Origin of the sequence: Paenarthrobacter sp. NPDC056912 (genome assembly GCF_042786555.1) — a bacterium.
Taxonomy (GTDB): domain Bacteria; phylum Actinomycetota; class Actinomycetes; order Actinomycetales; family Micrococcaceae; genus Arthrobacter.
The window spans coordinates 1-56,462 of record NZ_JBHUCD010000013.1 but is presented as its reverse complement, the minus strand read 5'-3'; the positions used below and the strand labels follow the sequence as shown (position 1 = coordinate 56,462).

Annotated in this window: 51 protein-coding genes and 1 tRNA gene (1 of these 52 running past the window's edge); 25 read left to right on the top strand and 27 right to left on the bottom strand. The window is 63.6% G+C overall.

The features are described from left to right. The 5 genes from ACFRJ9_RS14960 to ACFRJ9_RS14940 all read right to left on the bottom strand — a co-directional run. Positions 1 to 191: the 5' portion of a Ppx/GppA phosphatase family protein gene (locus tag ACFRJ9_RS14960; protein WP_377669379.1), read on the bottom strand. It extends 913 nt beyond the left edge of the window; 191 of the gene's 1,104 nt are visible here — the first part of the coding sequence; its start codon is at positions 189 to 191; the stop codon falls past the left edge of the window. Between the two features lie 89 nt (positions 192 to 280). Further along, positions 281 to 715, bottom strand: coding sequence for an SseB family protein (locus ACFRJ9_RS14955; protein WP_377669378.1), 435 nt, complete (start codon positions 713 to 715; stop codon positions 281 to 283). 76 nt (positions 716 to 791) lie between these two features. Next, complete coding sequence (gene topA, locus ACFRJ9_RS14950; protein WP_377669376.1) at positions 792 to 3,515, bottom strand: type I DNA topoisomerase; 2,724 nt, start codon at positions 3,513 to 3,515, stop codon at positions 792 to 794. Positions 3,516 to 3,640: 125 nt separating this feature from the next. Continuing rightward, on the bottom strand, positions 3,641 to 4,351 hold the full coding sequence (locus tag ACFRJ9_RS14945) for an ArsR/SmtB family transcription factor (protein ID WP_377669374.1): 711 nt from the start codon (positions 4,349 to 4,351) through the stop codon (positions 3,641 to 3,643). Then, the gene (locus tag ACFRJ9_RS14940) at positions 4,348 to 5,997 is read right to left on the bottom strand and encodes a methyltransferase (RefSeq protein WP_377669372.1); all 1,650 of its coding nucleotides are present in this window, start codon (positions 5,995 to 5,997) and stop codon (positions 4,348 to 4,350) included. Before ACFRJ9_RS14940 ends, ACFRJ9_RS14945 begins: the two co-directional genes overlap by 4 nt. A gap of 92 nt (positions 5,998 to 6,089) precedes the next feature. Between ACFRJ9_RS14940 and ACFRJ9_RS14935 the strand changes: the two genes are divergently transcribed. Then, positions 6,090 to 6,533, top strand: coding sequence for a hypothetical protein (locus ACFRJ9_RS14935; RefSeq protein WP_377669370.1), 444 nt, complete (start codon positions 6,090 to 6,092; stop codon positions 6,531 to 6,533). 65 nt (positions 6,534 to 6,598) lie between these two features. Then, positions 6,599 to 7,132, top strand: a complete 534-nt coding sequence (locus ACFRJ9_RS14930) for a hypothetical protein (protein ID WP_377669369.1) — start codon at positions 6,599 to 6,601, stop codon at positions 7,130 to 7,132. Between the two features lie 9 nt (positions 7,133 to 7,141). On the opposite strand, the gene ACFRJ9_RS14925 is transcribed toward ACFRJ9_RS14930, so the two are convergent. After that, positions 7,142 to 8,038: a rhodanese-related sulfurtransferase gene (locus ACFRJ9_RS14925; RefSeq protein WP_377669367.1), complete on the bottom strand. Its 897-nt coding sequence runs from the start codon at positions 8,036 to 8,038 to the stop codon at positions 7,142 to 7,144. 159 nt (positions 8,039 to 8,197) lie between these two features. Between ACFRJ9_RS14925 and ACFRJ9_RS14920 the strand changes: the two genes are divergently transcribed. Continuing rightward, a complete protein-coding gene (locus ACFRJ9_RS14920) occupies positions 8,198 to 8,893 on the top strand; it encodes a GNAT family N-acetyltransferase (RefSeq protein ID WP_377669365.1) in 696 nt (231 codons plus the stop codon). Positions 8,894 to 8,976: 83 nt separating this feature from the next. Further along, the gene (locus ACFRJ9_RS14915) at positions 8,977 to 11,319 is read left to right on the top strand and encodes a DEAD/DEAH box helicase (RefSeq protein ID WP_377669362.1); all 2,343 of its coding nucleotides are present in this window, start codon (positions 8,977 to 8,979) and stop codon (positions 11,317 to 11,319) included. A gap of 59 nt (positions 11,320 to 11,378) precedes the next feature. Here the strand turns inward: ACFRJ9_RS14915 and ACFRJ9_RS14910 are convergent, their stop codons facing one another. The 7 genes from ACFRJ9_RS14910 to ssd all read right to left on the bottom strand — a co-directional run bounded on the left by ACFRJ9_RS14910 (position 11,379) and on the right by ssd (position 16,706). Beyond that, the gene (locus ACFRJ9_RS14910; protein WP_377669360.1) at positions 11,379 to 11,765 is read right to left on the bottom strand and encodes an Rv3654c family TadE-like protein; all 387 of its coding nucleotides are present in this window, start codon (positions 11,763 to 11,765) and stop codon (positions 11,379 to 11,381) included. Beyond that, complete coding sequence (locus ACFRJ9_RS14905; RefSeq protein ID WP_377669358.1) at positions 11,762 to 12,202, bottom strand: TadE family type IV pilus minor pilin; 441 nt, start codon at positions 12,200 to 12,202, stop codon at positions 11,762 to 11,764. The genes ACFRJ9_RS14910 and ACFRJ9_RS14905 overlap by 4 nt, the downstream gene beginning before the upstream one ends. After that, positions 12,199 to 12,510, bottom strand: coding sequence for a DUF4244 domain-containing protein (locus ACFRJ9_RS14900; RefSeq protein ID WP_377669587.1), 312 nt, complete (start codon positions 12,508 to 12,510; stop codon positions 12,199 to 12,201). The genes ACFRJ9_RS14905 and ACFRJ9_RS14900 overlap by 4 nt, the downstream gene beginning before the upstream one ends. Positions 12,511 to 12,824: 314 nt before the next feature. Beyond that, complete coding sequence (locus ACFRJ9_RS14895; RefSeq protein WP_377669355.1) at positions 12,825 to 13,457, bottom strand: type II secretion system F family protein; 633 nt, start codon at positions 13,455 to 13,457, stop codon at positions 12,825 to 12,827. Next, complete coding sequence (locus ACFRJ9_RS14890) at positions 13,457 to 14,254, bottom strand: type II secretion system F family protein (protein ID WP_377669352.1); 798 nt, start codon at positions 14,252 to 14,254, stop codon at positions 13,457 to 13,459. The genes ACFRJ9_RS14895 and ACFRJ9_RS14890 overlap by 1 nt, the downstream gene beginning before the upstream one ends. Then, complete coding sequence (locus ACFRJ9_RS14885; RefSeq protein WP_377669585.1) at positions 14,251 to 15,501, bottom strand: TadA family conjugal transfer-associated ATPase; 1,251 nt, start codon at positions 15,499 to 15,501, stop codon at positions 14,251 to 14,253. The genes ACFRJ9_RS14890 and ACFRJ9_RS14885 overlap by 4 nt, the downstream gene beginning before the upstream one ends. 86 nt (positions 15,502 to 15,587) lie before the next feature. Next, the gene (ssd, locus tag ACFRJ9_RS14880) at positions 15,588 to 16,706 is read right to left on the bottom strand and encodes a septum site-determining protein Ssd (RefSeq protein ID WP_377669349.1); all 1,119 of its coding nucleotides are present in this window, start codon (positions 16,704 to 16,706) and stop codon (positions 15,588 to 15,590) included. A 166-nt stretch (positions 16,707 to 16,872) separates the two neighbouring features. Here ssd and ACFRJ9_RS14875 point away from each other — a divergent pair, with 166 nt between their 5' ends. From ACFRJ9_RS14875 to ACFRJ9_RS14865, 3 genes are all read left to right on the top strand, one after another. Further along, the gene (locus tag ACFRJ9_RS14875) at positions 16,873 to 18,564 is read left to right on the top strand and encodes a bifunctional 3'-5' exonuclease/DNA polymerase (protein ID WP_377669582.1); all 1,692 of its coding nucleotides are present in this window, start codon (positions 16,873 to 16,875) and stop codon (positions 18,562 to 18,564) included. A gap of 44 nt (positions 18,565 to 18,608) precedes the next feature. Beyond that, complete coding sequence (locus tag ACFRJ9_RS14870) at positions 18,609 to 19,532, top strand: CHAD domain-containing protein (protein ID WP_377669346.1); 924 nt, start codon at positions 18,609 to 18,611, stop codon at positions 19,530 to 19,532. Between the two features lie 93 nt (positions 19,533 to 19,625). Beyond that, entirely contained in the window at positions 19,626 to 19,829 is a 204-nt protein-coding gene (locus tag ACFRJ9_RS14865; RefSeq protein ID WP_377669344.1) for a YegP family protein, read from the top strand. 33 nt (positions 19,830 to 19,862) lie between these two features. Here ACFRJ9_RS14865 and ACFRJ9_RS14860 read toward each other — a convergent pair whose 3' ends face one another. Genes ACFRJ9_RS14860 through ACFRJ9_RS14850 form a run of 3 tightly spaced genes read right to left on the bottom strand, consistent with a single transcriptional unit; the run spans position 19,863 to position 22,842 of the window. Next, on the bottom strand, positions 19,863 to 20,540 hold the full coding sequence (locus ACFRJ9_RS14860; RefSeq protein ID WP_377669342.1) for an NUDIX hydrolase: 678 nt from the start codon (positions 20,538 to 20,540) through the stop codon (positions 19,863 to 19,865). Further along, the gene (gene nth, locus ACFRJ9_RS14855; RefSeq protein WP_377669340.1) at positions 20,537 to 21,331 is read right to left on the bottom strand and encodes an endonuclease III; all 795 of its coding nucleotides are present in this window, start codon (positions 21,329 to 21,331) and stop codon (positions 20,537 to 20,539) included. Before nth ends, ACFRJ9_RS14860 begins: the two co-directional genes overlap by 4 nt. Positions 21,332 to 21,342: 11 nt before the next feature. Beyond that, positions 21,343 to 22,842, bottom strand: coding sequence for a hypothetical protein (locus tag ACFRJ9_RS14850; RefSeq protein ID WP_377669337.1), 1,500 nt, complete (start codon positions 22,840 to 22,842; stop codon positions 21,343 to 21,345). Between the two features lie 471 nt (positions 22,843 to 23,313). Between ACFRJ9_RS14850 and acs the strand changes: the two genes are divergently transcribed. The 4 genes from acs (at position 23,314) to ACFRJ9_RS14830 (ending at position 28,501) form a co-directional block, all read left to right on the top strand. Beyond that, complete coding sequence (gene acs / locus ACFRJ9_RS14845; protein WP_377669335.1) at positions 23,314 to 25,347, top strand: acetate--CoA ligase; 2,034 nt, start codon at positions 23,314 to 23,316, stop codon at positions 25,345 to 25,347. Positions 25,348 to 25,512: 165 nt separating this feature from the next. Further along, positions 25,513 to 26,301: a DeoR/GlpR family DNA-binding transcription regulator gene (locus ACFRJ9_RS14840; protein ID WP_377669333.1), complete on the top strand. Its 789-nt coding sequence runs from the start codon at positions 25,513 to 25,515 to the stop codon at positions 26,299 to 26,301. Positions 26,302 to 26,388: 87 nt separating this feature from the next. Then, the gene (locus ACFRJ9_RS14835) at positions 26,389 to 27,138 is read left to right on the top strand and encodes an ABC transporter ATP-binding protein (RefSeq protein ID WP_377669330.1); all 750 of its coding nucleotides are present in this window, start codon (positions 26,389 to 26,391) and stop codon (positions 27,136 to 27,138) included. Then, positions 27,131 to 28,501 carry an FtsX-like permease family protein gene (locus ACFRJ9_RS14830; protein ID WP_377669327.1) on the top strand — a complete coding sequence of 457 codons (1,371 nt, stop codon included), beginning with the start codon at positions 27,131 to 27,133 and terminating at the stop codon, positions 28,499 to 28,501. Before ACFRJ9_RS14835 ends, ACFRJ9_RS14830 begins: the two co-directional genes overlap by 8 nt. Positions 28,502 to 28,581: 80 nt before the next feature. Here the strand turns inward: ACFRJ9_RS14830 and ACFRJ9_RS14825 are convergent, their stop codons facing one another. Then, positions 28,582 to 29,601, bottom strand: coding sequence for a LacI family DNA-binding transcriptional regulator (locus ACFRJ9_RS14825; RefSeq protein ID WP_377669325.1), 1,020 nt, complete (start codon positions 29,599 to 29,601; stop codon positions 28,582 to 28,584). A gap of 14 nt (positions 29,602 to 29,615) precedes the next feature. Beyond that, positions 29,616 to 30,815, bottom strand: coding sequence for a Gfo/Idh/MocA family protein (locus ACFRJ9_RS14820; RefSeq protein WP_377669322.1), 1,200 nt, complete (start codon positions 30,813 to 30,815; stop codon positions 29,616 to 29,618). Positions 30,816 to 31,018: 203 nt separating this feature from the next. On the opposite strand from ACFRJ9_RS14820, the gene ACFRJ9_RS14815 reads away from it, so the two are divergent. The 4 genes from ACFRJ9_RS14815 to ACFRJ9_RS14800 all read left to right on the top strand — a co-directional run bounded on the left by ACFRJ9_RS14815 (position 31,019) and on the right by ACFRJ9_RS14800 (position 36,564). After that, complete coding sequence (locus tag ACFRJ9_RS14815) at positions 31,019 to 31,990, top strand: carbohydrate ABC transporter permease (RefSeq protein ID WP_377669319.1); 972 nt, start codon at positions 31,019 to 31,021, stop codon at positions 31,988 to 31,990. Between the two features lie 26 nt (positions 31,991 to 32,016). Next, positions 32,017 to 32,928: a carbohydrate ABC transporter permease gene (locus ACFRJ9_RS14810; RefSeq protein WP_377669316.1), complete on the top strand. Its 912-nt coding sequence runs from the start codon at positions 32,017 to 32,019 to the stop codon at positions 32,926 to 32,928. A 34-nt stretch (positions 32,929 to 32,962) separates the two neighbouring features. After that, positions 32,963 to 34,303 carry an ABC transporter substrate-binding protein gene (locus tag ACFRJ9_RS14805; RefSeq protein ID WP_377669313.1) on the top strand — a complete coding sequence of 447 codons (1,341 nt, stop codon included), beginning with the start codon at positions 32,963 to 32,965 and terminating at the stop codon, positions 34,301 to 34,303. 101 nt (positions 34,304 to 34,404) lie between these two features. After that, positions 34,405 to 36,564, top strand: coding sequence for an alpha-galactosidase (locus tag ACFRJ9_RS14800; RefSeq protein WP_377669310.1), 2,160 nt, complete (start codon positions 34,405 to 34,407; stop codon positions 36,562 to 36,564). Between the two features lie 123 nt (positions 36,565 to 36,687). Here ACFRJ9_RS14800 and aroQ read toward each other — a convergent pair whose 3' ends face one another. Both aroQ and ACFRJ9_RS14790 read right to left on the bottom strand, forming a co-directional pair. Then, entirely contained in the window at positions 36,688 to 37,152 is a 465-nt protein-coding gene (gene aroQ, locus ACFRJ9_RS14795; RefSeq protein ID WP_377669307.1) for a type II 3-dehydroquinate dehydratase, read from the bottom strand. A gap of 161 nt (positions 37,153 to 37,313) precedes the next feature. After that, a complete protein-coding gene (locus tag ACFRJ9_RS14790) occupies positions 37,314 to 38,498 on the bottom strand; it encodes a MarP family serine protease (protein ID WP_377669305.1) in 1,185 nt (394 codons plus the stop codon). Positions 38,499 to 38,733: 235 nt separating this feature from the next. Here ACFRJ9_RS14790 and ACFRJ9_RS14785 point away from each other — a divergent pair, with 235 nt between their 5' ends. Further along, positions 38,734 to 39,411, top strand: coding sequence for a Crp/Fnr family transcriptional regulator (locus ACFRJ9_RS14785; protein WP_011775987.1), 678 nt, complete (start codon positions 38,734 to 38,736; stop codon positions 39,409 to 39,411). A 78-nt stretch (positions 39,412 to 39,489) separates the two neighbouring features. Here the strand turns inward: ACFRJ9_RS14785 and ACFRJ9_RS14780 are convergent, their stop codons facing one another. Next, complete coding sequence (locus ACFRJ9_RS14780) at positions 39,490 to 40,644, bottom strand: epoxide hydrolase family protein (RefSeq protein ID WP_377669302.1); 1,155 nt, start codon at positions 40,642 to 40,644, stop codon at positions 39,490 to 39,492. Positions 40,645 to 40,707: 63 nt separating this feature from the next. Here ACFRJ9_RS14780 and ACFRJ9_RS14775 point away from each other — a divergent pair, with 63 nt between their 5' ends. Next, positions 40,708 to 41,748: a helix-turn-helix transcriptional regulator gene (locus tag ACFRJ9_RS14775; protein ID WP_377669299.1), complete on the top strand. Its 1,041-nt coding sequence runs from the start codon at positions 40,708 to 40,710 to the stop codon at positions 41,746 to 41,748. A gap of 65 nt (positions 41,749 to 41,813) precedes the next feature. Here the strand turns inward: ACFRJ9_RS14775 and ACFRJ9_RS14770 are convergent, their stop codons facing one another. From ACFRJ9_RS14770 to ACFRJ9_RS14760, 3 genes are read right to left on the bottom strand one after another with little or no spacing between them, the layout of a single operon-like run. Then, positions 41,814 to 42,725 carry an NUDIX hydrolase gene (locus ACFRJ9_RS14770; protein ID WP_377669297.1) on the bottom strand — a complete coding sequence of 304 codons (912 nt, stop codon included), beginning with the start codon at positions 42,723 to 42,725 and terminating at the stop codon, positions 41,814 to 41,816. Positions 42,726 to 42,742: 17 nt separating this feature from the next. Then, a complete protein-coding gene (locus ACFRJ9_RS14765; protein WP_377669295.1) occupies positions 42,743 to 43,279 on the bottom strand; it encodes a RidA family protein in 537 nt (178 codons plus the stop codon). A gap of 2 nt (positions 43,280 to 43,281) precedes the next feature. After that, positions 43,282 to 43,437 (bottom strand): DUF4177 domain-containing protein, encoded by a 156-nt coding sequence (locus tag ACFRJ9_RS14760; protein WP_011775990.1) that lies wholly within the window; start codon positions 43,435 to 43,437, stop codon positions 43,282 to 43,284. On the opposite strand from ACFRJ9_RS14760, the gene ACFRJ9_RS14755 reads away from it, so the two are divergent. The 5 genes from ACFRJ9_RS14755 (at position 43,436) to ACFRJ9_RS14735 (ending at position 50,623) form a co-directional block, all read left to right on the top strand. Further along, a complete protein-coding gene (locus tag ACFRJ9_RS14755) occupies positions 43,436 to 45,742 on the top strand; it encodes a transglycosylase domain-containing protein (RefSeq protein ID WP_377669292.1) in 2,307 nt (768 codons plus the stop codon). The genes ACFRJ9_RS14760 and ACFRJ9_RS14755 overlap by 2 nt on opposite strands. A gap of 2 nt (positions 45,743 to 45,744) precedes the next feature. Next, positions 45,745 to 46,692: a metallophosphoesterase gene (locus tag ACFRJ9_RS14750; protein ID WP_377669290.1), complete on the top strand. Its 948-nt coding sequence runs from the start codon at positions 45,745 to 45,747 to the stop codon at positions 46,690 to 46,692. Between the two features lie 150 nt (positions 46,693 to 46,842). Next, entirely contained in the window at positions 46,843 to 48,642 is a 1,800-nt protein-coding gene (locus ACFRJ9_RS14745) for an ABC transporter ATP-binding protein (RefSeq protein WP_377669288.1), read from the top strand. Continuing rightward, positions 48,639 to 50,471 (top strand): ABC transporter ATP-binding protein, encoded by a 1,833-nt coding sequence (locus ACFRJ9_RS14740; RefSeq protein WP_377669285.1) that lies wholly within the window; start codon positions 48,639 to 48,641, stop codon positions 50,469 to 50,471. Before ACFRJ9_RS14745 ends, ACFRJ9_RS14740 begins: the two co-directional genes overlap by 4 nt. Positions 50,472 to 50,546: 75 nt before the next feature. Next, positions 50,547 to 50,623, top strand: a tRNA-Pro gene (locus tag ACFRJ9_RS14735). 168 nt (positions 50,624 to 50,791) lie between these two features. Here the strand turns inward: ACFRJ9_RS14735 and ACFRJ9_RS14730 are convergent. Next, positions 50,792 to 51,031: a hypothetical protein gene (locus tag ACFRJ9_RS14730; RefSeq protein WP_377669282.1), complete on the bottom strand. Its 240-nt coding sequence runs from the start codon at positions 51,029 to 51,031 to the stop codon at positions 50,792 to 50,794. A 125-nt stretch (positions 51,032 to 51,156) separates the two neighbouring features. On the opposite strand from ACFRJ9_RS14730, the gene ACFRJ9_RS14725 reads away from it, so the two are divergent. Next, positions 51,157 to 52,422, top strand: coding sequence for a helix-turn-helix domain-containing protein (locus ACFRJ9_RS14725; protein ID WP_377669279.1), 1,266 nt, complete (start codon positions 51,157 to 51,159; stop codon positions 52,420 to 52,422). 77 nt (positions 52,423 to 52,499) lie between these two features. On the opposite strand, the gene ACFRJ9_RS14720 is transcribed toward ACFRJ9_RS14725, so the two are convergent. Both ACFRJ9_RS14720 and purD read right to left on the bottom strand, forming a co-directional pair. Beyond that, positions 52,500 to 53,438 (bottom strand): phosphoribosylaminoimidazolesuccinocarboxamide synthase, encoded by a 939-nt coding sequence (locus ACFRJ9_RS14720; RefSeq protein ID WP_377669276.1) that lies wholly within the window; start codon positions 53,436 to 53,438, stop codon positions 52,500 to 52,502. Positions 53,439 to 53,440: 2 nt separating this feature from the next. Beyond that, on the bottom strand, positions 53,441 to 54,751 hold the full coding sequence (purD, locus tag ACFRJ9_RS14715; protein WP_377669579.1) for a phosphoribosylamine--glycine ligase: 1,311 nt from the start codon (positions 54,749 to 54,751) through the stop codon (positions 53,441 to 53,443). 144 nt (positions 54,752 to 54,895) lie between these two features. Here purD and ACFRJ9_RS14710 point away from each other — a divergent pair, with 144 nt between their 5' ends. Together ACFRJ9_RS14710 and ACFRJ9_RS14705 are read left to right on the top strand one after the other, a co-directional pair. Next, positions 54,896 to 55,912, top strand: coding sequence for an asparaginase (locus tag ACFRJ9_RS14710; RefSeq protein WP_377669274.1), 1,017 nt, complete (start codon positions 54,896 to 54,898; stop codon positions 55,910 to 55,912). A gap of 30 nt (positions 55,913 to 55,942) precedes the next feature. Then, complete coding sequence (locus ACFRJ9_RS14705; RefSeq protein WP_377669272.1) at positions 55,943 to 56,338, top strand: sterol carrier family protein; 396 nt, start codon at positions 55,943 to 55,945, stop codon at positions 56,336 to 56,338. Positions 56,339 to 56,462: the final 124 nt, after the last annotated feature.

The following is a 56,462-nucleotide window of genomic DNA, read 5'->3' as shown; positions in this document are numbered from 1 at the left end:
CAGGCTTCCAGGACGAACTCGATGAGCTCGTTCTGGCCTGCGTCGCTGATGTTGCCGTCGCCATCCAGGTATTGAACCAGCGACAAGGGGCGCTTATGGGAGGCGAAAGCCACCGGACGCGCGCCGGGATGGGCGTCCACCAGCAGTAGGTGGACGGTGTTGGACCCGATGTCGAGAACGCCAAGACGCATTCTGCCATTATTCACCGATTCGAAGCCCGTGAAGCAACTTGGCTTCCACGTTTCGCGGAGTGAACACGCCCTCGCGGTCTGGACAACCGCTATTCGGCGGGCTCCCCGGCTTCGTCGGCGCGTTTGAAGTCGCGGCGGATATTCGCGATGCCTTCGGGGTCTATTTCAAAGCCGAACTCGCTGCCCGGGTTGATGACCATGCCCAGTTCATCGCCGATGTTGCCAAGGATTGCCGAACCCATGGTGCCCAGGACGTGCGGGGCGGCTTCGAGGAACCTCTCGTCCACCCTGGTCGGGTGGCTGAACACTGCCAGAACGGGCTGGCCGTCCGCGTTGGAGAGCACCAAGGGTTCAACTGCGGAGTCCGGGCCGTCCACGGCTTCCGAGCTCACCAGGTAGACCTCGTTGTTGAGGAACGCCAGGATAACGTCCACCGGGTTCGCGTCCGGCTGCTCGGCCAAAGCGAGCTTCGCTTCGAGGTCGTTCAAGGGTTCGTTGTCCGGAGAAACGGTCTGTTCAGTCATGGTTCTACTCGACCACGATGACGGCCGGGACGCAATTCGCGGATGTCCCGGCCCTCAATCATGGTTCGTGGCTGGCCTACTTTTTGGCTGTGGCCTTCTTGGCCGGAGCCTTGCGGGTTGTGGTCCGCTTGACCGGCCCTTTGGCCCGCTTTTCCGCCAGGAGTTCGACGGCGCGTTCCCGTGTCAGCTCCTCCAGGGAAGTTGAGCGCGGGACAGTGATGTTGGTGATGCCATCGGTGATGTACGGACCGAAGCGGCCTTCCTTCACCACAATGTTCTTCTCCGAGACGGGGTCCGGACCGAACTCAGCCAAAGGAGGCACAGCTGCGCGGGCCCCGCGCTGCTTGGGCTGGGAGTAGATCTCCAGCGCCTGCTCCAGGGTAATGGTGAAGATTTCCTCTTCGGACCCGATTGAACGGGAATCCGTGCCCTTCTTCAGGTACGGACCGAACCGGCCGTTCTGCACCGTAATGGGGTTGCCTTCCGCGTCCTCACCAAGGACCCTCGGCAAGCTCATGAGCTGCAACGCCTCATCCAAGGTCACCGTATCCACGGTCATGGACTGGAACAGGGAACCGGTACGCGGCTTGGCTTTGACCGGCTTCTTGGGGGGCTTGGGTTTGCCGTTCTTGTAATACTCCACCGGCTGGTTCGCCAGTTGTTCCTCGGTCATCTCCGGGATGATCTCGGTGACATAGGCGCCGTAGCGGCCGTTCTTGGCCACCACAGTGTGTCCGGTGTGGGGATCGGTTCCCAGGACGCGTTCCTCCGGGGCAGCAGTCTCCATGAGTTCGACGGCCTTGGCAGCTGTCAGCTCATCCGGTGCCAGTTCCTCCGGGACGTTCGCGCGGGCCGACTCGACCACCTCGCCGGTCTTCGCATCCACCGTGGGGATGCTGCTCTCCAGGTACGGACCAAACTTACCGACGCGAAGAGTGATGCCCTCGGCAATAGGCACGGAGTTGATCTCACGGGCATCGATCTCGCCCAGGTTGTTCACGATGCTCAACAGGCCCGGATCAGCGTCTTCACCGTAGTAGAAGTGCTTGAGCCAAGCCGCGCCGACAGCCTGTCCGTTGGCGATCTTGTCCAGGTCGCCTTCCATGTCAGCGGTGAACTCGTAGTCCACATAATCCGTGAAGTGCTGTTCGAGCAAGCGGATAACCGAGAACGCGATCCAGCTGGGGACCAGGGCTGAACCCTGCTTCCGGACATAGCCGCGGTCCTGGATGGTGGAGATGGTGGAGGCGTAGGTGGACGGGCGGCCGATGCCTCGCTTTTCCAGTTCCGCAGTAAGCGAGGCTTCCGTATAACGCGGCGGCGGCGATGTTTCGTGGCCAACTGCAAGGATGTCCGAGGCCGTCAGGGAATCGCCCTTGGCAACGTTCGGGAGGCGGCGTGCTTCATCGGATTCATCGTCTCCGCGGCTCTCGTCCTTGCCCTCTTCATAGGCGGCAAGGAAGCCGGGGAAGGTGATGACCGTACCGGAGGCCGAGAACTCGGCGTCGCGTCCGTCAGTTGCCACAGCGCCCAGGCGGATGGTGGCCGTTGAGCCCTTCGCGTCGGCCATCTGGGAGGCAACTGTTCGCTTCCAGATGAGTTCGTACAAACGGAATTCATCGCCGCTCAGCTGCTTGGCAACCTGCGCAGGGGTACGGAAGGAGTCTCCCGCGGGGCGGATGGCCTCGTGCGCTTCCTGCGCATTGGCAGCCTTGTTGGCGTAGACGCGCGGGCTCTGCGGGACGTACTCGGGACCGTAGAGCTCGGAGGCCTGGCGGCGGGCTGCCGTGACGGCCTCGTTGCTCAGGGCCGACGAGTCGGTACGCATATAAGTGATGTAGCCGTTTTCATACAGGCGCTGGGCCACCTGCATGGTGCTCTTGGAGGAGAACCGGAGCTTGCGGCCGGCCTCCTGCTGCAGTGTCGACGTAGTGAACGGAGCGGCCGGGCGGCGGGTGTACGGCTTTGTATCAACGGAGCGTACCTGGAAATCGGCATTTTCCAGGCCGGCTGCCAAGGACGTGGCCAGTTCCTCGTTGAGGTGCACCACGTTGGACGAGGTCAGCTGACCGTTGTCGTTGAAGTCACGGCCGGTAGCAACCTTGGAACCGTCCACGGAGGCAAGTTTGGCTTTGAACGAGCCCGAGTCCGCCCCGAACTGGCCCGTAAGGTCCCAGTAGGAGGCCGAGCGGAAGGCCATGCGTTCGCGTTCACGGTCCACCACCATGCGGGTCACGACGGACTGAACGCGACCTGCGGACAATCCGCGGGCCACCTTGCGCCACAGGACCGGAGAGATCTCGTAACCGTAGAGGCGGTCCAGGATACGACGGGTTTCCTGGGCATCCACCAGTGCGGTGTCGACGTCGCGCAGGTTGTCCATGGCGCGGTGGATGGCTTCCTTGGTGATTTCACCGAAGGTCATGCGGTACACGGGAACTTTGGGTTTCAGGACCTCAAGGAGGTGCCACGCGATGGCTTCGCCTTCGCGGTCCCCATCGGTTGCGAGGTAGAGCGCGTCGGCGTCTTTCAACTGAGCCTTGAGCTCGGCAACTTTTTTCTTCTTGTCCGGGGACACGACGTAGTACGGCTTGAAGTCGTTTTCGATGTCGACGGCGAACTTGCCCAGCGAGGTCTTCTTCAGTTCTGCAGGGAGGTCGGACGGCTGCGGGAGGTCCCGGATATGGCCGATCGAAGCCTCGACGATGAAGCCCTCGCCAAGGTACTTGGCGATGGTCTTGCTCTTGGCCGGAGACTCCACGATCACGAGTTTCTTGCCGGTTTTTGCCTTGCTGGGCACGGTGCTCCTACAGAAAAAATGTGTAATTGGGCTGGTGCCCATATTGGCCTAGTTCACCATAGTTTGCAGAATCCTGCGTTTTCGCATGGAAACCAGGACCGTCATTTGAGGGCCCTGGCAGGCCGTTACTGGCCCGGCGCCACGCGGTCATCCGGGATCATCGACCACAGTGTCGCCATGCGTTCGGCACCCTCCGGAATCCGGGTGGGATCCTGGAGTTCATACTCCCTAAGTACCTCGCGGATCCTGTCCGAAAGCTCCTTGCGCTGCGCGTTGGTCAGGTAGAGCAAGTTGCTTGCCAGGACCACCGATGCCGGTTCCTGCGTCTTTTCGCCACGTTGCCGACGTTCACCGCGGGCTTTGGCAAAAGCCGAAGCCCGGCGCCGGAAGGCATCGAGTTCAAGATCCACAACGGCAATCTCAGGGCTGGCAACGCTGCCACCCGAGATAGTGAAGTCCGTTCCGGCTGCTTTCCAGCGGCGTTCCCTCGCATCGCCTGCGTTTTCCGCGGGGGCAACGATCCCCCATTTCTGCAGTGCACGGAGGTGGTAGCTCATGGCACTGGGGGTGAGGCCGGTTCGAGCCGCGAGCTCAGTGGCCGTGTGGCTCACTTGGGTGGCGTAGAGCTCGGAGATGACCTCCAGGCGGGCTGCGTGGGCCAAAGCGCGAATAGCCTTGGGATCGGTAATCTCAACCGTCTTTTCGGCCCGCTTACGCCGCGGAACGTCGCCTGACGCCTGGGATGTCTGGTTGTTCGCAATCACTTCATCAGTGTAGTCAGGGTCACTCCCAGGAGCCCGGGCGCCGTTGTGGCGCGCCGCTGCCTCCCCGGTCATGCTGTGACCTTCTGCGGATCAGGCAGCAGGAAACCATCCAAGACCAGATTGGTGACGTCCCGGAACAAGCCATTGCGGAAGGCGTCTTCGTCAAAGTCGTCGCCACCGCCGAGAAGCGCTACCAGGGCAGAGGCAATCTGCCGGACCGACAACTGGCCGTCGCACGCCGAAACGAATCCCGCAAGCTCCGTGCTGAGCAAATTGGTCCGACGAAGGCCTGCACCCTGCCGTAGCAGGATGACGCCGGGATGTGCGGCTCCGGGGCGCTGGTGGCGTTCCTCGGTGACGTCTTCCGCGACCACGACGTGAGCATCCGGGACGGAGTTTGCTGCCACCCAGTCCGCTCGTTCCACGGCTGCACCCAAATGCGGGCCGATGGGCTGCTCGATCGGATAAGTGATTTCCTCGAAGCGGTTGATGATGGCTTCATGCGGAGATTCGGGGCGTCGCAACCAGATCATGCCAAAGCCGATGCCTTCGACGTTCCTCGATGCGAAGTCCTTGAGATAAGCGGCGTAGGACTCCTGGTACTGCCCGCCCTCCCGGTTCTGCGAGGCATCCTGCAGCCAGGTTTCCGCGTATTGCTCCGGACCAACTTGCTCGCGCTGGATGAACCAGACGTCCAGGCCTGAGTCCTGAAGCCACGCAGCAGGCCGCTCTTTCCATTCCGTTCCCGAGGCAACCTCCCAGTTCCCCAGCATGTGGGCTGTGCCCCCGGGTTCAAGAACGCTGGCAATGGACTGGACCAAGGAAGCCACGATTTCATCCCCGGGAAGCCCGCCGTCGCGATACGTGAACTGGTCGGATGAGGATTCGCCGCCAGTCCGTGGCGTTATGACAAACGGCGGGTTGGACACGACCAGGCCGAATTGTTCGCCTGCTACTGGTTCCAGGAGGGAACCCATCCGCAGGCTGACCCGGCTGTCCAGGTCCTTCGGGTCAACCTCCAGCTCGTCGGCGTTGAGCAGGAGGTTGAATCGGGTGAAGGCGAGCGCCCTTTTCGAGATGTCCGTGGCCGTTACATGCTCGCAGTGATGCAGAAGGTGGAAGGTTTGGATGCCGCACCCGGTCCCAAGGTCCAGGGCACGCTTGGTGTGTTGCCGGAAAGTGGTCTGCACAAGCGTGGTGGACGCACGTCCGATGCCGAGCACATGGTCGTGCCTCAAGACTCCGGGCTGCTGGTGGGCCGCGAGGTCGCTGGAGACCCAGAGGTCCGCTCCCCCGCTGCCGTCCGAGTTGGCGTCCCATCCATAGGGACGCAGGTCCACTTTGGCCCGGACAAGGCCCGATTCCACAGTGACCAATCCGAGCTCAACGAGGCCCCGGCTGCGGATGCCAGGGAGGGCAGCATCGACGTCGGATTCGGACTGCGGAACTGCAAGCAACCAGAGCCGGACCACTGCAGCCAGCGCACGGACGGCCGGACTCCCGGACATTGCACGCTGCTCGCTGGCCAGGAGCGCGGGGATGAGCTGGTCCCTGCTCAGTGCCTCGGACGCGGACTGCCCCAGCAGTTCGGCGACACCGTCCACTGTGTAGGAAACGGAACGAAGGTCCCCGGCGAGCGCCGAAAGGAGCCCGAGGTTATCGCTGCGGGGCGCGTCTGCCGTATTGCCGGCCGTAAAAAAGGAAGCTGTGTCAGTCACCTTGCAAGTCTAGGGGCGGGTTCACGGGCTGCGGGCCCTGCTCCGGGGTTATGTGGACAAAGGTGCCGGTTGGAACCCGGTAGCGTGGAAACATGCTCAACTTTTCCTCCACAAGGCAACGTGCAGGCCTTGTTGTCGTCACCGCCGGAACATTGCTGGCAATCTCCGCATGCCAGGCACCGGCCAACATCGCGGACGCCGATGTTCCGTCGTGGAAGGACAAAGTCCTCCCGGCAGCGAACGGTGTGGTGCTGGAAGACGCCGGCAAGATCCTCAATCGGGATCCCATCGTGAAGGACGCCGCCGAGGTCCCGGCCGGTACCTACACGCTCACCATGGCGTGCGACGGCGGCGGCAAGGCCTACTTCGCCGTCTCTTCGGGCGGAAACAAGATCGCCGACGCGGCAGCCGCGTGCAACGGCAACCTCGACGTCGTGAAGATCAAAGTGCCCGGCTCTGCGCCCCTCAGCATCTCCACAAGCAGCGTGGACGCCCCGCTGATCTTCGCCTACCACCTCGTCCCGGCCGCCACCTAGGCCAAAGGGGCCAGCCGCCGCTGGAAGCCCTTCAGCCAGCGGACGGGCGGGCGTAAAGTCTATTCATGGGCAGCAAGGCAGCTCGCTCGGGGATGCCACAGCGGCTGGCAAGGACCGCCGTCGTACTTTCCATCGCGCTGTGCGGCACGATGACTGCGTGCGAATATACCTACGACGAAGGTGGCCGGCCAGGTGCCGACCCCACCTCCACTGCGGGCAACAATGTGGTTCTGCCTCCCGATCCGGCATTGGAGCAGACGGTCACAGGGGAAGCCCTTGACGAGTGGGCGAAAGCTGCCTTGCCCGAATCACAGGGGCAGTCTTTCTACTCCAGCAGCGGCTACTTGAACCCCGGCGAATCGAAATCGGAACAAACTGTTCAGCTGCCCGGCGGAACCTATGCGGTGACGCTGGCTTGCCGGGGCACCCGCAGGGTCTCATTCGCCGTCAAACTGGGCGAGGCTGAACTGGTGGATCTCATGTTGGGTTGCGCCAATGCCCGGGTGAGCGTTGTGCAACTGGAGAAGGACGCAGTGCTTTCCATCACCGTCGGGTCCAGGTCCGAGGCCAATTTTGCCTATCGGGTGAGCCGGCTCTGAAACAGCTTGTCAGGCCGCTTCGCAGCCGCCGGGACACCGGAGGGTTTCCGGGCTGGAGGCGCACTCGGCGCAATACAGAGTGAGCGTGCGGCAACTAAGGTTCGAGCAGTTCTCGAACTTGTTGGTGGGTGCGGCACAACGGACACATTCGCCTATGGTCTTGGCGTCGTCACTGAACTCGACGTGCATGCGCTTGTCGAAGACATACAGCGAACCCTCCCAGAGGCCCTTGTCCTTGAAGGTTTCGCCGTAGCGGACAATCCCGCCATCCAGCTGGTAGACCTCTTTGAACCCCCTGTTGACCATGAGGCTGGAGAGGACTTCGCAGCGGATCCCGCCGGTGCAGTAGGTGACTACGGGTTTGTCTTTGAGGGAGTCGTATTTGCCGGAGTCGAGTTCTTTGATGAAGTCGTGCGTTGTGTCGACGTTCGGGACGATTGCATCCTTGAACTTGCCGATTTGGGCTTCGAAAGCATTACGTCCGTCAAAGAACACCACATCCTCGCCGTTGGACTTCCTGGCGTCTACAAGTGCGTGGAGTTCCTCCGGTTGCAGATGCGTGCCGCCACCAACCACGCCATGCTCATCGACCTTAAGTTCGCCCGGAGCACCGAAAGACACGATTTCGTCGCGGACCTTGACGCTGAGGCGCGGGAAGTCGGCGGCGCCGCCCTCCGACCATTTGAAGTCGATGCCGTGGAAGCCCTTGTATTCGCGGGTGGTCTTCACGTACTGCTTCATGTTGTTGAGCTCGCCGCCCACCGTTGCGTTGATGCCGTCCTTCGAGATGAGGATCCGGCCTGTGAGGCCCAGCTTTTCGCACAGGGCGCGCTGCCATAGACGCACGGCGTCGGGGTCGGCGATCGGGGTAAAGCCATAGAAGAGCACAATTCGGTTCAAAGCCACTATTCAAGGGTACTTGGTGCACTAAAATCCGGGCGGGCAGGGGGTTCTTCGGTCTTCTTCCAAGACCCCGACGGGGGCAGAAGTCACAATTCCATAAGCAACGATTCTTCCGCTGACATCACTCTGTTGCTTCATGCAGCGCTGGCATAGTCTCTCTACATGAGTCCAGACGCCTTGGTTGAAGACATTGCGCACCTTTTGGAGGTCTGGGTGGCCGGTTGGTCCGGTTGCCGGGGCTATGAGTCACGTCAAGAGGGACGCTTCCCGGCCGCACTGCGCGCCGACAAAACCGGTGACTGGGAGTATTTCGCCCATGATCCTTCAGACGACGAGTTTGCCTCCCTGGCAGCCAAGACCTCCGAGGCGCGAACCCGTATCCTGACGGTCCTCACCAACGATGTCCAACGATACAAATTCTTGGCTGAACAGCACGGGCTCAACGTCACTTCCGCCTCCCAAACCATGATGATCGTGGACATGGAGACCCAGGACGCCGAAGATCCTTGGCTCCCTGACGACGATCTGGAACTTGCGACGTCGGAATCGAACGGCGTCCACCACGCGGTGGTCCATTCAGGTGAAGACGTGGCTGCCAGCGGCCGGGTTTTCGTGGTCAACGGCACAGCTGTTTTCGACAAGATCGTGACCGAACCTGCGTTCCAGAGGCGTGGACTGGGCAGCTTCATCATGAAAGCCCTTGCCGCCCAGGCATACTCGCACGATGTTGAAAACGGGCTCCTCCTGGCATCCTTGGACGGCCAGAAACTGTACTCCCACCTTGGATGGGACGTGGTCTGCCACGTCCTCATGATGTCCGTGGGCCCCGGGGAAGATTCGGACCTCTCGGGGGCCTGACAACAGCGGCACAGTGGCCATCCACGACGGCGGCGCCCCGGGTGCCGCCGTTGGCGTGCCCGCCACAGTGACAGAATGATTCGGTGGCTGCACCGAATTCGCTGATCTCCTTGCTGGGCCGGACTCCGGACCCTGAGCAGCTGCGCCATGTGCACACCATCCCGGCCCGGAAAGCCGTCCACGAGCCATGGCCCGGATGGGCGCATCCCGACGTCGTGGCTGCCTACGGCTCCCTGGGAATCCAGGAACCGTACCGGCACCAGATCCAAGCCGCCGACCTCGCCCACTCCGGCCAGCACGTGGTCATCGCCACCGGCACGGCTTCCGGAAAATCGCTTGCATACCAGTTGCCGGCGCTGGATGCCATACACCGTTCGGAGCTGAGGGTTCTTTCCGATCCCGGGAAGATCCACGACGACGGGGCGGTGACGCTCTACCTGTCCCCCACCAAGGCATTGGCAGCTGACCAGCTCGCAGCCATCCGCTCGCTGAAACTGCCTACCGTGCGGGCAGAAACCTACGACGGCGACACGGACATGGCGTCGCGGCGCTGGATCCGTGACCACGCCAACTTCATTCTGGCCAACCCGGACATGCTGCACTTCGGCATCCTTCCCAACCACACGTGGTGGGCGAGGTTCTTCCGAAGACTCCGCTACGTGATCGTGGATGAAGCCCACAGCTACCGCGGGGTGTTCGGCTCCCACGTGGCCAACCTGATGCGGCGACTCCGGCGGATCTGCGCCTACTACGGCGCGGGAAACTCCTTCCCGGAACCGGTATTCATTGCCGCGTCCGCCACGGCGTCGGATCCCGGAGTGTCCTTCGGACGGCTCATCGGTGCTCCGGTCAGGGAAGTGTCGGAGGACTGTTCCCCCCACGGCTCCACCACCGTGGCGTTCTGGGAACCTGCGCTGACCGACGTCAAAGGCGAGAACGGTGCCTTGCAGCGGAGAACGGCCGTCGCGGAAACGGCGGACATCCTGGCCAACCTCGTATCTTCGCGGGTGAGGACCATCGCGTTCATCAAGTCGCGGCGCGGCGCCGAATCCATATCCTCCATGACGAAAAGATTGCTCGATGAGGTTGATCCCAGCCTCCCAGGACGTGTGGCGGCCTACCGGTCGGGCTACTTGCCCGAGGAGCGGCGTGCCCTGGAGCAAGCGCTCAGATCCGGCGAACTGCTGGGAGTTTCCAGTACCTCGGCCTTGGAACTGGGAATCGACATCTCGGGACTCGATGCCGTCCTGGTGGCGGGCTGGCCGGGAACCAGGGCTTCGCTGTTCCAACAGATCGGCCGTGCAGGGCGGGCAGGCCAGGATGCCATTGCGGCATTCGTGGCCAGTGACGATCCCCTGGATACGTATCTGGTGAACCACCCCGAGGCCATCTTTGACGTGTCCGTGGAGGCGACAGTCTTCGATCCGGGCAACCCCTACGTCCTTGGCCCGCACTTGTGCGCCGCAGCCGCGGAGTTGCCAATCGGCCCCGCGGAGCTTGAGCTCTTCGGCCCCACGGCCGAAGGACTCCTGGACCGCTTGGTTATCCAGGGATACCTCCGCAAACGGCCAGCCGGGTGGTTCTGGACCCATCCCGAGAGCGCTGCCGGGATGGTGAACCTCCGGGCTGACGGAGGTGGACCGGTCAGCATCGTGGACGCGGAGACCGGATCCCTGCTGGGCACCATGGACTCGCCGCAAACGCACTACCAAGCCCACACCGGCGCCATCTATGTCCACCAAGGCGAGAGCTACCTGGTGGAAGAACTCAACGAAGCGGATCACTGCGTGATGGTGCGGCGCGCGAACCCCGACTTCTACACCACTGCGCGGGACGTGACTCAAATCGAAGTCCTCGAAACATCGCGCTCGGTCCAGTGGGGCGACATCACAGTGCACTTCGGCGATGTCAAAGTCACTACCCAAGTGGTCTCCTTCCAACGCAAGGCCTTGATTTCGAACGAGATCCTCGGCGAGGAGCCGCTGGAACTCGGAGCCAGGGACCTGTTCACCAAGGCTGTCTGGTTTGTGGTGGACAACCGGTCCCTGCATGGAGCCGGTCTGGTGGAAGCACAGTTTCCCGGCGCACTCCACGCAGCTGAGCATGCCGCCATCGGTCTCCTTCCCTTGGTGGCATCCAGTGACCGGTGGGACATCGGCGGGGTTTCCACTGCCCTGCACGCTGATACCGGGGTGCCAACGATCTTCGTCTACGACGGTCACCCCGGTGGCGCAGGCTTCGCTGAGCGGGGCTTCGAGAAAGCCAAGATCTGGTTGACCGCCACACGGGAGGCCATCAACGCCTGCGAATGCGAAGCCGGCTGCCCGTCCTGCGTTCAGTCCCCCAAATGCGGCAACAAAAACAACCCACTGGACAAGGCAGCCGCCATCACACTCCTGGACGTCTTATTGAAGAACGCCAGTTAACTGCTTCCCATCGCTTTCCTAACGCATCAAACCGGATCGGAGCTGTTTGTCACCTCCGTTCACGGCGGAGGCCCCGCACGGGCGTGGCCCGTTGCGACGCCCCACTGGAACTGTTGGGACAACTCGGTGACGACCTCCACCACCTGTCCGTGCTCCACTGTGCAGGACACCAAAGTGGCCTTACTGCGTCCAGCCACTGCTGCCGCTACTGCGCACGGCTCCCCCGATGAGAGGCCCCTTGCGGCATCGGCCGCCGCGAGGGCAGCGAGGTCTGCCGCCGATGCTGCCCGCGAGGCCATCACCCCCGCCTGGGCCAGCAACAGCAAACCGACCACCAACGCCGTCACCACCATGCCCAGAGCCAAGGCCAGAATCGTTCCAGAACCACGCTCAGAGCCTCTGAGTGAACCTCTCGCAGCGCACCGAAACAACGAGGAACCTTTCACAGCAACCGCCACAGCCCAGCCGACGCCGTTCGCGGGAGGGGCACAGCAGCCGAGGCCTGAGGGACTTCGCCCCTGGCGGAGGCGGAAGCGGTCAGCGTCCACGGGATCAGTGGGCCCAGAGCCCCGCCAACCCGTGCCGATGCCGTCACGGTCAGCCACTCGCCGTCGTTCGTCACAGCTGAACTGGCTCCCGCCCCAGCAAGCCGCCGGACCACACCCTCCACTGAACCGGCCGAATCGCCCCGGGCAGAAGCGCGTGCCCCGGACCTCGCGGCCTCTTCCAACCGCAACTGGGTAATCCCGGCCGCGCCGCCGGCCAGGAGGAAGGCCAAGAGCAAAACGACAGCGGGCAAGGCCACTGCGAACTCGGCCGTGACTGCGCCGAGACAGCTTTCGGCGCGGACTCTCCGCGTGCCTGCGGACGACACTTGTGTCATGGCAAGGACAACGCCGTACGAATCAGGTTGAGCAAGAAACCACGGACTTCCTCGCTGCGGAGAATGACAACAAGGAGGCCGGCCAGACCAACAGCAGCAAGCGTGGCGATGGCATACTCAGCCGTGGCCATGCCTGCTTCAGAGCCCCACAGCCTGGCCCGGGTTCTGGCGCGACCTCGTCGCGGCCGCTTGCCCGGGATGGTCTGAAGTGCCCCGGCACGTGGGCTCCCCCCGAGTTGGTGGACAGTTCCCGGAACACTGTTCCGGCTGCCCTCCGAATGCCCGTGCTCTGAGTGGCCAGGCTCCATTTGTTCGTTCCCGCCCGGCGGGGAGACCGGGGTATCAGAAACGGCTAGAAGGGAAAGCCGATCACTTCGCCGGCCAAGTAGTGCGCTGGTTGTTGTATTCACAATGTTTCCTTTCATGGAGCGCCGGCGGAATCGCCGGCTGAGTCGACTCTTCCTTGGCTACCTGCGGCCCGAAAGGACCAGATTCCTCCAAGTGGATAACCCCTCGCCCAGGGCGATTGTGGAGGAATAGTAGGCCGGCCAGGAAGGCCGTCAACCACCAAGGAACGCCCTGCGCTATATGCTTGGGACGCACGTGGATTCGCTGCCACACCTCAGCCCGAGGGGAGCATCGCGATGAGAACCGGCACGATGCCGAGGCAAATGAATGCCGGCAATGAGCACAGTCCCAGTGGCACAACCAGTTTCACTCCCAAGGCAGCTGCGCGCTTTTCCGCGGCACGGAACTGTTCCCGCCGCTCCCTGGCGGCTTGAGCGTAAAGGATGGACGCCGAGGGCGCACCCGTCAGGGCCGCGAAAGCCAAGGCATCCTTCAAGCGCGCTGCCTCGGGGGCGTGGCGGGCAGGGGTTCGCCAGGCAGTCTCCCAGTCGGCGCCGATTGCCAGCGCGGCCACTACGGGTCTAAGGGATTGGCTGACAGGCGGCCAGGCGCACCTTGCGATCAGTTCCAATGCCCGGCCGATGCCGGCGCCGGCATCAAGCATCGAGGCCACTAGCTCAAGCATCATCGCGGGATCCCGAAGCCCGTCCGAAGGAATGTCACCGTCGATCGACGCGTTGGCCTCCATCGAACCGGTGGTCCCGGCCATTCCGGCAGTGACGCCCCACCCACCGGGGCTTCCTGGCCTGGCAAGCACTTGCCGCCAGGCAGTGATCGGCTTGGCGAAACCCATGACTGCCGCCAAAGCCATGGCCGCGGTCATTGCCAGCACGGACACCCCCGGCATCAGGTACCTCCAGCAGCGGCTGCAACGAGGCGCGATGACCAAACCCGGCCCGCCACAGTCAGCAGGAGGCCCGCTGCGAGGGTGGCGACTCCCAGAACGTTGTCCAACAAGATTCCCAACGGGTCCACGCCCAAAGCCATCCCCAGCCCAAGGCCGAACACCGGAAGCCAGGACAGCAGCCGAACAGTGGCTTTGGGGCCTGCGAGCGCAGTTTGCCGCGCGGCTTCGGCGTCCTCCTCCGCTTCAAGCTGGGCTGCGAATCGGGTCAGGAGCTCAGCGAGAGGGCAGCCGCTGGTTTCGGCTACCTCCAGGCAAGCTGCCAATTCCATCCAGACGCGGCGTTCAGTGCTTCCTCGCCGCGGATAGGTTTTCCCCGCTGTGGTCCGAATCGCTTCGGCCGGCGAGTTTCCCACGGCAGAGGCCGCGCGGCTTGCGGCCAATACCCGCAGCGATTCGGCGGAAAGCCGGGCACTGTCGGGCTTGGTGAATGAGGTGGCCCTCCCGTTCTCGTTCGGCTGCGGACCATGGACAAGCCACAGCTCTTCCCACAGTTTGGAGTGTCCGCGTCCACCGCGCAGGAGAGCGGCGAGTTGCTGGACGAGGACCACCAAGGGCAACGGCCGTGCGCTTTGTCGCCGCGGCAGCCGGGCGCGTTGCCAAAAGGAAACGGTCCCGGCTGCCCCACTGCCTTTGTCTGCGGACAGGCCCAAACTAGTCAATTTCCGGCGGCTGTCCCGGCGGGGAGCCCCCAGTTGCAGCCAGGCCGCAAGCGCCGAAGCGACCACAACGGCGATCATGATTCCCTGCCGGCACCGGTTTGAGGGATTGCGCCAGCCAGCTCTTGGACCGGGGCCCAGTCAGCGTTCAACGGGGTTTTCATGGAGAGTCGGGTTGCGAGCTCCGGCCACGCCGGCCCCTGCGTTACGCCGGACGGGCTCCACCGCAGCGCAGAGACTACGATCTGGCCATCACTGGTGTCTGTCAGGACGCCAATAGAGGCTACTTTGCGGCCGTCTGTAGTCCGCTCGACGTGAATGACTACATCCAAGGCACTGGAGACCTGCAGGCGGACCGTTTCAGCGTTCAATCCTGCGAGCGCCCCAAGGGCAATCAACCGGGCGGGGACGGCCTCTGCCGTGTTTGCGTGGATAGTGCCACCACCACCTGTGTGTCCCGTGTTCAGGGCAGTCAGGAGTTCGCGGACTTCCGCGCCGCGGCACTCCCCGACAATCAGCCTGTCCGGCCTCATTCGCAACGCCTGACGGACCAGGTCCCCCAGATCCAGCGCGCCTCCGCCCTCAAGGTTCCCGTGACGTGACTCGAGCGTGACCACATGCGGGTGGACCGGGTTGAGTTCGGCGGCGTCCTCGATCAGCACCAGGCGTTCGGCTGGGTGGCTTAGCCCGAGCATGGTGGACAGCAAGGTTGTCTTTCCCGAACCCGTGGCTCCGCTGATCAGGAAACTCAGCCGCTGTGCCATGATGGCCCGGAGAACCGTCTCAACCAGCTCAGCGAACATGCCGTTTTCCCTCAACTCGGCCAGTGTAAAGACCTCTTCGCGGCGGATACGGATGGACAACAGGGTTCCGGCCGTTGATATGGGAGCGAGGACTGCGTGAACCCGGTAGCCTCCCTTGAGCCGGACGTCCACGCATGGAGAACCATCGTCCAGTCGGCGTCCCCCGGCTGAGACCAGCCTCGCGGCGAGGGATCTGACCTGGTGTTCCGAGTCGAAGTGCACAGATGATCGCTCAAACCCGAACCCGCGGTCCAGCCACACGGAATCCGGGCCATTGACGAAGATGTCTGTGACCCGGATATCCTCAGCCAGTTGCTGCAGCGGTCCCAGCCCGTTCAGCTCCGCATTGATCGATTCCGCGGCTTCCAGCGCTCCGGCGGTGCCTAACAGCCTGCCGCTCGCCTGCACTGCTGCTGCGACGCTGGACGGTGTAACGGGCCCGCTTCCCGCGAGCACGGACTCTCGCACTGTCTCCAAGAGCAAGGAGTCTATTCTGCGGCTCTGCCTGCGACGTGTTCCCGGCATCGGCAATCCGGCGCGCGGCACCCCCGGCCCGATAGGCTCCACCGGTCCAGCCTGGGAGCCCTGCGCTTGCCGGCGTAGCTGTGGATTCACAGACTGGCTCCTTTCAGTGCCAGCACGGCCTCGGCGAAACGGGTCACCGGCTTGCGTTGGCCCAGTTCCAGCAATCTCCCCATTTCCGTACCAGCCGGAGCGCCCCGAACTTCCGGGAGCACTCCTAGCAGCGGGAGCCCCAGTGACTCGGCAATCAGCTGGGCGTCCACCGCTGCCGTGCTGCTCCCCCGGACCAACAGCGCAGTATCCGTTGGCGGCAACTCAGGCAGTACCCGTGCTGCCGCGACTGCGGATCTGAGGTGCGCCGTGGTCAGGAGCAAAATCCTGTCGCAGTCCCATGCCAGGGTCCGCACTCCCTCTCCGCTGCGGCCGATGTCCACCAGAATGAGCTCGAAGCCTCGCCGGGCTGCATCCATGACAGCGGCCACGGATCCAGCGTCCGGAGTCAGCACCGATTCCCGTCTCCCAGGCCATGACAAGTACGCGAATCCGCCGGCCACGGGCAAGGAATCCCGAAACTGGGCGGGATCGATGCTGCCGCGGGTCTCGGAGAAATCGGGCCACCGAAGGCCAGGAACCTCTTCGGTGCTGATGGCCAGTTCAAGTCCACCGCCCCAAGGATCACCATCAATGAGCAAGGTACTGACCCCATGTCCGGCGGCCGCTTGCGCAAGCCAGATCGCGGCAGTGGACGCTCCTGCCCCGCCGCAGGCACCGATGATTCCGATGACGGTACCGCCAGGATCCGGGGATCCTGACATGCTCAGATGCTCCGCCAGCCACGCAGCGGCTTCGGGAAGGACTGCTACCCGTTCGGCTCCCAACGCGGCAGCCAGCCGCCAAAGCCCGTCCCCTTCAGAGGCCCGGCCCAAGAGCACGGCGGGCGCCCGCCTTCGTGGTGGAAGTTCACGGATGTCGCTGCCCACCAACACAACGTCAGCTGTGTCCCAACCGTGGACGGCTCCCGCAACGTCCGTCGCGGTTCGAAGTCCTCCGCCCGCCGCAGCGACTATCCGTTTGGCCTCCTCCTGGAGGTAGGGGTCTCCGGTAACCAGGAAGATCTCAGCCGTACCGCGCGGCAACCAGGACCCACCTCCTGCCTCTTCCGATGGGTCGTTGCCTGATTGTCTGTGCCGAAGGCGTCGCTTGCTCATGAAGCCACTCTGGTGGCCGGCACCCGTGGTCGTTAGTGCCCACTCCCTCTATGTGGACAACCACGCCCGTCCTTACGGTGTGGAGGAACAGTTGATCACGCGCCACCGAGTCACGTATCGCCGCCCCTGGCAACAGCATCCCGCCCCGCAAGGCAGAATGGAGTCCATGTATTTGCTGCTCGCCGCCCACCCGGAAGGCGCAGCCATACAGCGGATCTCCCCCACCGGAAAAGGTACAGCGGACGCGCGCGTCCTCACGCGCGGTGAGCTGCCCGGCGTCGTGCGTGAACTTGAAACCCAACGGCCCCGCTGGGTGTGGCATCGCGCCCAGGACTGGTATCCGGAGCTGCTGGCCAACGGCATCGAGCTGGAGCGTTGCCACGACCTCGCGCTGTGCGGCGCCATCCTGGCCCACTCCGAATTCACGGCGCACACGGACTACGCCCAGCACGCGGAGAAGCTCACGCAGGACGATGATGCCGTTCCGCCGCGCGTCTTGCAGCCCCCGCCTGCGTCGTCGGACCAGGGAGCACTTTTCGATGACTTCACACCGGTCAACCCCAAGGCTGGACTGGCCGAACTCAAGGAAGAATTCGCTGCCCAACAGCACGCCATCGCGCAGGTAACCACGGACGAACAGCGGAGGCAACGGCTTCAATTGCTGCTCGCGGCTGAATCCGCCTGCGCAATCATCGCAGTAGAAATGCAACACGCCGGTGTCCCGTGGCGCGAAGAGCTGCACCAGCAAATCCTTGCTGACGTCCTGGGCACCCGCCCGCCGCTTGGACACAGGCCACCGGCATTGGAAGCCTTGTGCGCGGAGCTGCGGACCATCCTCAACTCCCCTGCCTTGAACCCCGACTCACCGCAGGACCTCATGCGGGCCCTGCACCGGAACGGGATCGAAGTGAAGAGCACGCGGCAATGGGAGCTCCAGGAGTCCAAGCACCCGGCCATCCAGCCGCTGCTTGCTTACAAGAAACTCTCCCGCCTGCACACAGCCAACGGATGGGCGTGGTTGGACGCATGGGTGCACGATGGCCGGTTCCACCCCGAGTATGTGGTGGGCGGCGTGGTGTCCGGACGCTGGGCTTCGAGGGGCGGCGGTGCCCTGCAGATCCCGCGCAACATCCGGGCGGCCGTCCACGCGGACCCCGGCCACAAACTTATCGTCGCGGACGCCTCGCAGCTGGAACCAAGGGTCCTCGTTGCACTGGCCCAAGACACGAAAATGGCCGAGGCCGCCCGAGACAAAGACCTCTATGCCGGCATCGCGGCCCAAGGCTTCGGAGGGGATCGTGCCAAAGCGAAAATTGCGCTGCTCGGGGCCATCTATGGAGCCACCACCGGAGAATCGGGCAGGCTCATGCCGCAGCTCACGCGAACCTATCCACGCGCCGTTGGATATGTGGAACAGGCCGCCCGTGCAGGCGAAGCCGGACGAACAGTCACCACCAGGTTGGGTCGAAGCAGCCCGCCGCCATCCCCGGGCTGGTTGCGCAGCCAGCAGTCCACCACCGCGGAAGAACAACGCCGCGCAGATAGCATGGCCAGGTCCCGCGGCCGGTTCACCCGCAACTTCGTTGTCCAGGGTTCGGCAGCAGAGTGGGCGGCGTGCTGGCTGGCAGAATTACGACGACGGCTGCGGGCCTTGCGCACCGACGGTTCGGCGTCCGGAGAACTCGTCTTCTTCCTGCACGACGAAGTGATGGTCCATGCCCCCGACCACGCCGTTGATGCCTGCATCGCTGCGATCGAAGAGGCTGCCTTCGCGGCGAAAGAGCTCATGTTCGGGCGGATTCCGGTGGAATTTCCGGTGAGCGTGGCCGTCGTCGAGTCCTACGACAAGGCGAAGTAGCCGGACGCCTTGTCCGCCCCCTGCGTCCAGAGGAAACTTGCACCGTGAGTGATGATCTCCGGGATTCGCTGGATTCGTATATCTCCTTTCAACTGGCCGAGTTGGAGGGTTGCTTGCCTCTGATCGCGCTGTCCGATCAGGAGGCCGTCCACGACGCCAGGCTTGCCCTCCGAAGGATCCGTTCGGTGTTCTCGTGCTACAAGCCGCTCCTCCCCCATGTCCCGAGGGAAGCCATCAAGGACCTCCGTTGGCTGGCCCGCTCCTTGGGCGAGGCCCGCGACGAGTACGTGCTGGCGCAGCGAATCACCCAATGGCTGGATTCATCGGGCGCCTGGCGTTCACCACGTCCGCTGTTCGACGCCGTCGAAACGCTCAGGAGCAGCAGCGGCCGTATCGCCGCGGGACTAGGCACGCGGCGACGGGCTGCCAAGTCCATCCAGTCCGTGCGCACAGCCCTGTTGGCGGGCGCGGGCGAAGCTGGCACACAGGAGGAAGTCCTGGAACTCCTCCAATGGCAATGGCTGATGGTGCAGCGCAGCCTGAAATCAGTGGCCAAGGTCCAGCACGAAGCTGAGCGAGACGAACTCCTGCACCGGCTGCGCAAGGATATCAAGCGCCTGAGATACTGCGTCGAGGCTGTTTCGGACATCCTGGGTCCGGCGGCGACGGCCATCATCCAGCCGGCGATCCGGATGCAGCGCATCCTCGGCGAGCAACACGACAGCGTGACCGCAAAAGCCTGGATTCAAGGGCTAAAAGGAACGCCCGGTATCAACCGCCTGGACGTGCAGGAACTCCTGCACATGGAACATCGAAGACTCAAGGGGACCGAAAGCGAGTTCCGCTCAGCAATGGAACATAATCCCCTCCCTGAGCCACGAAACATTAGCCGCGAGCCGCTGGACAATCCAGTCACATCTCGCCATATGAGCCGGAATGACACATCTATGACAGGTACCACGGAGTAACTTTGGTTCCCTCCGGGTTCTGGATACTTTCTCTGTGGGCGGGTTTTCCGGTCCACAACTGCGTGCAAGGAAGCATCCAAGGGGGAAGCAGCGATGGCTGGCAGGTTTGAAATTCTGAAGAACCACAACGACGACACTTACAGGTTCCGTCTCACTGCGGCGGACGGAACCGTCGTGGCGGAATCACCCACGTTCAAACACCTCAAATGCGCGGTGGACGGTATCAACGCCGTCCGTGAGAACGCCGCGACGGGCTTGATAGTTGATCGCTCGACGGCGGCCCCCAAGGCAGCGTAGAAAAGCGGTCCGCCGGGGCCCTGCCTAGATTCGCTAAAGGTGGATGTCGTGTAACTTGCCTTGGTCCCATGGGACGGTCCAGCCCAGTTCATCGAACAGTCCGCTGAGGACCATCCCCGTGAAACCCCAAACCAGCACGCCGTTAATCGTGAAGCCGGGGCTGTTGTACGTACGCCCGAAGCGCGAGATGGTGGCGGTGACGCGGTTGACAGGATCCAGAAGGTCCCGCACCGGCACACGGAACACCTGCGCCGATTCTGCGTAGTCCACCACGCGGACAGGCGACGGCGCATCCCACCACGCCACCACGGGAGTTACCCGGAAGTTGCTGCGGATCAGGCCCAACTCCGGAATCATCCCCAGGACGCGGACGCCGTTGGCATCCAAACCCGTTTCCTCCACGGCCTCGCGGAGGGCAGCGGCCACCACGGACTCGTCTTCGGGATCCACGCTGCCGCCGGGAAACGCTACCTGGCCCGGGTGGTCATCCAAGGTGTGGGCCCGCTCCAGCAGGAGAACGTCAAGGTCCGCCGGCGCAACAGGGCGCCCCGACTCGGCCGGAATATCATCCAGCACGCCGAACAGCATCAAAACGGCGGCGGCCCGGTTGGTTTCCGGCAGGACGGGTAGTTGCTCCCAGAGAGCTGAATGCCGCTGTTGGCCGGATTCAAAGCGCTCAACCAGTGCGGTCAAATCCTCGAGCGCGGTCACCCAGGCCTCCTCTGCGATTCCATCCGGATATCCGCGGCCCGATGGGTTTCAGCCAAGAGCCGCTCCAGCAAAGCCTCGTTGCCTGGAGCGAGTTCGTACTTCAAGAGCTTGGCTGCCTTCACCGGATCCGTCTCCCCGTCGCCGTAGCTGGGACACAAGCTGGCCACGGGGCAGGAACCGCACGCGGGCTTCCTGGCATGGCACACCCGGCGGCCATGGAACACCACGCGGTGCGAAAGCATGGTCCAGTCTTTCGGCTCAAAGAGTTCCGCGACATCGAACTCGATCTTCACGGGATCCTCCGACGCTGTCCAGCCGAACCGTCGGGCCAACCGTCCGAAGTGGGTGTCCACCGTGATGCCGGGAACACCGAATGCGTTGCCCAGGACCACATTGGCGGTCTTCCGCCCGACGCCCGGAAGAGTCACCAAGTCTTCAAGCCGCCCGGGCACCTGGCCGTCGTACTCGTCCACCAGCCGTGTGCTGAGGGCCAGGACATTCCGGGCTTTGGCCCTGAAGAAGCCTGTGGGCTGAAGAATCGTCTCCAGCTCCACAGGATCCGCTTCAGCCAAAGCCCTGGCATCCGGGTAGCGGGCAAACAGGATCTTGGTGACTTGGTTGACCAGCACATCAGTGGTCTGGGCAGAGAGGACCGTAGCCACTACCAGCTCGAACGGATTCCGGAAATCCAACTCAGCATGGGCATACGGATACTTGTCAGCAAGAACCCTGTTGATCTTGCGTGCCCGGCGCTTGAGTGCGAGCAGAGAACCAGCTTCAGCGATGGCCACGGCGTCCCTGCTTAGCCGCGTTCGATGTTGCTGAGCTCCCGGAGAACGCCGACTTTGCCGTCGGTGTCCTGGACCAGGAACTCGTGACCGCGGTCCTCGAGGGCGAGCACCCAGCCACCGGGTTCAACGGTGAAGGCGGGAGTGCCCGTCTGTTCGTCATACGCGGTCCTGGGCTGGGCTACGGCGAACCAGAAGGCCTCGTAGGCCGGCGAGTTTGATTCGTCGGGACGGCTTGCCGGATCCACGGTGGCTCCGATGGAATCGCTGATGGCGCGGGTGTCCCGGGAGACGATTGGCGTTGCCATGGTGGCAGCCCACGGACGTTCCGCAGCCGGCTGTGATGCGGCTGGCTGCTGCGCGGCGGCCGGCTGCTCGGACACCGGCTGCGACGCGGCCGGCTGCTCGGACACGGGCTGCTGGGTGGCGTGCTGCGTTGTGGCGTGCTGCGTTGTGGCGGGTTCGGCAGTCGGCGCTTTCGCCGGTTCGCCCGCAGCAGCAGCTTCCTTCACTTCGGCCTCCGGCTCCGGGGACGTAGCGGCGTCGGAAACTTGTGCCGTTGCCGGCGCCGCGCCTGCAGGAGTGGCGCCTGTGGTGGGCGCAGAGTCAGGTGAAGTTACGACGGCGGCTGTTCCGGAAGCCTGCGAAGGTGCCATTCCGGAATCGGCTGGCGGAGCGAAGCTGCTGGCACCCGTGGAGCCGGAAACACCCGAGGGCGCGCTGGTGCTTGCAGGAGCGCCGGCAGTGGGTGCGGATCCCGCGGCGGCACTCGCGGCGAAGACACCCGCTGCGGCAGCTCCGGCGGTGGTTGGAGTACCGGCATCCGAGGAACCGGCAGCCTGGTAATTCGATGCCTGGAAACCGGGAGCCGAAGCTGCAGCGGGGGTAGCAGCAGACGGTTTGGGCGCCTTCGGCGCTGCGGGCTTGCGGCTGGGCACAGCGGCCTCCCGGGCAACTACGTGCGCGGGCGTCTCAACACGACCCTTGAAGTCGGCGGAGAGCCATGGAAGATACGGGGCCAGAACGGTCGCGGCCAACAGGCCCGCGGAACCAACCAAGCCCAGCAGGACACTGCCGTTGAAGGAGTTGGCGATGGTCAGGAAGAACAGCGGGAAGGCGAAGGACGCGGTGACCGAGGCAAACTGGTCAATCGAAAGGGAACCGACACGGAGGATGGTTCCCGGCTGCAGCCTGCGGGCGACGAAAAGCGCCACCACAACCAACGGCAGGATGATGCCCAGCAACAGGAAGAACAGGTTGCCGAGGTTCCAGAGGTTGTAGCGGGCGCCGAACATCGGCAGCAGCGATGCAACGAACATCAGGAGCGTGGAGCCGAAGACAGTGAGGTCCCGGATGGTGAAAGGCCCCACAACGGCCTCGTATTTGGCGGGAGACCCGGGTGTCCCCGGCGCAGGGTTCCCCGCAGCGTTGCCACCGGCAGAGGTGGCCGTTCCAGCCGTGGTGTCCGGTCCCGTCGGCTGTGAGTCGTGCGGGTCTGGGCTCAGCTGGTTCATCTATTTCTCCTTCGTACGGCGGCGCCTTGGACAGTCCGGCCAGGTAATCTCCGCAGCATTCCGCGGTAATCGGACACACCTGACGATGCGTCCCAAGACCTCTTCAGCCTATGCCACCCCACTGACAGTGTTCTAGCTGAAAACGGCCATCCGGCTCCGCCCACAGCAAACTCCAAGGTGTCTTACAGAAAGCCCGGCGCAGCCGCGTACCTCCCGATCAGCGGCTTGGCCCGCCGTCGTCGTCATGTAAACGGTTCCTCACCGCGCAGTCCGCCATTCGGCGCTAAATCAGCGCCGCTCGCGGCCGCATTTGTGACGACACACACGTAGGACCTCCCAAAGCGATAGTGTTGATGGCGGACAGCACTCTGCGGACATTCCGCGGGGTCCAGCACGAGGCCGGAAGAGGCTCGGGCGTGGACCTCACGGCTGGATCCGCGCAGCAAAGATCGATGAATAATGAGGTTCACCATGTCCCAGGACACCACCGGATCCACGGCCACCGCTGCAGCTTCAACGGCTCACAACGGTCAGGCCCCGCACGTAGAGGCCCTTGAAAACCTCCTTCATGAGAACCGCAAGTTCGCGCCCTCAGCGGAGTTCGCCGCGAACGCAGTTGCGTCAGCTGACGTCTACGCAGAAGCCGAGGCAGACCGCCCCGCCTTCTGGGCCAAGCAGGCCAGGGAGCTCCTGACCTGGGACAAGGACTTCGCCGAGGCCCTTGATTGGTCCAATCCGCCGTTTGCCAAGTGGTTCGTCGGTGGCGAGGTCAACGCCGCCTACAACGCGCTGGACCGCCATGTCGAGAACGGCCTGGGCGATCGTGTTGCCATCTACTTCGAAGGTGAGCCCGGTGATACCCGCACGTACACCTATGCGGAGCTGACCGAAGAGGTCAAGAAGGCCGCGAACGCGTTCGAGTCGCTCGGTGTTGCCAAGGGCGACCGCGTGGCCGTGTACCTGCCCATGATCCCCGAGGCCGTCATCACGCTCCTGGCCTGCGCCCGGATCGGCGCGGTGCACTCGGTGGTGTTCGGTGGGTTCTCCGCTGACGCGCTTCGCTCCCGTATCGAGGACGCCGAAGCCAAGCTGGTTGTCACCGCCGACGGCACCTACCGCCGCGGCAAGCCCAGCGCCCTGAAGCCAGCGGTGGACGAAGCCCTCGCCAAAGAAGGCCACACCGTCCAGAACGTTGTGGTGGTCAAGCGCAACGGCGAGGACGTCAACTGGGTAGAAGGCCGCGACCTCTGGTGGTCCGACACCGTTGGTGCTGCAGGAACCGAGCACACCGCAGTAGGCCATGACTCCGAGCACCCGCTGTTCATCCTCTACACCTCCGGCACCACGGGCAAGCCCAAGGGCATCCTCCACACCACCGGCGGCTACCTCACCCAGACCGCGTACACCCACAAGGCCGTCTTCGACCTCCACCCGGAAACGGACGTGTACTGGTGCACCGCCGACGTCGGATGGGTCACCGGCCACTCCTACGTCACCTACGCCCCCCTCATCAACGGCGCCACCCAGGTCATGTACGAAGGCACCCCGGACTCCCCGCACCAGGGCCGCTGGTGGGAAATCGTGGAGAAGTACAAGGTTTCCATCCTGTACACCGCCCCCACCGCAATCCGCACGTTCATGAAGTGGGGCCGGGACATCCCGGGCAAGTACGATCTCTCCTCCATCCGCGTCCTCGGCTCGGTGGGCGAACCCATCAACCCTGAAGCGTGGATGTGGTACCGCGAGGTCATCGGCGGCAACGGCGGCAAGAAGGAGAATCCCGCACCGATCGTTGACACCTGGTGGCAGACCGAAACCGGGGCCCAGATGATCGCCCCCTTGCCCGGCGTCACCGCCACGAAGCCCGGCTCCGCGCAGGTTCCGCTGCCCGGCATCGCCGTGGACGTTGTGGACGAAGCCGGCGAGTCCGTGGCCAACGGCGAAGGCGGCTACCTTGTGGTCCGCGAACCTTGGCCGTCCATGCTGCGCGGAATCTGGGGCGACCCGGAGCGCTTCAAGGACACGTACTGGTCCCGCTTCGAGGCCATGTACTTCGCCGGCGACGGCGCCAAGAAGGACGAAGACGGCGACGTCTGGCTCCTGGGCCGCGTGGACGACGTCATGAACGTCTCCGGGCACCGCCTCTCCACAACGGAAATCGAGTCGGCTTTGGTCTCGCACCCGGCCGTCGCCGAAGCCGCAGTGGTGGGTGCCGCCGACGAGACCACGGGCCAAGCCATCGTCGCATTCGTCATCCTCCGCGGTGACGCCGTGAACAACGGCGACGAGACCGTCCTGGAATTGCGCAACCACGTGGGCAAGGAAATCGGCCCGATCGCCAAGCCCAAGCAGCTGCTGATCGTCCCGGAACTGCCCAAGACCCGCTCGGGGAAGATCGTCCGCCGCCTCCTGAAGGACATCGCGGAAGGCCGCGACACCGGCGACGCCACCACCCTGGCTGACCCCGGCATCATGCAGCAGATCGCCGAATCGCTTCGTAAGTAAGCAGTTCACGACGGCGCCGCCCACCTCGCGGGGTGGGCGGCGCCGTCGTGCGTTTAATCAGTTGGGTTACGCGGCCGCCCGTCGCTTCCGGGCTGTGGCCACACTGCGTCCTAGACTGGAGCCAGACTCAGCCGCACGTTTGACGAGGTTCCCAGAAAGGCCCTGATGCTTCAGGCAGCACGCCACTCCGCCATCATCGATGCCGTCCAGCGCGAACGCGTCGTGCGGGTCTCGGACCTCGCGCAATTGCTGGGCGTCTCCCCCATGACCGTGCGCCGCGACATCGAAGCGCTCGAGGAAACCGGACGCGTGGAGCGCATCCACGGCGGCGCCAAGCTGCCCGGCGATGCCAGTACCCACGAACCCGGCTTCGAGCTCAAGTCCACGCAGCTCACGGACGAAAAGCACGCGATCGCCGTCGAAGCAGCCTCGATGGTCCAGGAAGGCATGGCGATCGGGCTCAGCGCCGGCACCACCACGTGGGCACTGGCCAAGGAACTCGTCAACGGGCCACGCATCACCGTAGTGACAAACTCAGTGCGGATTGCCGATCTCTTCCACCACGGTGCTTCATCCGGCCCGGCCCGCTTCGGCTCCACTGTGATCCTGATCGGCGGCGAGCGCACGCCGTCGGACGCGTTGGTGGGTCCGATTGCCACGGCGTCCCTCAAGCAGCTCCACCTGGACGTCCTTTTCCTGGGCGTCCACGGCATGGACGCGCAGGCCGGCTTCACGACGCCGAATCTGCTGGAAGCCGAGACCGACCGCGCTTTCATGGCATCAGCGCGGAGCACCGTAGTCCTGGCCGATCACAGCAAATGGGGCGTGGTGGGCATAGCCTCGATCGCCCAGCTGGAAGAGGCCGACGAGCTCATCACGGATTCGCTCCTTGGCGACGACGCCCGCCGGGTGCTCGCGGAGAACGTGGCGAAGTTGCGGATCGCGGAGGCGTAACTTCTCATACCTTGGGTGGAGCCCGGCCCGCGGAGTTCCACCAGTGGACTGACGCGGCCGGATAGGGCGGTTCGGGATGCTGGAGGTATGAACGCCATCCTCCACGCTCAGCAACTCACCAAGCATTACCCAGGCAGCATTGCCCTGGACCACGTCGACTTCACTGCGAACGCCGGCGAATCCATTGCGATCATCGGGCCATCGGGTTCCGGTAAGACCACCCTTCTGCATTGCCTCGCCGGGATTTTGAGGCCCGACGCCGGTACCGTCACCTTGAACACACCCTCGGCGCCCTTGCGCCTGGACACCTTGGGAGACGCTGCGCTGTCCCGCCTGCGCCGCGAGGAGTTCGGCTTCGTCTTCCAACAAGGAATGCTGCTGCCCGAGCTCACGGCCGTGGAGAACGTGGCCTTGGCGCTCATGCTCAACGGCACCGACCGCGCTACGTCCGAGTCCCGCGCTGCCGAGTGGCTTGGGGCCCTGGGACTGGCAGGCATGGAGCAGCGTCGGCTCGGCGAGCTCTCCGGCGGTCAGGTCCAGCGCGTTGCCATCGCCCGAGCCCAGGTCACCGGCGCCCGGGTGGTCTTTGCCGACGAGCCCACGGGAGCCCTGGATTCCGCGACGTCCAACGAAGTCCTGGACGTGCTGCTGCGCTCCGTTGCGGCCAACGGGCGGACACTGCTGGTGGTCACGCACGATCCCAACGTGGCAGCCCGTTGCCAGCGGGTCGTGGAGCTGCGCGACGGCCGGATCGTGGCAGACAGCGGCGGCGCGGTTGCCTCTCCCGTTCAGCCAGATCCGGCAACCACCAGCTTCAAGGGTGCCTTCAATGTCTAGCCTCGGCATGGCCCTGCGCCTCACCCCGTACCTCGCCCGAAGCAGCGGCAGCAGCCTCCGCGAAACCGGACTTCGCGACGCCGGGCTGCCCATCCTGGCTTTCGGAACGGTCACCACGCTGCTGCTCACCGTTGCCGGCGGCTCACAGGTTTTCTGGTCCTGGTCAGACGACATCGCCGGCACTTACCAAGCCCTGGTCGTCGTCGCGATGGTACTGCTCATCATTCCGCTGCTGACGCTCGGTGCCTCGGCCGCACGACTGGCCGCCCGCCGTCGTGATGACCGTTTGGCGTCCTTGCGCCTGTTGGGCGCGAACAGCGCGACGGTGGTCTGGATGACCGTCATTGAGTCGACCGTACTGGCGGCAGTGGGCGCGGTGGCGGGCGCGGGCCTATACGCCTGTATGGCTCCGTTCCTGGGGCTGATCCAGTTCCGCGGCCAGGCGATCGGCAGCCACGCGTGGTTGTCCGTGCCCTCCATCCTTGGCTGCATCCTGGCGGTCTGCGTGCTTGCCGCGGCGAGCGCCGCGTTGGGACTTCGGAAGGTTGTGGTGACGCCGTTGGGCGTCCGGACCAGGCAAACGGCCGACGGCGCCCATTGGGTTCGCGGCCTCATCGCGGCTGTTGTGGTGGTCATCGGAGTGGTGGCGATGGGCATGCTGAGCAGCTTTGGCGCGTTCATTGTGATCATCGCGGTGATGGGTGGCTGCTTCGGCTTGGCGCTGCTGGCGCTGAACCTCATGGGTCCCTGGATCCTGCGGTTGCGGGCGTCGTCGCAGCTCAAACGGGCCAAGAGACCCGAGCAACTGCTGGCGGCAAGAACCGTGCTGGAGAGTCCCAAGGAATCGTGGCGGCAAGTTGGCGGCGTCGCGATGACCAGCTTTGTGGGAGTCTTCGTCGGGGTGGGCATGGCCGTGGCCGACACGATGGGCAGCAGCGCGGACGCAGAGGCAGCCTTGTTGGTCCGGGACATCAACACCGGCGTCATGATCACACTGCTTGGTTCGTTCCTGATGGTGGCGTGTTCAGCCGGTGTAAACCAGGCCGCGGCAGTGTTGGACAGGGCCTCCATGCTGGTGGCCCTGGACCGGGTGGGAATGCCACGGAAGCTCATGGTCGCTGCACGGGTCAAGGCGGTGATGTCGCCGCTGTTCCTCGTGGCCGGCATTTCAGCGGCTGCAGCTGCTGTGCTGGTCCTGCCGTTGACGGGTGCCGTCCTGCTGACGCAGCCCGTGGTGTTCCTGACCATTGGCGGAGTGTTCGCGGCCGGGTTCCTGCTGGTTCGTTTGGCTGTCGCAGCCGGCACCGCGCAGATCGGCCAAGTGCTGGCCCGGCCGGAGCGCTACGCGAGCATGGACTCGTAGCCCCATCCAACTCCCGCCGAGGTGGCATTTAATGACAGTGTTTCCGTCAAACATTGTCATCAAATGCCGTCTCGGCGGAGTTATTTACAGCCGCAGGACTGCCGGATGATCAGCTCGGTGGGCAGGATCTGGTGCTGCAGGTCCTCCCCACGGCCCTTGCCCACGAGTGCCTGCACTGCGGCTTCGGCCATGGCTTGGACCGGTTGTGCCACCGTGGTCAGCGCGGGCCAGCTGTATTCGGCGTCGAGCGATCCGTCGAAGGACACCAGCGCGATGTCATCAGGGACCCGAACACCGGCTTCGTGGAAGGCGCGGAGGATGCCGATGGCTTGCATGTCATTGCTGGCAAAGATCGCAGTGGGCCGGTTGGCCATGGCGAGGAAGCGCTTGCCAACCTCATAACCGCCCGGCCGGGTGAAGGGGCTGTGCAGCATGGGGCCGTCAGGCAGCCCGGCGTCGCGCAGGGTTGCCAGCCACCCCACCTCGCGGCCGTCCAGCTGGTTGCCGGTGTTGGTACCAATGGCCAGGCCGATGTTCGTGTGCCCGTGGCCAATCAGGTGCTCCACGGCTGCACGCCCACCGGCTTCCAGATCCACACCAACGCTGGCAAAACCCGACGGCGATCCCGCGTTGTTCAACAAGACTGACGGGATTTCCGAAGCTTCCAACTCCGTGACATCGGGGTCGAAGACACAACTGGCCAGGAACACGCCGTCCACCTGGCGTGCGGCCAAGGTCCGGATGTTCTTCCGCTCACGGGTCAGGCTTCCGTCCGAGTTGGTGAGCACCATCCCGTAGCCCAGCTCCGAGGCGGCCTCTTCCACCGCATGGGCCAGGTGGGTGAAGAAGGGGTTGGTGTTGTCCGGCACTACAACACCGATGGTCTCGCTGGAGCCCAGTTTCAGTGCCCGTGCCGCCGCATTGGGCCGATAGCCCAGAACGCGGATGGCATCACGGACTTTGGCTTCCGTCGCCGGCGCAACGTTCTTAGGGCCACCGTTCACCACATAACTCACGACGGCGGTACTCACCCCGGCGTACCGGGCCACGTCCTTGCGTGTGACCGGGCCGCGCGGAGTTTGTACAGCTGTTGTTGTCATGAGGTAAATGCTAGCTACTGCACCGGAGCATCACCGAAGTCGCGGATCGGCAAGCGTTCCCCGCCGCGGAGGGCTGACTCGTGGGCAACAATCCCAGGCAGGGTGAACCGTGCAGCCACCCAGGCGTTGACCGGAGGCAGCGAACGGTTGTTGACGGCGGTGACGAAGTCGTCCACCAGGAATTGGTGGCTGCCCTCGTGCCCGTTGGGTGCACCGAGGAATTCCCGTGGAAGGCGCGATTGATCGTGGACAGGAGCCAGGCCCGAGATGAAAGCATCGCGCAGCTCAGGCGCCACATCAGCTAGTGACGGGTCATCAGCGGACATGGTGGGCTTGGTTTCCACCTGCTCCGACACGTCGTGCACAGAGGATTTGTCCTGCCACACGGTGGTGGTTGCGAGCTGCTCGAAGCTGGCCTCGGTGCCGAAGAAGCGGAAACGTGACTCCCGGATATGGGACGGGTACCCGACGCGGCGCATCTCGTTAGTGCGCATCGCACCGCCGTCGTTCATTTCGAACAGTGCGGTGGCGTTCGAGAAGTCGTTGGCGAACATGCTGACGTCTTTATCGAAGACTCCGTCGCCGCGCTGGTCCTTGACGCCGATGCAGCTGACACTGACTGCGTGGCCGGGAACGGCCCCGAGCACTCCACCGATGGCGTGCGTGGGATAGAGCATGGGCGGGTAGCTGGCAGTCTCCTTCCAGCGCTCACCGCCGCTGTACTGGTAGGCCTCGTAGAAGCCAAGGTCCATGTCGTGAACGTAGTCGCCCTCGGTGTAGAAGATCCGGCCGAACTTCCCGGCGGCGTGCTGCTGGCGGGCGAAGACGGTGGCAGGGTTGTAGAAGCTGGTCTCGCCCATGGCGTAGACCAGCTTTGTTTCGCGAACGGCCTCGATGATCCGCTCGATTTCATCCTCGGAGATCGCCATCGGCACCGCCGAGTAAACATGCTTGCCCGCACGCAACGCCCGCTCGACGAGGGGGCCGTGAGTCCACCGCTGCGTGAAGATGGCGACAGCATCGACGTCGGACTCCAGCAGCTCCTCAAAGCTGCCGAGGGCGCCGTCCAAGCCCCAGCGTTCCTGAGCGGCGCTGGCGCGCTCGGGTAGCTCGTCCACCGCGTAGACCTCGCTCACGCCGGGGTGGAGCTTGAACAAGTGGGCAAAGTGGCCGCCGAACTGTCCGACACCCACAACGCCTATCGAAAACGTCATTGTTTACCTTCCTGAAGCCGCCCATGGACAGCTGGTTGTGATCGCCCTCACGGGATTCACTTGAGTGTTTCACTCAGATCTACACGAGTCAACAAAGAACACAGAATCGAACAAATTCTGCCAAAAATATTGCCACTTCCTGATCTACTCGTGTAGATTTATCTTCAGTTGTTACCCACATCACAGTCAGGAAAGGGTCGACGATGACCACGCTAACCAAGCAACCGGACAGCGCATCAGAGCGCTCACGGGGCCGATCAAACCGGCAAACACGCAAACAGGGGCCCGGGAACCGCAGCCTGACCAGCCGCCTCGGCGACCTCAAGATCGCCCTCTTCTTCATTTTCCCGGCCGTCATCGGCTTCGTGGCGTTCTTCCTGATCCCCACCATCCGGGGCATCTACCTCAGCTTCACCGAGTACAGCATCCTGGGCGAGCCCACGTGGATCGGAGTCAAGAACTACACCGCCATCTTCGCCGACGAACTGTTCTGGAATGCCATGGGCGTCACCCTCCAGTACGTCGGCCTCAACATCGGCTTCCAAACGGTCATCGCCCTTGGACTGGCCCTGCTGATGCACCGTGTGGCCAAGTCCACCTGGATCCGCGGAGCGCTGTTGCTGCCGTTCCTGGTGGCCAACGTCATCGTCGCCCTCCTGTGGTTCTGGATGCTCGACTACCAACTGGGCATCGTCAACGAAATCATGAGCTGGGTGGGCCTCCCCCGCGTTGCTTTCTTCGGCAGTGAACAGTGGGCCATCCCCACCATCGCGTTCGTAAACGTCTGGCGGCACATGGGCTACACCGCCCTGCTGATCTTCGCCGGCCTCCAAGCCATTCCGAACCACCTCTACGAGGTAGCAAACCTCGACGGCGCGTCCCCGGCACGTACATTCTGGAGCGTCACCATGCCGCTGCTCCGCCCCGTGCTGGTGCTGGTGCTGGTGGTTACCGTGATTGGCTCCTTCCAGGTCTTCGACACCGTGGCCGTCACTACCAACGGCGGACCCGTCAACGCTTCCCGTGTGATCCAGATGTACATCTACCAAAAGGCCTTCGGCGAGTCCGACTTCGGCTACGCCTCCGCACTGTCCGTGATCCTGTTCGTCATTCTCGCCCTGGTGGCCTTCGTGCAAATGAAGTTCCTCAAAGGCAACGAATCGGACCTGGACTAAGCCGGAATTGGACTAAGGAACCCGCCATGACTACCTCAACCCTGCCCAGAAATGACCGCAAGAAGCCCCTCAATTGGCGCCGGATCGGCGCGTGGGCGCTGGTCGCCGTCGCCGTCGCCGTGACAATTGCTCCGTTCCTGTGGATGCTGCGGACGGCCCTGTCCAGCAATAGCGCACTGGCCTCCAACGCCGGGAACCTCCTGCCCGCGGACTTCAGCTGGGGCGCCTTCAAGCGCGTGCTGGGACTGCAGACCACCGAAGAAGCCATTGCAGACGGCGGCTCCGGCGCAGCCATCAACTTCTGGCTCTACCTCCGCAACTCCATCATCTTCGCCACCATCACCACCGTGGCCCAGGTGTTCTTCAGCGCCATGGCCGCCTACGCTTTCTCCCGGTTGCGCTGGCCTGGCCGCAACAAGGTGTTCGCCATCTTCCTGACCACCATGATGGTCCCGCCGATCTTCACCGCCCTGCCCAACTTCCTCATGATCAAGAACCTGGGCCTGCTCAACACCATGGCCGGCATGACGCTGCCCTTCCTGTTCATGACCCCGTTCGCCATCTTCTTCCTGCGCCAGTTCTTCCTCAGCATGTCCCGCGAGGTTGAGGAAGCGGCAATGCTCGACGGCGCCAAGCACGTGCGCATCTTCTTCCAGATTGTGCTTCCCAACGCCGCCGCCCCCATCGCCACCCTGGCGCTGCTGACCTTTATCGGTCAATGGAATGAATACTTCTGGCCGCTGCTGGTGGGGCAGGACGAGAACGTCCGCGTGCTCACCGTTGGCCTCAGCGTCTTCAAATCGCAGTCCCCGCAAGGTGCCCTCGACTGGTCCGGGCTCATGGCCGGAACCCTCGTTGCTGCGCTGCCGATCTTCCTGCTGTTCATCGCCTTCGGCAAGAAGGTAGTCAACTCCATCGGATTCTCCGGAATCAAGTAAATCCCCCTTGAAAAGTCATTCTGAAAGGTTCGTTATGAAGAAAACCCTCGGCGTCGCCGCTGCTGCCGCCGCCATCGCTCTGACCCTGTCTGCCTGTGGCGGTTCCTCCCCCGCATCCTCTGAAGCGAAGGGAGAAATCAACTATTGGCTCTGGGACGCCAACCAGCTCCCGGCCTACCAGCAGTGCGCGGATGACTTCACCAAGGCCAACCCGGACATCAAGGTCAAGATCACCCAGCGCGGCTGGGACGACTACTGGACCACGCTGACCAACGGCTTCGTGGCCGGCACAGCCCCGGACGTCTTCACCAACCACCTGTCCAAGTACCCGGAGTACGCCGCCAAGAAGCAGCTTCTCTCCTTGGACGAGGCTGTGGAGAAGGACGGCATCAAGCTGGACGCCTACACCAAGGGTCTCCCCGAGCTGTGGGTGGGCCAGGACGGCAAGCGCTACGGCCTGCCGAAGGACTGGGACACCGTGGGCCTCTTCTACAACAAAGCCATGACCGATGCTGCCGGGATCTCTGCGGAGCAAATGGGCGACCTCGACTGGAACCCCAAGGACGGTGGCAGTTACGAGAAGACCATCGCGCACCTGACCGTGGACAAGAACGGCAAGCGGGGCGACGAAGCCGGCTTCGACAAGAACAACGTGGCCACCTACGGACTCGGCCTGACGGGCAGCGGCTCGGGCCAGGGCCAGACCGAGTGGAGCTTCCTCAGCGCCACCACCGGCTGGACGGCTACCGATAAGAACCCGTGGGGCAGCAAGTTCAACTACGACGACCCCCGTTTCCAGGAAACCATCGCCTGGTGGGCCGGCCTGGTGGACAAGGGCTACATGCCCAAGCTGGAGACCACCGTGGGTGCCAGCATGCCGGATAGCTTCGGCGCAGGCAAAGCCGCCATCAACTCCAACGGTGACTGGCTGATCGGCCAGTACAAGACCTACAAGGGCATTGAGACCGCCATTGCGCCCACCCCCAAGGGCACAGACGGCAAGCGTGCCTCCATGTTCAACGGCCTGGCCGACTCCATCTGGGCCGGCACCAAGAACCCCGGAGCCAGCGTCAAATGGGTGGAATACCTCGGTTCCACTGCTTGCCAGGATGTTGTGGCCAGCAAGGCCGTAGTTTTCCCGGCCATCAGCAGCTCGTCCGACATCGCTGCCAAGGCCTTCGCTGACAAGGGCACGGACGTTTCCGCCTTCACCACCCATGTGAAGGACGGCACGACGTTCCTGTTCCCCATCGCGGACAAGGCAGCCAAGGTGGACGGCATCATGAAGCCCGCCATGGACGCTGTGCTCTCCGGCAAGAAGCCTGCTTCCTCTTTGACCGAGGCCAACGACCAAGTCAACAACCTCTTCAAGTAGAACCCCCGTTGCGGGGCCTGCTCTGCGCGCCATTTCCCTCGCGAAGCGCGCAAAGCGGGCCCCGCAACAACCCCCCACCCAGCTGAAAGCGACTCACATCAATGCACCCGCTCCATCTCCGTTCCGCAGGTACCAGCCTGGTGATCAGCACCCACCGTGGCGAGGCTGAGATAACCCACTGGGGAGCCGACCTGGGCGAAACCCTTCCGGACCTCGCCATCCTCAACGAACCCATCGGCCCGTCTTCAATCGACGCAAACGTCCCCGCAGGACTTCTCCCGCAAGCTTCCTCATCGTGGCAGGGCCGGCGTGGTTTCCGCGGTCACCGCATCACCGACGGCGTACCCGGCTTTGACTTCTCAGTACGCCTCCGGGTGGTGAGTGCGACCACGGACGGCGCCACCGCCGTCGTGCTTCAGTCGGACCCCGACGCCGGTATCACGGTGAGCAGCGACCTCACCTTGCACCCGGGCGGGCTTCTCGAACTGCGGCACACGGCCACCAACCACGGCACGTCGCCGTTCCAGGTGGACGAGTTGGCCACCATGCTCCCGGTGGCGCCGGACGCCGTCGAACTCCTGGACCTGACCGGCCGCTGGTGCCGCGAACGGCACCCACAACGGCGCGCCATCCAGCAGGGAACGTGGGTCCGCACCGGACGCCACGGCCGCACCGGGCATGACTCGTCGCTCCTGCTCGCCGCTGGCACGGCCGGATTTGGCAACCGTCACGGCAAGGTCTGGGCCACGCATCTGGCCTGGAGCGGCAACCACGAACAATTCGCGGACAACGTAGCCGACGGGCGCACGATGGTGGGCGGCTCGGAGCTGCTGGGACCGGCCGAGGTGGTGCTGCAACCGGGTGACAGCTACACCACTCCTGCCCTGTTCGCTGCGTACTCTGACAGGGGCCTGGACGGCATCACAGAAGCCTTCTACAGCTGGTTCCGCTCACGGCCGCATCATGTGGGCAAACCGCGCCCAGTTGTCCTCAACACCTGGGAAGCGGTCTATTTCGACCACAACCTGGAGACGCTGATCGAACTGGCCGAGTCCGCTGCCGATCTGGGTGTTGAACGTTTCGTGCTCGACGACGGCTGGTTCCGCGGGCGCCGCGACGACCACGCCGGGCTGGGCGACTGGTACGTGGACGAGACCGTCTGGCCGGGCGGCCTGACACCGCTCATCGACGCCGTGACGTCCCGCGGCATGGAGTTCGGCCTATGGGTGGAGCCGGAAATGGTGAATCTGGATTCGGACATTGCCCGGGCGCATCCCGAGTGGATTGCGGGACCTTCTTCTTTGTCCCACAAAGACGGCGGCAGGCTTCCGCTTGAGTGGCGGCAGCAGCACGTCATCGACCTCGTAAACCCGGAGGCGTGGAAGTACGTTTTCGACCGCATCGACACCCTGCTGCGGGAGAACAACATCCGCTACCTCAAGTGGGACCAGAACCGGGACCTCCTGGAGCACGGTCACGCCGGGCGCGCCTCGGTCCACGAACAAACCCTTGCCGCCTACCGGCTGTTCGACGCCCTCCGCGCAGCCCACCCCGGCGTTGAGATCGAGAGCTGCTCCTCCGGGGGCGCCCGCGTTGACCTCGGAATCCTGGAACGGACAGACCGCGTGTGGGCGTCGGACTGCAACGATGCCCTGGAGCGCCAGACGATCCAGCGCTGGACCGGAATGGTGGTCCCGCCGGAGCTGGTGGGCGGGCACATCGGCCCCACCACTTCGCACACCACGGCCCGCACGCACGATCTGTCGTTCCGGGCCATCACGGCCTTGTTCGGTCACTTCGGCATGGAGTGGGACGTCCGCTCGGTCGCCGGGGCGGAGCGCGAGGAACTCAAGCGCTTCATCGAGTTGTACAAGGAGCACCGCGGGCTGATCCACAGCGGACGGATGGTGCGGGCCGATGTTCCGGACGAGTCGCTGATGGTGCATGGTGTTGTTGCGGACGCTTCAGCGCCCGGTGAGACGGCAGCACTTTTCGCTGTGGTTAAGACCCGGACAGGCTTCGCCGAACACGTGGGACGGGTGGCGATTCCTGGGCTCGATCCCGCGCGTTCGTACCGTGTGGAGGCGGTCTTCCCCTCTCCGGGCGACGCCGACTACGGGCACACGTTCATTGAGGCCAAGCCTGCGCCCTGGCTCGCTTCCGGAGCCGAAGCAACGGGACGCTTCCTGGGCGTAGTGGGGCTCCCCATGCCTGTCCTGAACCCGGAACACGCCATCCTGCTGCGGCTCACGGCACTCTGACCCTCTCCCACTTCCTGACCGTCCCCGGGGGAACCCTCTCTCACTTTCCGACCGTCCCCCGGGGAACCGTCTCTCACTTCCCGACCGTCCCCCGGGGAACCGTCTCTCACTTCCCGACGGGCGTCAGACCGTTTCAGCCAGGTAGTCGATGGCCAGTTTGTATCCGAGGACACCAGCCCCAACGATGATCGCGTTGCATACCCCGGAGAGGTAAGAGTGGTGCCGGAACTCTTCGCGCTGGTGAACGTTGGTGATGTGTACCTCGACGGCGGGCAGTTGGACAGCCGCGAGGGCGTCACGAAGTGCCACGGAAGTATGCGTGTAGGCACCGGCGTTGATCACGATCCCGACGGCGGTGCCGCGCGCAGCATGGATGGCGTCGAGCAGGTCGCCCTCGTGGTTCGACTGCACACAATCCACAGTGAAGCCATGGGCGGCGGCCGCGGTCATGGCGAGTTGTTCAACATCGGCCAATGTGGAGGTGCCGTACTTCTCCGGCTCGCGGGTGCCCAGCAGATTCAGGTTGGGGCCGTTGATCACAAGGATGGTGCCGCGACCGGCTTCGGTGGCGGGAGTGGCTTCAGTCATGACTCCCAATCTATAGCCGGGAGAGAGCGTCCGGGAATTGCGCCCACAAGGTGAGAGAGGGTGACCGAAAAATAGTCACCATGTGAGAGAGCGTCGTCCGAGCACCCGGGTGATGTGAGTGAGCGTCGTCCGAGCACCCGGGTGATGTGAGTGAGCGTCGGTTACTTACGGGTGCACTGTCCGGCGGAAACGGGGTCGGTAAGACCCGGGGCCTGGGCAGCGACCGGCTCCAGATCAGCCATGGTCAGTGCAAAGCCCAGTGCGGCGTCGGTAGTGGTCTTGGCAAAGATCAGCCCCGCGACCTGGCCCTGCATGGTCAACAGCGGTCCACCCGAGTTGCCGGGCTGGACGTCGCCGGCCAGCTTGTAGACCAGTTCAGGCGAGGGATTGTTGCCGTAGATGTCCGGAACCAGGATGGTTGAGATCCCCTGGACGGTAGCCGGCTTGGATTGAAACGGCCCGCCGTGGGGGTAACCGGCAAACGCGGCGGGGCTGCCATCAGGCAGGTCGGAACTCAGCGGCAAAGGGTTGGACGGAAGCCCATCCACGGCCAGAACTGCGATATCCCGCTGGGGGTCGAAGTAAACCACCCGACCCGGCAACGCACCGCCGTCGGGAATTTCCACAACAGGTTGCGACACGCCCGCCACAACGTGGGCGTTGGTCACGACGCGCCCGGGCGAAACCACGAATCCGGAACCGGTCTGGTTCTGGCCGCATTCGAACGCAGTGCCTGCGATCTTGAGCACCGACTCGGCGGCCTGGTTCAAGGCCGGAGTGTCAGTGGACGCGTTGGGAACCGGCACAGGCGTCGCTGGACCGATGCCTTCAATCAGCTTGGGAATGCCGTCCCCGATGACCGTGGAACGCAACTGCGCCATGGTGGTCTTGACGGGAGTCGGCGTCATGGAATCGATGTACCGGATGACCCGCGACTCGGCCAATTGCTGGGAGACGAAAGGCACACCCAGCGAACTGATGCTGAACGCCAGCATGGACATGACCAGCGCGGCAACCACCACGCTGACCACGCCACCGATCAGCCGGTCCACCGCGTGCAGCGGCTTGATCCGCACGGCGTGGCGGACTTTGCGCCCGATCATGGTGCCGAGGCCGTGCCCCAAAGCAATAAGCACGACGGCGGAGCCCACCGTGGCGGTGAGCCTCCATCCGCTGTCGGTCACCCAGCCGCTAACAAGCGGCACGGCGATGAAGGCTGCAATGGCGCCCACCACGAATCCGGCAATTCCACCGAGAGTGACCATAAAGCCATTACGGAGGCCGTAGATCAAGTAGGACAGCAGCATCAAGATCAATGCCAAATCCAATATCGTCAAGCCAAACACCAATGCTCCTCATAGCCGGGTAGCGCCAATTGTAGTTGTGGACCCTGACAGCCAACCGTTAGTCCGGTCACCCCACAGACCCCTTAGCCGCCGTCATAAGTGCCGTCTACAGGCCCTCGAACGCCCGGAACCCGCGCCATTTCAGCGTTTCACGTGCCAAGTACGTCACAGAAGCTTAAAAATTCTGAAACAATGGCTGGAGCGCCACGACCGAAACTTATATTCAGGAGATTTCATGGACATCGAGGTATTGCGCCGCGCACCCCTCTTCGCCACCCTTGACGACGACGCATTCCGCTTGCTGACGGACGAACTCACCGAGGTGGACCTCTCGCGTGGAGCTTCGGTGTTCCGCGAAGGCGACCAGGGTGACCAGCTCTACTTCATCGTTTCCGGCAAGGTGAAGCTCGGCCGTACCTCCCCCGATGGCCGCGAGTCACTGCTGGCAATCCTCGGCCCGGGCGAGCTGTTCGGCGAGATGGCGTTGTTCGACCCCAGCCCGCGTACCGCCACGGCCACCGCCGTCTCCGAGACCCGCTTGGCAGGCCTGAAGAACGAAAGCCTCAACGCCCTGCTCCGCACGCGTCCCGAGGTTTCAGCCCAGCTGCTGCAGGCCCTGGCCCGCCGCCTGCGCCGCACCAACGATTCCCTGTCCGACCTCGTGTTCTCGGACGTCCCGGGCCGCGTTGCCAAGGCACTCCTGGACCTGGCCGACCGCTTTGGCCGCCCGGCCACCGACGGCGTCCTGGTAGCTCATGAGCTCACCCAGGAAGAACTGGCCCAGCTGGTTGGCGCTTCACGCGAAACCGTCAACAAGGCACTGGCCGAGTTCGTCCAGCGCGGTTGGCTGCGTCTGGAAGCCCGTGCCGTGGTCATCCTCGACATGCAGCGCCTCCGCCAGCGCTCCCGCTAAGTCGCATCGAAAAGCCGCTCCGGTGATCACCGGGGCGGCTTTTTTGTGGGCTGGTTTCCGCACGTTGGTTTCCGGAAACTACAGCGCGGCGCGCACCGTTGCGAAGAATGCCCGGATGTCACCGGCTACGAGCGATGGCACCTCAAGTGCGGCAAAATGTCCGCCTTCCTCAAACCGGCTCCAGTGCACGATGTTCGAATTGTCGCGCTCGGCAAAGACCCGGATCGTCTGGAAATCGTCCTTGAAGACGGCCACTCCGGTTGGCGCAGCATTCACCTGCGGCTCAGCCTGGTTGCGCGTGTTTTCGAGATAGCTCCGGCTCATGCCTGCTGCCGCATTCGCGAACCAGTTCACGGTGACTTCGGTGAGGATCGTCTCCAGCGGCACCAGCGAGGTGCCGTTTCCGAAAGAGTTGAACAGCTCGCTGTAAGCCAGCAGTCCCACAGGCGAGTCGCTCAGTCCCACGGATACCGTCTGCGGCCGACTGGCGTTCATGGTGTTGTAGCCCCCGACTGACTGGAACCACTCCATATGGGCAAGCCCCGCATAGTCCTGCGGTTCGAGCTTCTCGAACTCGCCCGGGTCTCCCGACGGGAAGGAGAACAGCTGCAGGACGTGGAGGCCGAGGAATCCGTCCGGCTTCAAAAGTCCGAGCTCCCGGGCCACCATCGCTCCGTTATCCGAACCGTGGACTCCGTACTGGGTGTAGCCAAGGCCGCGCATCAGGGTGTCATAGGCGCGGGCCACGCGGGCTGTGTTCCAACCGGCCTCGTTAACAGGCTGGGAAAATCCGTAGCCTGGGGCATCAGGAATCACGACGTCGAAGGCGTCCTCGGCATGGCCGCCATGGGACACAGGATCGGTGAGTTCGTCGATCATGTCGAGGTAGTCGACGGACGAACCGGGGTAGGTGTGGGCCAGGAGCAGCGGCGTGGCTCCCGGATGCGGTGATCGCACGTGGATGAAGTGGAACGGCTGCCCGTCAATCTCGGTAACGAAGTGCGGTACGGCGTTGATGCGTGCCTCTTGCGCCCGCCAGTCAAAGCTGGTGGTCCACACGTCCACGGCTTCGCGAAGGTAGGAGTTCGGGGTACCGGTGTCCCAGTCGTCGACTGGCCCTGCTTGGGGCAACCGGGTCCGCGCCAGTCGCTCCATCAGCTCGTTGAGTTCGGCCTGTGGCACGTCGAGACGGAAGTTGCGGATTTCGATGCTTGTGTCTGTGATATTGACCATGCTTAAGACGTTACGGTTTATATAGGAACAGTTTCTTCCTAATAGAACCAGGAATCACACTCGATGTCTTCCACGGCTGAACGCCTCTTGGCACTCCTGTCCGTCCTGCAGGCCAAGCCTGATTGGACAGGGGCCGAACTCGCTGCACGGCTCAACGTTTCCACACGCACAGTGCGCAAGGATGTGGACCGGCTGCGTGAACTCGGCTATCCGGTGGACGCGACGCGTGGGGCTACCGGCGGCTATCGCCTCGGTGCCGGCGGCAAACTCCCTCCGCTCCTCCTCGACGATGAGGAGGCGGTCGCCGTCGCAATCGGCCTGCGGACAGCAACTGGCATCGCAGGCGTCGCCGAATCCAGCGCCCGTGCCCTGGCCAAGCTCGAGCAGGTGCTGCCGTCGCGGCTGCGACCAACTCTGGCGGCGCTCTCGAACGTGGATCGTGCTCCCGAGAACAACGGGACCGATGCACCCGACCCCGAGGTCGATCATTCGGTTCTCGCCGCAATTGCCGCAGCGATCCGCGACGTCGAGTGGTTCCGCTTCGATGATCGCGGAACCTCCAGGCTGGTGGAACCGTATCGCCTGCTGAGTTGGCAGCGACGGTGGTACCTGGTGGGGCGTGATCCGGCATCGGGTGAATGGGGTGTTTTCCGCGCGGATTGGATCGAGCCGAGAATGCGGACTTGGCGACGCTTCACCCCTGCCCCTCTGCCGCGCGGCGACTACACCGCCTTCGCGATGCGCTCCATCGCGGCCAGCGGCTGGAAGGTCCATGCGCGTCTCCGGATCGCAGCGCCAGCCGAGGCGGTACTCGCCCGAATCAACCACACGGTAGGGGTGGTTGAGTCGATTTCCGATACCGAGTCCGTGCTGGTCACCGGTGCCGACAGCCTGGAAACCATTGCCGCGTACATCGGCATGCTGGGCATGGAATTCACCGTCGAGTCACCAGCAGCTTTGGTGCCGCACCTACGGCATCTCGCGCACGTCTATCTCCGGGCCGCGAACGGCGATGCGGTGACGCCTCCCGAGGGAGGTGAGAGAGCGATCGCCAATAGCGTGAGGGAAGTGAGAGAAGGTCGGGAGAAACGTGAGGGGAAGTGAGAGAGCGTCGGCAAAGTACGGCGGAAGTCACGCCTGCAGGGGATGGACCAGACGCAATTCGCGGCTTAGCGCTCCCTTTGGGGTTCCCCTGCAACGGTTCGGGCGGCCTCGACCTCGAGCATCAGCGCTCCGCCTTCGTCCACCAATTTGGCTTGGTACACGTGGGCTTTGCGTTTGTAGCTCAGGTATGCGATGCACCCGTTGGCAGCCGCCATTTTCTCGAGCATGATTTCAGAACCCGGCACAAGAAGTTGCCCAAGGGTGAGCCCCACAGTGTTTTCCTGCCCGACTTCGTCGCCCAATGCCGTGGTTTCACGCAGGGCGATGGCTTCGGCGGCGCACACCCAACGGCCCCACACGCCCTTGCTTCCAAGGATCATGGGCTGCTGGTTCACTGGAACGGTGGCGGCGAAGTAACGGGTGTTGAAGCGGGTGTGCGCGAAGTCCGGGCTGAGCCAATTCACAAGCGGCTTCAGCAGGTCGGTTCGCAAGGACAGGCCGCGCTTGGCCAGTATTTCGGTGAACGATTTCTCCTGGGCGGCCACGGCTTCGCGGGCTTTCATCCACTCCACCGTGGAGTTGGCCTCAACCGTGGACGAAGCATCAGGCCCTGCGAGCAGGACGCCGGTTTCTTCGAAGAGTTCGCGGATGGCGCCCACCACGTGACGGCGGGCGAGTCCGACGTCGTCCGTCCCCATGTGCTCAGCCCAATGCTGGGGCGAGGGGCCCACCCAACCTACGGGGTTGTCGTCGGAGGGGTCCAGGGACCCGCCGGGGTACGCGACGACACCCAACGGCGAGGAGCCTGGCCTGTAGCCAAGCCAGGTCTCCAGACCGGTAGGTGAGTCGCGCAGTAGAACGACTGATGATGCGTAGCGGGCGGCCCTGGGGGTCCGCTCGCCGAGTTCAAGCCAGTTTCGTGCTGCACCTTCGAGTTCCGGAGGCAATACGAACAGGCGACGGGCAAGCTGCGGCAATTGGTTGAACCGGTTCCTTAGCTGAATTCAGCAATGAGCTCGACCTCAACAGGAGAGTCGAGCGGCAGGACGGAAACGCCGACGGCGGAGCGTGCGTGCTTGCCGGCGTCGCCCAGTACCTGGCCGAGGAGTTCGGACGCACCGTTGATGACGCCGGGCTGGCCGGTGAAGGTGGGGTCGGAGGACACGAAGCCGACTACCTTGACGATGCGGGTGACGCGGTCGAGATCGCCGATGACGCTCTTGACTGCAGCGAGGGCGTTGATTGCGCATACGGCGGCGTAGCGCTTTGCGTCCTCGGGACTAACGGTGGACTCGTCGGAAGTGCCCAACTCGCCGAGGGAGACCTTGCCGGTAGCTTCGAGTTTGCCGTTAATAAACGGCAGCTGGCCGGACGTGTAAACGTAGTTGCCGGAGACAACGGCGGGCACGTAGTCAGCAACGGGAGCGGCGACCTCCGGGAGGGTCAGTCCGAGCTCGGCCAGGCGCTGCTCAACGGCTGACGTTGGGGCACCGGATTCCGCGGGAGACGTGGTTTCTGCGGGGGTTGTCATAGTTACTGCTTCTCCCTTTTAAGGTATGCGACAAGGCCTTTGCCATCGGGGCCACCGACGACCTGGACAAGCTCCCAGCCGTCTTCGCCCCACTGGTCCAGGATCTGCTTCGTGGCGTGAATAATGAGCGGAATCGTGGCGTACTCCCATTTGGTCATGACAGAAAGCCTAGCCCTTGCCGGTAAAGTGGAAAACATGGTGACTCGCAAGAACCCCATATTCGACACTGCCACCACCCTCGGAAAGATTCTAGGCTTCCTTGGCGTGAGCGCGATTTGTGGCGTCCTGGTGGCGGGCCTTTTGGTCCCCGCAGCCGCCGTATCGGGCAGTGCCGCAAGTGGTTCCATTCAGTTCTTTGACACTCTGCCGGCGGAGCTCCAAGTGGATCCGCCCAGCCAGAACACAACGATCCTGGCGAAGGACGGTACGCCGATCGCCTCGATCTATGCGGAGAACCGGACCAAGGTGCCGCTGGACCAAATGAGCCCGTTCATCAAGGACGCTGTCATCGCAATCGAGGACAGCCGTTTTTATGAGCACGGCGGCATTGATACCACCGGCATCATGCGAGCACTGGTGAGCACCGCCCGCGGCAATAAGCAGGGCGCGTCCACCATCACCCAGCAGTACGTCAACAACGTCATCAATGAGTCCCTGGTGGCGTCCGGCAAGGGTGAGGACGTCCTGCTTAACGGCGTCAACAAGGGCGTGGGTGACAAGCTCCGCGAAATGAAGCTTGCCATCGCCTTGGAGAAGAAGTTCTCCAAGGAGCAGATCCTTGAGGGATACCTCAACATCGTCTTCTTCAACCGCGACGCCTACGGCATCGAGGCAGCATCGAAGTTCTTCTTCAGCACCTCGGCCAAGGACCTGACGCTCCCCCAGGCGGCCTTGCTGGCCGGCTTGGTGAACAGCCCATCCGCGTTCGACCCGATCTCGAACCCGGACAACTCGAAGGCCCGCCGCGATCTTGTGCTGGCTGCCATGGTCAACCAACACAAGATCACCCAGGCCCAGTACGACGAAGCCGTTGCCACTCCGGTGACCACCAAGGTCACCCCCGCACGCCAGGGTTGCGCGTATGCCACCATGGCGCCGTACTTCTGCGACTACGTGCTGCACTTGCTCTTCAACAACCCCGCTTACGGTGACACGCAGGAAGAGCGCGAGAAGCGCATCATGCGTGGCGGCCTCACCATCAAGACCACGCTGGATCCCACGGCGCAGACCGTCGCCCAGCAGCAGGTTGATGCAACGGCCGGCGCCAACCCGGACAAATGGGGTGCGTCGATCACCTCCGTCCAACCCGGCACGGGCCAGATCGTGAGCATGGCGCAAAACACCGTCTGGCTGCCCCAAGAGGGCAAGTTCGACCAGACGCAGAACTTCAACGTGGACGTCCTTGATGCCAAGGGCAACGACCTCAACGGCATCGGCGGCTTCCAGCCCGGCTCCACGATGAAGCCCTTCACGTTCGCTGAATGGCTGAACGAGGGCAAGTCGATGAACCAGAACGTCAACGCGGCCACTCGTAGATACCCACAGAACTTTCCATGGAGAAACACGTGCCCGACGCCGACAGTCGGCTGGTACGACGCAACCAACGGGAGCATCGACCTCCAAAATTCGGAGCCGGATTACTACCGGACCATGACGGTGCTTTGGGGCCTCAAGAACTCCATCAATACCGCTACTTTTGCATCGGCGGCGCAGCTTGATCTCTGCGGAATCCAAGGCATCGTTGATGCCACGGGCATCCATGGCGGACTGCCGACGCGCGATGACGCCGGCAAGGTGACCGACCCGAACCCGCAGGTCCCCATGACCACGTTGTCCAACTTGCTCGGCGCCACTCAGACAGCACCGCTGACCATGGCGTCCGCTTTCGCCACGTTCGCCGCTGACGGAAAGTACTGCGAACCGATCGCCATCACATCCGTCAAGGACCAGTCGGGCGCAGATCTGCCCGCCCAGTCTTCCAACTGCAAGGATGCAATTAAGCCCGAGGTTGCAAGGGGCGTTGCCTACGCCATGGGGAAGGTTCTTGATGAAGGTTCAGGCTCCCTGATCCGCCCGGCGTTGAACTCCAAGAACTTCCCCGTCGCTGCCAAGACCGGCACCAACGACTCCAACGGCTCCACCTGGGTAGTCGGTTACACCACGGGCCTCGCAACGGCTTCCTGGTTCGGTGATCCGCTGGACAATCAGTTGCGCCCCGGCCGTAATCTGACCGTCAATGGCAAGTTCTACCCGTCCATTGACGGCTACATGATCGCGGGCCCGCAGTTCAGCAACTACATGTTGTCGGTGGCACCGGCTTACGGAACCAACCCGTTCCAGCAGCCGCCGTCCAACCTGCTGGGTACTCCAGCTCCGACACAGCGTTCTGCACCGGCCACCACTACCCCGTCCACCGCACCCTCCACCAACGGAGGCAATAACGGCAACGGCAACAAGGACTAAACGTGTCCTTCCGTGATTCACTGGCAAACCGCGTCCGCACCGTCGGGCGCGGTTTCGCCGTAACTGCTGCCGTCGGCGCAACGGCCGGAGCGGCAGCAGCTGCATATGGTTGGTGGGAAAAGGACCAGTTCGAGGTCCGCCACGAAACTCTGCCGATCCTTCCCGAAGGTTCGGCGCCCTTCCGAGTCCTCCACCTGAGTGATATCCACTTCATCCCGGGCCAGGACAAGAAAGCCCGGTGGCTTCAATCGCTGGCCGAGCTGCAGCCGGATCTAGTGGTAAATACCGGCGACAACCTGAGCCACGCCAAAGCCATCGACCCCCTGGTCAGCGCCCTGCGTCCACTCATGGAGTTTCCGGGAGTCTTTGTCCCCGGCTCCAACGACTACTACGCGCCAAGGATCAAGAATCCGGCGGGTTACTTCCGTGGTCCGTCCAAGCCTAAGAATCAACCCACGAAGCTCGATTGGCCCAAGCTGCGCTCGGCCTTTGGCATGAGCGGCTGGATCGACCTCACCAACCGGGCGCAGTCCGTAGTGCTGAACGGATTGCGGTTCGATTTCTCCGGAGTCGATGACCCTCACCTGAAACGCGAACGCTACGCAGGTTGGCCACGCGGCACCGTGAACCAGGACGCCCGCCCGCACCTGAGGGTAGCCGTCGTCCACGCTCCGTACCAGCGAGTACTTGACCATTTCACCGAAGCCGAAGCAGACCTGATCCTCGCCGGCCATACGCACGGCGGCCAGATCTGCATCCCCGGCTACGGCGCCTTGGTTTCCAATTGCGATCTCCCCACGTGGCGGGCCAAGGGCCTACACGATTGGGACAGCGATGGATTCACGACGCCGGTGAATGTCTCTGGCGGCATCGGCACCTCCCGTTTCGCACCGGTCCGCATCGCCTGCCGCCCGGAAGCGGTCCTGCTCACCCTCACGGCACGCAGCTAAGCCCAAGGGGTCATTACGATCCCCAATAACTGGTCAAACATTTCACCGACGTTGCGCGGTCCTGTGAAACGAATCACGGCATGGCATAGGGTAGTTGCTACGGGAAACTACCTCCGCACCATCTGAAGAACCAGCTGTTGAGAAGCGGGCATGTCCAAACAAACGTCATTTTTCACCTCCGTCGGCCGCCTGTACCCTCACGTCCGGCCCATACTCCCCCGGCTTTTCATGGGACTGATCTGCGCCCTGCTGGCCAGCGTTGTCGCGCTGACGATTCCGCAGGTTTTGCGCGTCCTGGTCAACAACTCGCTGCAACCCGGCGGTGACAGCGGCGCCGTCTGGATTGCCGCCGTCGTGATTCTTGTGCTGGGTGTCGCAGAAGCCGGGTTGGTGGCCTTGCGCCGCCAGTTCGTGATCAACCCTGCCACCACAGTGGAAACGAAGATGCGGGTGAGCCTTTATGGCCACCTGCAGCAATTGACCGTGGCCTTCCACGACCGCTGGGGTTCGGGTCAGCTGCTCTCCCGCGCCATGACGGACTTGAGCTTCCTCCGACGCTGGATGGCGTTCGGCGCAATCATGCTGGTGGTCACCACCCTGACCGTCATTATCGGCGTGGGAGTCATGTTCTCGATGAGCTGGCAGTTGGCGCTGATCTTCCTCGCCGCGGCCGTGCCTATCATGATCAACTCGTTCCGCTTCCGCCGACGCTTCAGCCTGGTCACCCGGCTCAGCCAGGATCAAGCCGGAGACCTCGCCACGACGGTGGAGGAATCGGTTCACGGCATCCGCGTCTTGAAGGCGTTCGGCCGCAGCCGCGAAGCCCTGGAAAACTTCAATGGTCAGGCTGAAGAGCTGCGGCAGACCGAAATCGCGAAGGCCAAGCAGCAGGCCGGCTTCACGCTGGTGGTCACGTTGCTCCCGGAGTTGGCGCTGGGGGTCGGACTGGTGGTGGGCATCATGCTTGCGGCCAGCGGCCAGCTGAGCATCGGCGCGCTGGTGGCCTTCTTCGCAACAGCAGCAGTGGTGGCCACGCCCGTTGAATTCTCCGGCATGCTCCTGGCCATGGCACTGACCGCAAAGACGGCGCTGGACCGCCACTTCGAAGTCATGGATACCGAGAACACCATCACCTCGCCGGAACACGCCGAAGTCCCGGAAACGTTGAAGGGCGCCTTGCGCTTCGAGCACGCGGGCTTCGGATTCGACGACGGCGGCAGCCTCCTGCACGACATCACCCTCGACATCCGCCCGGGCGAAACCATGGCCCTGGTGGGTATCACTGGCAGCGGCAAGAGCGCCCTGCTCCAACTGGTTCCGCGGCTGTACGACGTCACTGAAGGCTCCGTGACAATCGACAACGTGGACGTCCGCGACTTCGACATCGACGAGCTCCGGCGGATCGTGGCCGTGGCTTTCGAGGACACCACCTTGTTCTCCAGCTCGGTACGGGACAACGTCCTGCTCGGCGCCCCCGATCCCAGCGATGCAGCGTTGGACGAGGCGTTGGACGTGGCCCAGGCACAGTTCGCCTACTCATTGCCGGAGGGTGTGGACACTCTGATCGGCGAGGAAGGGCTGAGCCTTTCCGGCGGCCAGCGGCAAAGAATCGCACTGGCACGCGCCATCGCCGCCAAGCCGAAAGTCCTTGTCCTGGACGATCCCCTGTCCGCGCTGGATGTGAATACCGAAGAACGCGTGGAGGCCCGCCTGCGCGAGGTCCTGCACGACACCACCACCCTGATCGTCGCGCACCGCCCATCCACTGTGGCCTTGGCGGACCGGGTGGCCCTGCTCGAAAACGGGACCATCACCGCCGTCGGAACCCATACGGAACTGTTGGCCGAAAACGATCACTACCGCTACGTCATCGCCAGCCTGGACGCCGGTCCGAAGGACCTCGACAGCGAACTGGACGAGCTCGAAACCGCTGAGGAGGCCCGCCGGTGAGCGCCACGACTTTTGGAACCGCCAACGAGGACAACACGCTCCTCACCAAAGCAGACAGCAAAGCCGTACGACGCCGGTCGCTCACCTTGCTTGCCTCGCTGATCCGACCGGTGCGCGTGCGTTTTTGGCTGACGATCGCCATGGTGGTGGTCTCACAGCTGACCCGCGTGGCCGGCCCCGCACTGATAGCCTTTGGCATCGACAACGCCCTCCCCGCGCTGCAGGCAGGCGACAACGGGCCACTGGTGCTCGCCGGGGCGCTGTACCTGGCAGCAGCAATCATCACGGCCGCGGTGACGGCGTTGTACGTGACCTCCACTGCACGCCTGAGCCAGGCGATGCTGCTGGACCTCCGACTCCGCGTCTTCCGGCACACCCAACGGCTCAGCCTTGAGTTCCACGAGAAATACACGTCCGGGCGCATCATTGCCCGGCAGACCTCGGACCTCGAAGCGCTGCGGGAACTCCTCGATTCGGGAGTGAGCTCCCTGGCGTCCGGCATGCTGTTCATGCTGTTCACCGCTTTCACGGTGTTCGCCTTGGATTGGCGCACAGGTTTGATCATGCTGGCGGCCGGCGTTCCGATGTTCTTCCTGGCCCGTTGGTACCAGAAGCACTCGCAGATCGCTTTCCGGGAGTCCCGGGTGGTTTCGGCCCGGCTGATCGTGCACTTCGTGGAAACCATGACCGGCATCCGCGCTGTGAAAGCATTCCGCAAGGAACGCGAAAATGCAGCCCAATACGGCCAGCTGGCCGAGGACTACCGCAAGAACACTGTCCGCTCCATCAACCTGAACGGCGTCTTCCAGCCTGGCTTGGTGCTGATCGGGAATGTCTGCGTGGCCGTGGTCCTGCTGTTCGGAGGCTTCCGGGTTCTGAGCGGCGAACTGGCGGTGGGCGTGCTGTTGGCGCTTATCCTTTCCACCAAGCGTTTCTTCCAGCCCGTGGACCAGATGGCCATGTTCTACAACTCGTTCCAAAGTGCACAGGCGGCATTGGAGAAGGTGTCCGGCCTCTTGGAGGAGATCCCCACCGTCCGCCCACCGAAGAATCCGGTAGCGCTGAAGAGTTCACGCGGTGAGATCGACTTCAAGGGCGTGGAGTTCGGCTACAGCGACGGCAAAGTTGTTGTCCCCACGTTGGACCTTCACATCCCCGCCGGCCAGACCATTGCCTTGGTAGGACAGACAGGCGCGGGAAAGTCCACGTTGGCCAAACTGGTGGCACGCTTCTACGACGTCACCTCGGGCGCCATCACCCTGGACGGCATCGATCTTCGTGACCTTTCCACCACAGACCTCCGCCGCGCCGTGGTGATGGTGACCCAGGAAGCGTTCCTGTTCAGCGGCTCCGTGGCGGACAACATCGCTTTGGGCCGTCCCGAAGCTTCGCGCGCTGAAATCGAGGCTGCCGCCACAGCGGTGGGTGCCCACGAGTTCATCATGAGCTTGCCCGACGGGTACGACACCGACGTCAACAAGCGCGGCGGGCGTGTGTCGTCCGGCCAACGGCAGCTCATTGGCTTTGCCAGGGCCTTCCTGGCCGCTCCGGCGGTGTTGATCCTGGACGAAGCGACCTCGTCCTTGGACATCCCCTCGGAGCGCATGGTCCAGCAGGGACTCTCGAACCTCCTGGAAGGCGTTGCCGGTGAGAACGACGCCCGCACGGCCATCATCATCGCCCACCGCCTCTCCACCGTGGAGACGGCCGACAGGGTCTTGGTGGTCCACGACGGACGAATTGTGGAGGACGGCACCCCGGCCGAGTTGATCAGCGGAGGCGGTCGGTTTGCCCAATTGCACGGGGCGTGGCGGGACTCGCTCGTGTGACGAGGCACACCCACTCCTCGATTTCGCATCGCGGTGCTATTCAGCTATCCTTGAACAGTTGCTTTCGCAGCGGATCGGGATGTAGCGCAGCTTGGTAGCGCGCTTCGTTCGGGACGAAGAGGTCGCAGGTTCAAATCCTGTCATCCCGACCAATAACGAAAATGGCGTCGAGAAATCGGCGCCATTTTTGTTTGCCCTGCGACACTTGCGGGACGGCAAGGGACGCGGACATTTGTCCTCGCCAGTACACCCACAAAAGGGCAAAAGAAAACCCCGGGGCATCGCTCGTCATGCCCCGGGGTTTCTTCACTTCATTTGATTTACATGGGATCCGGCCAGTTGCCGATGGACGACGTGGTGTACGTCGGCGGCGTCTTGACCGTACCCTTGGTACCCGTGTCCTTGGTAGGTGCCGCGATACGCATGGGATCGGGCCAGTTACCAATAGCACTTACCGTGCTGGAGTCTGCTGCGGGTGCAGCGGACACGACTGCGGGAGCCGCAACCGTAAAAGCCAGTGCGCCTGCCAAGGCCACCGAAGCGGCGATTTTCTTGAACATAATGTTCCCCAATGCGAGTCGGATTCGTTACGGAAATTGCACTGTCCCTGTTGACATACATTGTAAAATGTTTTCCACAGAGACTGTCAAGGTTTTGGTGAAAAAGACACCTGTAGGAGGGACCCGTGGGAAACGGATTCGGCGAGAAGCTACGTGCCGAACGGCTCGAACGCGGGTTAACGCAGGCTGAGCTAGGGAAGAACCTGTACTCCCCGAGCTACATCTCGCTGTTGGAGACAGGCCGGCGTGAACCCACTGCCGAGGTCATCGAGGAGCTTGCGCGGCGGCTTGAACTCGCTCCCAAGGCACTGGAGGCATGGAGCCAGCCAGTGTCCGTGAGCGACGCCGAGTACGTCCTCGCCGGCCTGTACGCCCGGCAAGCCTGGGACTTGCGCGACTACCAGCTTGCCGCCAGCCATGCAGCCACAGCAGCGCAGATAGCCCTTGAGGCGAAGAACAACAGCGCGTGGTGGAACATGACGTACATGCAGGCCGAGTGCGTGATGAAGCAAGGCCAGCTCAAGGAATGCCAGCAGATCGTTGAGCATCTTCTGGAACACCCCATGGCCACCGAATCCGCCGGCCTCGGAGTTCGGGCATGGCAGATGCTTGCCGCAGTGTGTCACGGACAAGGCCAACTGGCCACCGCCGTCGAGCATGCAAAACAGGCAGTGAAGCTGAGCGAACAGCTGCCCAAGGGTTCCACGTTGATCATCGGCGCACACCGCGCGCTGATTGGCGCCCTCGCCGAAAGCGGCAAGCTGGACGAGGCCTGGACCTACTGCCTGGCCATGATCGAGCACATGGACGAGCACTCCATGTCACAGCTGGCCGGCGAAGTAGCGTGGGTAGTGGGCAACGTGGCCTTCATGCGGCACGACTACGTTGAAGGCATCAAGCACCACGAACGGGCTTCCAAGCTCCTCTCCCCCGCCAACGACATCGAATTGTGGGCCCGGTTCAACAAGGCCTCCGCAGCAGTCCGCCTGTCCTCGGGCATTGTGGAACCGGAAACCTTGTCAGCCATAGAGCGCGCAGAACTGGCTCTCTCCATTGTCGGCGGCAACAAGACCGACCAGTTGGAAGTTGCCTTCATCCGCGCCCGCTGGCTGTACTTGACCGGCGACATCACTGCAGCCGTCGCCAAGCTCCGCGAAATCTACGAGGACCGGAAAGTCCTTGCCCGGCATACTGCCGGCGAGGTTTCCCTGCTTCTGGGAAAGTCACTCAAGGCCGCCGGTGAGGCTTCTGAGGCACTGCTTTACTTGGAAGAGGCGCAGCATGACTTCAGCGCGGCCGGAGCCTCGGACAGGGTGCAGCAGGCCATGGACGCCGTCTTGGAGATCCGCCTCGCTGAACGGCGTGCCGCCAAGGAACACTCCGAAGCCTGATTAACCCAAACTGGGTGACAGCACACGTCCCACTGAGGGTTCAGTGGAGCATGTGCTGTCACCCAGTTGGGTTAGGCCTAGGCAAAAGTGCGGCCAGTCAGTTTTTCGTACGCTTCGACGTAGCGGGCGCGGGTGCGCTCCACGACTTCAGCGGGCAGTGCAGGCGGAGGGGTGTCCGAGGCCTTGTCCCAGCCGGACTCGGCAGACGTCAGCCAGTCGCGGACGTATTGCTTGTCGTACGAAGGCTGCGACTGTCCCGGCGCGTACGTGGACGCGTCCCAGAACCGCGAAGAGTCCGGCGTCAGGACTTCGTCGCCCAGGGTGATAATGCCCGTGGCGGCGTCGATGCCGAACTCCACCTTGGTGTCGGCCAGGATGATGCCGCGTTCGCGGGCGATCTCCTCGGCGCGGGTGTAGATCTTCAACGTAAGTTCGCTGAGGCGGGCAGCAATGTCGTCGCCCACCATGGCCACGACGTCGTCGTAGGTGATGTTTTCGTCGTGCTCGCCAACCTCGGCCTTTGCCGACGGCGTGAACAGCGCCTTCTCCAAACGGGAACCATCCACCAGGCCATCAGGCAGCGGGATGTCGCACACTGTGCCGGATGCCTTGTACTCGGCCAGGCCCGATCCCGTCAGGTAACCGCGGGCGATGCATTCCACCGGGAACATGTCCAGCTTCTTGCAGATCATGGCACGGCCCTCGACGGCGGCCGGAACCCCGCCTTCCACCGTGGACGCCAGCACGTGGTGCTCAACGTCCAACTGGTCGAACCACCAGAGGCTCAGCTGCGTCAGGACGCGGCCCTTGTCCGGGATCTCGCTGCTCAAGACGTGGTCGTAGGCGCTGATGCGATCGCTGGCGACCACCAGGACGCACTCCTGGCCGATCATTTCCGTGATGGCTTCGTCGGCGGGAACGTAGAGGTCGCGCACCTTGCCGGAGTAGACGTGCGTCCAGCCCGGAAGTTCCAACGTCTCCGTGTCAAAGCCGCCGCTGGGGATGCCGTCAGTCATGCTCAAGCCTGCACTTTCGGGATGGTGCCGGTGGCGGTATAGGGCACGCGGATTTCGCCGCGGGCGGCCTTGCCTCCAATGTCCGTACGGAACTGTGAGCCTTCAAGCTGAACCAGCTCAACGCCGTCGTACGCTTTTTCGCGGGCCTCCACCAGATCGGAACCGAGCGCCACAACCGCCAGGACGCGGCCGCCGGCCGAAACCACTTTGCCTTCCTCGTCCAGCGTGGTGCCGGCGTGGACGACGTGGACGCCGTCCAGCTCGTCAACCTTCTTCAGGCCACGGATGCGGTCACCGGTCCGGGGTGCGTCCGGGTAGTTTTCGGCAGCAACGACGACGGCGACTGCTGTGTCCTTGGACCAGCGCAGCTCTTCTGCCGTGTCCAGTTCGCCCTTGGCAGCTGCCAGCAGCAGCGCACCGAGAGGGGTCTTGAGGCGGGCCAGGACGGCCTGTGTCTCGGGATCGCCGAAGCGGACGTTGAACTCGATGACGCGCGTGCCGCGCGAGGTGAGGGCCAAGCCGCAGTACAGCACACCGATGAACGGGGTGCCGCGGCGGGCCATTTCGTCAACGGTGGGCTGCGCCACGCGGTCGATGACTTCCTGGACCAAACCCTCGGGAGCCCATTCGAGCGGGGTGTAGGCGCCCATGCCGCCTGTGTTGGGGCCTTCGTCGTTGTCGAAGATGCGCTTGAAGTCCTGCGCCGGAGAGAGGGGAACGGTCGTCTTTCCGTCGCAGAGGACGAACAGGGAAACCTCGGGTCCGTCAAGGAATTCTTCAATGACCACGGTTCCACCGGCATCGAAGCAGGTCTGGGCATGCGCCAGGGCCTCAGCGCGGTCCTTGGTGACCACAACCCCCTTGCCAGCGGCCAAACCGTCGTCCTTGACGACGTGCGGGGCGCCGAAGGTGTCCAGGGCGTCGGCGGCTTCCTCAGCGTTGGTGGCAACGCGGGCCATGGCCGTGGGGACGCCTGCTTCCGCCATGATCTGCTTGGCGAAGGCCTTTGAGGCCTCCAACTGCGCGGCTTCCTTGCTGGGACCAAACACCGGGATACCGGCGGTACGGACGGCGTCGGACACGCCCGCGGCAAGCGGGGCCTCCGGGCCGACAACAACCAAGTCCACGCCAAGCTTAATGGCAAGTGCGGACACAGCTTCCGGGTTGTTCCCGTCAATTGCGTGCGTGGGAACGAGCTTGCTGATGCCGGCGTTGCCCGGAGCCGCGTGGACCTCGGAAACGTTGGGATCTTCAAGCAGAGAGCGGACAATGGCGTGTTCGCGGCCGCCTGGGCCAATGACGAGTACCTTCACAGTCTTCAAGGGTACTTTGTGTCGGGCGCGCGTCCTAAGCTGTGTCACTCCCCGGGCGGCGAATGACCGCCCGCGCACGCGGGATGACCGCCCGCGCACGCGGGATGACCCGGGAACCGGCCCCGTTCGCCCTAGACTTGCTACATGCCCATGAGTTCGCATGAAACGTTCAACGTAGAGTCCGCCGTCGAACTGGCAGTGATCGAACGCAGTGGCTTTATCGAGTCCCGGCACGTCGGCGCAGCCGTCGTTCTCGCCGGTGACGGCTCAGTGGTCACCAAGCTCGGTGACATCGACGCTCCCATCTATGCGCGTTCCACGCTGAAACCCTTCCAGGCACTCGCTTCCATGCAGTCCGGCGTGCCCCTCCGGGGCGCCCAGGTTGCCATTGCCTGCGGCAGCCACACCGGGTCCCTGGACCACATGGACGTGGTGGAGGGAATGCTCAAGGCTGCCGGCGTCCGGGAAGAGCACCTTCAGTGCCCCGCCGCATGGCCGCAGGACGAAACGGCGCGCAACTGGCTGGTACGGTCCGAGCGCGGACAGTCCAAATTGGCCTTCAATTGTTCCGGCAAGCACGCCGCGTTCCTCTGGGCGTGCACCGAAAACGGCTGGGACCTCCGCAGCTACCTGGAACCGAACCACCCCCTCCAGCAGCGGGTACGGTCCGTGATCGAGGAATACAGCGGTGAGCCGATCTCGCATCTGGGCATCGATGGCTGTGGAGCACCCGTGGCAGCACTCTCCTTGACGGGCTTGGCTCGCGCCTATTCCCGCCTGGCCAGGTCCCCCGGCGATTCCTCGTCGAATGCACGTGCCGCCACCATCGCCACCTCCATGCTGGACTACCCCTGGGCCGTCCAAGGCAAGGGCGAATCCAACACGATCGTCATGGAAGAGCTGGACGTCCTGGCCAAGATCGGTGCAGAGGGCGTCCTGGTCCTGGCAACCCCGACCGGAGCCACTGTGGCCGTGAAGGTCCTGGACGGCAACCTCCGCGCCACATCACTCGTGGGCCTGACGCTCCTTGCCGTCAGCGGAGCCGTGGACATCCCGGCCGTTTCCAGCGTCCTGGAACGGGTGGTTGAGCCTGTGCTCGGCGGTGGCAGGGCCGTGGGCCGGATCCGGCTGGGGCACGCAGTCTCAGCGCTGCTCAACTGACGCGTACTACTTAAGAAGGAAGAAACACCCATGGCTGTTGCACGACGCCGCGTTGACCTGGCAGAAGGCCGCGCTGCCCTCGCAGCCTGGCAAGCCGCCGTCGAACTTTCCGGTGGCGAAACCGCCGGGGCCGGGACCCCGCCGTCGCGCACTTTGATTGCGACGGCGGTCCGCTTCTCCCTTGAGGAAGTGACCGCACGCGCGCCCGGCAATTCGGTGGAGGTCCGTGTGCCGCCGTTCGGCGTTACGCAATGCGTTGAGGGGCCCCGCCACACGCGCGGAACTCCACCCAACGTGATCGAGTGCGACGCCGCCACCTGGCTTTCGTTGGTGACCGGCCGGATGACGTGGGCGGATGCAGTTTCGGGCGGCAAGGTTGATGCCTCCGGCCTGCGCGCCGACCTCTCGGAACTGCTCCCGCTGTAGAACACACAGCTGAGGCCCCACAAGAATCACTTGGGTTCTAGCGGTCGTTGCAACACCCAGAATTTTTGGGAGTTGCAACGACCGTGTCTCGTTTAAGCGGTGCTTCGTCAGGCCTGAATCGGTC

What these genes read in the sequence shown, in the direction of transcription:
- ACFRJ9_RS14955 (WP_377669378.1), bottom strand. Translation starts at nt 715, where the DNA reads ATGACTGAACAGACCGTTTCTCCGGACAACGAACCCTTGAACGACCTC.
- ACFRJ9_RS14945 (WP_377669374.1), bottom strand. Translation starts at nt 4,351, where the DNA reads ATGACCGGGGAGGCAGCGGCGCGCCACAACGGCGCCCGGGCTCCTGGG.
- ACFRJ9_RS14935 (WP_377669370.1), top strand. Translation starts at nt 6,090, where the DNA reads ATGCTCAACTTTTCCTCCACAAGGCAACGTGCAGGCCTTGTTGTCGTC.
- ACFRJ9_RS14930 (WP_377669369.1), top strand. Translation starts at nt 6,599, where the DNA reads ATGGGCAGCAAGGCAGCTCGCTCGGGGATGCCACAGCGGCTGGCAAGG.
- ACFRJ9_RS14920 (WP_377669365.1), top strand. Translation starts at nt 8,198, where the DNA reads ATGAGTCCAGACGCCTTGGTTGAAGACATTGCGCACCTTTTGGAGGTC.
- ACFRJ9_RS14905 (WP_377669358.1), bottom strand. Translation starts at nt 12,202, where the DNA reads ATGACACAAGTGTCGTCCGCAGGCACGCGGAGAGTCCGCGCCGAAAGC.
- ACFRJ9_RS14900 (WP_377669587.1), bottom strand. Translation starts at nt 12,510, where the DNA reads ATGGAGCCTGGCCACTCAGAGCACGGGCATTCGGAGGGCAGCCGGAAC.
- ACFRJ9_RS14895 (WP_377669355.1), bottom strand. Translation starts at nt 13,457, where the DNA reads ATGCCGGGGGTGTCCGTGCTGGCAATGACCGCGGCCATGGCTTTGGCG.
- ACFRJ9_RS14890 (WP_377669352.1), bottom strand. Translation starts at nt 14,254, where the DNA reads ATGATCGCCGTTGTGGTCGCTTCGGCGCTTGCGGCCTGGCTGCAACTG.
- ACFRJ9_RS14885 (WP_377669585.1), bottom strand. Translation starts at nt 15,501, where the DNA reads ATGCCGGGAACACGTCGCAGGCAGAGCCGCAGAATAGACTCCTTGCTC.
- ssd (WP_377669349.1), bottom strand. Translation starts at nt 16,706, where the DNA reads ATGAGCAAGCGACGCCTTCGGCACAGACAATCAGGCAACGACCCATCG.
- ACFRJ9_RS14875 (WP_377669582.1), top strand. Translation starts at nt 16,873, where the DNA reads ATGTATTTGCTGCTCGCCGCCCACCCGGAAGGCGCAGCCATACAGCGG.
- ACFRJ9_RS14865 (WP_377669344.1), top strand. Translation starts at nt 19,626, where the DNA reads ATGGCTGGCAGGTTTGAAATTCTGAAGAACCACAACGACGACACTTAC.
- ACFRJ9_RS14850 (WP_377669337.1), bottom strand. Translation starts at nt 22,842, where the DNA reads ATGAACCAGCTGAGCCCAGACCCGCACGACTCACAGCCGACGGGACCG.
- acs (WP_377669335.1), top strand. Translation starts at nt 23,314, where the DNA reads ATGTCCCAGGACACCACCGGATCCACGGCCACCGCTGCAGCTTCAACG.
- ACFRJ9_RS14840 (WP_377669333.1), top strand. Translation starts at nt 25,513, where the DNA reads ATGCTTCAGGCAGCACGCCACTCCGCCATCATCGATGCCGTCCAGCGC.
- ACFRJ9_RS14835 (WP_377669330.1), top strand. Translation starts at nt 26,389, where the DNA reads ATGAACGCCATCCTCCACGCTCAGCAACTCACCAAGCATTACCCAGGC.
- ACFRJ9_RS14830 (WP_377669327.1), top strand. Translation starts at nt 27,131, where the DNA reads ATGTCTAGCCTCGGCATGGCCCTGCGCCTCACCCCGTACCTCGCCCGA.
- ACFRJ9_RS14825 (WP_377669325.1), bottom strand. Translation starts at nt 29,601, where the DNA reads ATGACAACAACAGCTGTACAAACTCCGCGCGGCCCGGTCACACGCAAG.
- ACFRJ9_RS14820 (WP_377669322.1), bottom strand. Translation starts at nt 30,815, where the DNA reads ATGACGTTTTCGATAGGCGTTGTGGGTGTCGGACAGTTCGGCGGCCAC.
- ACFRJ9_RS14815 (WP_377669319.1), top strand. Translation starts at nt 31,019, where the DNA reads ATGACCACGCTAACCAAGCAACCGGACAGCGCATCAGAGCGCTCACGG.
- ACFRJ9_RS14810 (WP_377669316.1), top strand. Translation starts at nt 32,017, where the DNA reads ATGACTACCTCAACCCTGCCCAGAAATGACCGCAAGAAGCCCCTCAAT.
- ACFRJ9_RS14805 (WP_377669313.1), top strand. Translation starts at nt 32,963, where the DNA reads ATGAAGAAAACCCTCGGCGTCGCCGCTGCTGCCGCCGCCATCGCTCTG.
- ACFRJ9_RS14800 (WP_377669310.1), top strand. Translation starts at nt 34,405, where the DNA reads ATGCACCCGCTCCATCTCCGTTCCGCAGGTACCAGCCTGGTGATCAGC.
- aroQ (WP_377669307.1), bottom strand. Translation starts at nt 37,152, where the DNA reads ATGACTGAAGCCACTCCCGCCACCGAAGCCGGTCGCGGCACCATCCTT.
- ACFRJ9_RS14785 (WP_011775987.1), top strand. Translation starts at nt 38,734, where the DNA reads ATGGACATCGAGGTATTGCGCCGCGCACCCCTCTTCGCCACCCTTGAC.
- ACFRJ9_RS14780 (WP_377669302.1), bottom strand. Translation starts at nt 40,644, where the DNA reads ATGGTCAATATCACAGACACAAGCATCGAAATCCGCAACTTCCGTCTC.
- ACFRJ9_RS14775 (WP_377669299.1), top strand. Translation starts at nt 40,708, where the DNA reads ATGTCTTCCACGGCTGAACGCCTCTTGGCACTCCTGTCCGTCCTGCAG.
- ACFRJ9_RS14765 (WP_377669295.1), bottom strand. Translation starts at nt 43,279, where the DNA reads ATGACAACCCCCGCAGAAACCACGTCTCCCGCGGAATCCGGTGCCCCA.
- ACFRJ9_RS14755 (WP_377669292.1), top strand. Translation starts at nt 43,436, where the DNA reads ATGACAGAAAGCCTAGCCCTTGCCGGTAAAGTGGAAAACATGGTGACT.
- ACFRJ9_RS14760 (WP_011775990.1), bottom strand. Translation starts at nt 43,437, where the DNA reads ATGACCAAATGGGAGTACGCCACGATTCCGCTCATTATTCACGCCACG.
- ACFRJ9_RS14745 (WP_377669288.1), top strand. Translation starts at nt 46,843, where the DNA reads ATGTCCAAACAAACGTCATTTTTCACCTCCGTCGGCCGCCTGTACCCT.
- ACFRJ9_RS14730 (WP_377669282.1), bottom strand. Translation starts at nt 51,031, where the DNA reads ATGTTCAAGAAAATCGCCGCTTCGGTGGCCTTGGCAGGCGCACTGGCT.
- ACFRJ9_RS14720 (WP_377669276.1), bottom strand. Translation starts at nt 53,438, where the DNA reads ATGACTGACGGCATCCCCAGCGGCGGCTTTGACACGGAGACGTTGGAA.
- ACFRJ9_RS14710 (WP_377669274.1), top strand. Translation starts at nt 54,896, where the DNA reads ATGCCCATGAGTTCGCATGAAACGTTCAACGTAGAGTCCGCCGTCGAA.
- ACFRJ9_RS14705 (WP_377669272.1), top strand. Translation starts at nt 55,943, where the DNA reads ATGGCTGTTGCACGACGCCGCGTTGACCTGGCAGAAGGCCGCGCTGCC.